At 63.9% G+C, this 42551-nt stretch carries 37 protein-coding genes and 1 pseudogene (1 of these 38 only partly in view); 17 read left to right on the top strand and 21 right to left on the bottom strand.

Features of this window, described 5'->3' with window-relative positions:
• Nucleotides 1-168: 168 nt before the first annotated feature.
• Entirely contained in the window at nucleotides 169-660 is a 492-nt protein-coding gene (locus D8Y22_RS16450) for a chemotaxis protein CheD (RefSeq protein WP_246084479.1), read from the top strand.
• Here D8Y22_RS16450 and D8Y22_RS16445 read toward each other — a convergent pair.
• Entirely contained in the window at nucleotides 657-1859 is a 1203-nt protein-coding gene (locus tag D8Y22_RS16445; RefSeq protein WP_141465770.1) for a chemotaxis protein CheC, read from the bottom strand. The genes D8Y22_RS16450 and D8Y22_RS16445 overlap by 4 nt on opposite strands.
• A 564-nt stretch (nucleotides 1860-2423) precedes the next feature.
• Between D8Y22_RS16445 and D8Y22_RS22465 the strand changes: the two genes are divergently transcribed.
• On the top strand, nucleotides 2424-2573 hold the full coding sequence (locus D8Y22_RS22465; RefSeq protein ID WP_174811887.1) for a DUF7557 family protein: 150 nt from the start codon (nucleotides 2424-2426) through the stop codon (nucleotides 2571-2573).
• 7 nt (nucleotides 2574-2580) lie between these two features.
• Nucleotides 2581-3267, top strand: coding sequence for a triose-phosphate isomerase (locus tag D8Y22_RS16440; protein WP_141465769.1), 687 nt, complete (start codon nucleotides 2581-2583; stop codon nucleotides 3265-3267).
• Between the two features lie 33 nt (nucleotides 3268-3300).
• Here the strand turns inward: D8Y22_RS16440 and nrfD are convergent, their stop codons facing one another.
• Nucleotides 3301-4659 (bottom strand): NrfD/PsrC family molybdoenzyme membrane anchor subunit, encoded by a 1359-nt coding sequence (gene nrfD / locus D8Y22_RS16435; RefSeq protein WP_141465768.1) that lies wholly within the window; start codon nucleotides 4657-4659, stop codon nucleotides 3301-3303.
• A gap of 145 nt (nucleotides 4660-4804) precedes the next feature.
• The gene (locus D8Y22_RS16430) at nucleotides 4805-6043 is read right to left on the bottom strand and encodes an NAD(P)/FAD-dependent oxidoreductase (protein WP_141465767.1); all 1239 of its coding nucleotides are present in this window, start codon (nucleotides 6041-6043) and stop codon (nucleotides 4805-4807) included.
• 253 nt (nucleotides 6044-6296) lie between these two features.
• Between D8Y22_RS16430 and D8Y22_RS16425 the strand changes: the two genes are divergently transcribed.
• Together D8Y22_RS16425 and D8Y22_RS16420 are read left to right on the top strand one after the other, a co-directional pair.
• Nucleotides 6297-6920 (top strand): DUF6149 family protein, encoded by a 624-nt coding sequence (locus D8Y22_RS16425; protein WP_141465766.1) that lies wholly within the window; start codon nucleotides 6297-6299, stop codon nucleotides 6918-6920.
• Nucleotides 6921-7005: 85 nt separating this feature from the next.
• Nucleotides 7006-8271, top strand: a complete 1266-nt coding sequence (locus tag D8Y22_RS16420; RefSeq protein ID WP_141465765.1) for an MFS transporter — start codon at nucleotides 7006-7008, stop codon at nucleotides 8269-8271.
• Nucleotides 8272-8314: 43 nt separating this feature from the next.
• Here the strand turns inward: D8Y22_RS16420 and D8Y22_RS16415 are convergent, their stop codons facing one another.
• Nucleotides 8315-9664: an ABC transporter substrate-binding protein gene (locus D8Y22_RS16415; RefSeq protein ID WP_141465764.1), complete on the bottom strand. Its 1350-nt coding sequence runs from the start codon at nucleotides 9662-9664 to the stop codon at nucleotides 8315-8317.
• Nucleotides 9665-9883: 219 nt separating this feature from the next.
• Entirely contained in the window at nucleotides 9884-11224 is a 1341-nt protein-coding gene (locus tag D8Y22_RS16410) for an ABC transporter substrate-binding protein (RefSeq protein WP_141465763.1), read from the bottom strand.
• Nucleotides 11225-11499: 275 nt separating this feature from the next.
• On the opposite strand from D8Y22_RS16410, the gene D8Y22_RS16405 reads away from it, so the two are divergent.
• The 3 genes from D8Y22_RS16405 to D8Y22_RS16395 all read left to right on the top strand — a co-directional run bounded on the left by D8Y22_RS16405 (nucleotide 11500) and on the right by D8Y22_RS16395 (nucleotide 15934).
• Nucleotides 11500-14595: a methyl-accepting chemotaxis protein gene (locus tag D8Y22_RS16405; RefSeq protein ID WP_141465762.1), complete on the top strand. Its 3096-nt coding sequence runs from the start codon at nucleotides 11500-11502 to the stop codon at nucleotides 14593-14595.
• Nucleotides 14596-14700: 105 nt separating this feature from the next.
• The gene (locus D8Y22_RS16400) at nucleotides 14701-15582 is read left to right on the top strand and encodes a homoserine kinase (protein ID WP_141465761.1); all 882 of its coding nucleotides are present in this window, start codon (nucleotides 14701-14703) and stop codon (nucleotides 15580-15582) included.
• Nucleotide 15583: 1 nt separating this feature from the next.
• A complete protein-coding gene (locus D8Y22_RS16395; protein ID WP_141465760.1) occupies nucleotides 15584-15934 on the top strand; it encodes a hypothetical protein in 351 nt (116 codons plus the stop codon).
• 50 nt (nucleotides 15935-15984) lie between these two features.
• Here D8Y22_RS16395 and D8Y22_RS16390 read toward each other — a convergent pair whose 3' ends face one another.
• Nucleotides 15985-16245: a hypothetical protein gene (locus tag D8Y22_RS16390; RefSeq protein ID WP_174811886.1), complete on the bottom strand. Its 261-nt coding sequence runs from the start codon at nucleotides 16243-16245 to the stop codon at nucleotides 15985-15987.
• 249 nt (nucleotides 16246-16494) lie between these two features.
• Nucleotides 16495-17403, bottom strand: a complete 909-nt coding sequence (gene pdxS, locus D8Y22_RS16385; protein ID WP_141465758.1) for a pyridoxal 5'-phosphate synthase lyase subunit PdxS — start codon at nucleotides 17401-17403, stop codon at nucleotides 16495-16497.
• 263 nt (nucleotides 17404-17666) lie between these two features.
• Here pdxS and D8Y22_RS16380 point away from each other — a divergent pair, with 263 nt between their 5' ends.
• Both D8Y22_RS16380 and D8Y22_RS16375 read left to right on the top strand, forming a co-directional pair.
• Nucleotides 17667-19262 carry a methyl-accepting chemotaxis protein gene (locus D8Y22_RS16380; RefSeq protein WP_174811885.1) on the top strand — a complete coding sequence of 532 codons (1596 nt, stop codon included), beginning with the start codon at nucleotides 17667-17669 and terminating at the stop codon, nucleotides 19260-19262.
• Between the two features lie 70 nt (nucleotides 19263-19332).
• A complete protein-coding gene (locus D8Y22_RS16375; protein WP_141465756.1) occupies nucleotides 19333-20016 on the top strand; it encodes a DUF1405 domain-containing protein in 684 nt (227 codons plus the stop codon).
• A gap of 223 nt (nucleotides 20017-20239) precedes the next feature.
• On the opposite strand, the gene D8Y22_RS16370 is transcribed toward D8Y22_RS16375, so the two are convergent.
• Nucleotides 20240-21073 (bottom strand): hypothetical protein, encoded by an 834-nt coding sequence (locus tag D8Y22_RS16370; protein ID WP_141465755.1) that lies wholly within the window; start codon nucleotides 21071-21073, stop codon nucleotides 20240-20242.
• Between the two features lie 911 nt (nucleotides 21074-21984).
• Nucleotides 21985-24837 (bottom strand): valine--tRNA ligase, encoded by a 2853-nt coding sequence (locus D8Y22_RS16365; protein WP_141465754.1) that lies wholly within the window; start codon nucleotides 24835-24837, stop codon nucleotides 21985-21987.
• Between the two features lie 258 nt (nucleotides 24838-25095).
• Here D8Y22_RS16365 and D8Y22_RS16360 point away from each other — a divergent pair, with 258 nt between their 5' ends.
• The 3 genes from D8Y22_RS16360 (at nucleotide 25096) to D8Y22_RS16345 (ending at nucleotide 30061) form a co-directional block, all read left to right on the top strand.
• Nucleotides 25096-25887, top strand: a complete 792-nt coding sequence (locus tag D8Y22_RS16360; protein WP_141465753.1) for an alpha/beta fold hydrolase — start codon at nucleotides 25096-25098, stop codon at nucleotides 25885-25887.
• A gap of 184 nt (nucleotides 25888-26071) precedes the next feature.
• Nucleotides 26072-28984 carry an efflux RND transporter permease subunit gene (locus D8Y22_RS16355; protein WP_141465752.1) on the top strand — a complete coding sequence of 971 codons (2913 nt, stop codon included), beginning with the start codon at nucleotides 26072-26074 and terminating at the stop codon, nucleotides 28982-28984.
• A 243-nt stretch (nucleotides 28985-29227) separates the two neighbouring features.
• A complete protein-coding gene (locus tag D8Y22_RS16345; protein WP_141465750.1) occupies nucleotides 29228-30061 on the top strand; it encodes a DUF4097 family beta strand repeat-containing protein in 834 nt (277 codons plus the stop codon).
• A 57-nt stretch (nucleotides 30062-30118) separates the two neighbouring features.
• On the opposite strand, the pseudogene D8Y22_RS16340 reads toward D8Y22_RS16345, so the two are convergent.
• Nucleotides 30119-31586, bottom strand: a pseudogene (locus D8Y22_RS16340) (FAD-binding oxidoreductase).
• Between the two features lie 463 nt (nucleotides 31587-32049).
• Between D8Y22_RS16340 and D8Y22_RS23170 the strand changes: the two are divergent.
• A complete protein-coding gene (locus D8Y22_RS23170; RefSeq protein ID WP_281282407.1) occupies nucleotides 32050-32172 on the top strand; it encodes a hypothetical protein in 123 nt (40 codons plus the stop codon).
• A 116-nt stretch (nucleotides 32173-32288) separates the two neighbouring features.
• Here D8Y22_RS23170 and D8Y22_RS16335 read toward each other — a convergent pair whose 3' ends face one another.
• From D8Y22_RS16335 to D8Y22_RS16320, 4 genes are all read right to left on the bottom strand, one after another.
• The gene (locus tag D8Y22_RS16335; RefSeq protein ID WP_141465749.1) at nucleotides 32289-32921 is read right to left on the bottom strand and encodes a sensor domain-containing protein; all 633 of its coding nucleotides are present in this window, start codon (nucleotides 32919-32921) and stop codon (nucleotides 32289-32291) included.
• 438 nt (nucleotides 32922-33359) lie between these two features.
• The gene (locus tag D8Y22_RS16330) at nucleotides 33360-33644 is read right to left on the bottom strand and encodes a DUF7521 family protein (RefSeq protein ID WP_141465748.1); all 285 of its coding nucleotides are present in this window, start codon (nucleotides 33642-33644) and stop codon (nucleotides 33360-33362) included.
• On the bottom strand, nucleotides 33631-34008 hold the full coding sequence (locus D8Y22_RS16325) for a hypothetical protein (RefSeq protein ID WP_246084477.1): 378 nt from the start codon (nucleotides 34006-34008) through the stop codon (nucleotides 33631-33633). Before D8Y22_RS16325 ends, D8Y22_RS16330 begins: the two co-directional genes overlap by 14 nt.
• Nucleotides 34005-34352 carry an ArsR/SmtB family transcription factor gene (locus D8Y22_RS16320; RefSeq protein ID WP_141465747.1) on the bottom strand — a complete coding sequence of 116 codons (348 nt, stop codon included), beginning with the start codon at nucleotides 34350-34352 and terminating at the stop codon, nucleotides 34005-34007. The genes D8Y22_RS16325 and D8Y22_RS16320 overlap by 4 nt, the downstream gene beginning before the upstream one ends.
• Nucleotides 34353-34601: 249 nt before the next feature.
• Here D8Y22_RS16320 and D8Y22_RS16315 point away from each other — a divergent pair, with 249 nt between their 5' ends.
• On the top strand, nucleotides 34602-35387 hold the full coding sequence (locus D8Y22_RS16315; protein WP_246084476.1) for a sensor domain-containing protein: 786 nt from the start codon (nucleotides 34602-34604) through the stop codon (nucleotides 35385-35387).
• An 11-nt stretch (nucleotides 35388-35398) separates the two neighbouring features.
• On the opposite strand, the gene D8Y22_RS16310 is transcribed toward D8Y22_RS16315, so the two are convergent.
• Nucleotides 35399-35815 carry an SHOCT domain-containing protein gene (locus tag D8Y22_RS16310; protein WP_141465745.1) on the bottom strand — a complete coding sequence of 139 codons (417 nt, stop codon included), beginning with the start codon at nucleotides 35813-35815 and terminating at the stop codon, nucleotides 35399-35401.
• Between the two features lie 198 nt (nucleotides 35816-36013).
• On the opposite strand from D8Y22_RS16310, the gene D8Y22_RS16305 reads away from it, so the two are divergent.
• Entirely contained in the window at nucleotides 36014-36577 is a 564-nt protein-coding gene (locus D8Y22_RS16305; protein ID WP_141465744.1) for a flavodoxin domain-containing protein, read from the top strand.
• A 29-nt stretch (nucleotides 36578-36606) separates the two neighbouring features.
• On the opposite strand, the gene D8Y22_RS16300 is transcribed toward D8Y22_RS16305, so the two are convergent.
• Nucleotides 36607-37980, bottom strand: a complete 1374-nt coding sequence (locus D8Y22_RS16300) for a restriction endonuclease (protein ID WP_141465743.1) — start codon at nucleotides 37978-37980, stop codon at nucleotides 36607-36609.
• A gap of 247 nt (nucleotides 37981-38227) precedes the next feature.
• On the opposite strand from D8Y22_RS16300, the gene D8Y22_RS16295 reads away from it, so the two are divergent.
• Nucleotides 38228-38929: a hypothetical protein gene (locus D8Y22_RS16295; protein WP_141465742.1), complete on the top strand. Its 702-nt coding sequence runs from the start codon at nucleotides 38228-38230 to the stop codon at nucleotides 38927-38929.
• Nucleotides 38930-39056: 127 nt separating this feature from the next.
• On the opposite strand, the gene D8Y22_RS16290 is transcribed toward D8Y22_RS16295, so the two are convergent.
• The 5 genes from D8Y22_RS16290 to D8Y22_RS16270 form a co-directional block, all read right to left on the bottom strand.
• Entirely contained in the window at nucleotides 39057-39632 is a 576-nt protein-coding gene (locus D8Y22_RS16290) for a hypothetical protein (protein ID WP_141465741.1), read from the bottom strand.
• Nucleotides 39629-40009 carry a hypothetical protein gene (locus tag D8Y22_RS16285; RefSeq protein ID WP_141465740.1) on the bottom strand — a complete coding sequence of 127 codons (381 nt, stop codon included), beginning with the start codon at nucleotides 40007-40009 and terminating at the stop codon, nucleotides 39629-39631. The genes D8Y22_RS16290 and D8Y22_RS16285 overlap by 4 nt, the downstream gene beginning before the upstream one ends.
• Before the next feature lie 106 nt (nucleotides 40010-40115).
• On the bottom strand, nucleotides 40116-41375 hold the full coding sequence (locus D8Y22_RS16280) for a DHH family phosphoesterase (RefSeq protein WP_141465739.1): 1260 nt from the start codon (nucleotides 41373-41375) through the stop codon (nucleotides 40116-40118).
• A 213-nt stretch (nucleotides 41376-41588) separates the two neighbouring features.
• A complete protein-coding gene (locus tag D8Y22_RS16275; RefSeq protein ID WP_141465738.1) occupies nucleotides 41589-41807 on the bottom strand; it encodes a hypothetical protein in 219 nt (72 codons plus the stop codon).
• A 160-nt stretch (nucleotides 41808-41967) separates the two neighbouring features.
• Nucleotides 41968-42551 carry the 3' portion of a helix-turn-helix domain-containing protein gene (locus tag D8Y22_RS16270; protein ID WP_141465737.1) on the bottom strand. 76 nt of this gene lie beyond the right edge of the window, so 584 of the gene's 660 nt are visible here — the last part of the coding sequence; its start codon lies off the right edge, out of view; it ends in the stop codon at nucleotides 41968-41970.

Genomic DNA, 42551 nt, shown 5'->3' with positions numbered 1-42551 from the left:
CGAATGCGGATGGGAGTGATGGACGCGGCCCAGTCGTCCAACAGTGTATCCGTTTCTTACGGTGTACTACTGAAAGCTACTGAAAATTGGAACGGTCAAACGGCCGGAAGTCATACGATCCCGAACCGACGATGTGGAGTCGAGTGCGGTTGTGTCAGAGGGAGATACGTGAGCGAATCCGAATCTAGCCCGATTCCGGTCGGCGTCGCGGAGTATGCGCTTTCGACCGACGAGCAACCGCTTCGGACGAGCGGCGTCGGCTCCTGTGTCGTCGTCGCGATCCACGACGAGCGGGCGGCCGTCAGCGGGTTGTTACACTTCATGCTTCCGACCGAAAACGAAAACACGACCCGAGCACCACCGGCGAAGTTCGCCGATTCGGGGATCGATACACTGCTCGAGGCGTTTACAGCTGAGGGTGGACACCTCTCACGCACCTGGAGCAAACTCGCCGGCGGCGCGAAGATGCTCGAGTTCGATAGCTTCGACCGACCGATCGGCGACCGAAACGTCGACGCTGCTCGCAGTCTGCTCGAGGCGCGAGGGATTCCGATCCGGGATGCCGATGTCGGCGGAACCACCGGGCGGATGGTGACGTTCCTGCCCGGAACCGGCGAGCTTGTGATCAAGACCGCAAGCGGCGACCGTCGGCGATACTAGAAGATGTCGCTGGGGTCGGCTCTCGTCTTCTCGGCGCGATCGATCAACAGTTGTTCGAGGGCTGTCTCGAGTTCGTCGGGATGAGGGAGTGCAAACAGCTGGCAGCGAACCGGCTCGTTGTCGGCGGCTTCGATCGCGGAGTCGAGAACGAACGCGTAGTTGCCCGACCGGGCGATATCGGCGACGATCGGGCTGACGATCGACGATCCCATATCGTCGATAAACGAGGGTGGCGAGTGTTTGATCGACGTCTCGAGGACGTTCGCCCAGCCGTCGAGAAAGCCGCTGACGGCGACGTTACAGAGTTCCTCCAGCGCTTCTCGTTCGGTTTCGGACCAGCCCGCCGCGGATTCCAGTCCCGTCGGTAAGAGCGCATCGACGCTGGTTCGGGCCGACGGCGGATCGAACAACACCGCCAGATAGCCACTCGGCGTCCCCGTATACTCGACGACGGTCCCGACTCGTCGGCCGTCACCCACCTGCACAGGAATGTCTGGCATGGGTGTGAAGTTCAACCGGTTTACCTCGACGTCGACATCGAGGTCGGTCATCGCGGTGAGGCTGTCGGCGGCTCTCGTCGCCCCGCGTTCGGTCATCTCGGTGAACACCTCGAGTTTCTCGAGGGAGATCCCACCAGCGGTGCGCTCCGACAGCAGACGAGCGAGCGAGTCGCGTTCCGGGACAAGCAGGAGTCGGAAGTCGACATCCGCACCGACGATATCGACGCGGCTTCGAAAGACGAAGGCGGAGTCGTCGGTCGCGGTCACCGTCTCCGGGAGGACGTCGACACCCCTTCCCTCGACGGCGGTCGGTGGCGTGAGGTCGACTTTCGTCTCGAGGTGGTCCGCCCACCCGCCGACGAAGCCGTTTACCATGATGTTCGCGACTTCGACGATGGCGCTTTCGGCCCGATCCGGACCGGCTGCCGGAACGAGTTCGTCAGCGATCGCCTCTCGGCTGCCCTCGTCGAAAGCGAGCACCGTTTCCCCGGACAACGGGTCGCCGAGTGACACCTGGACGCCGGCAAAGGTGCGATCGCCGAACGCGTAGGCCAGATCCGACGGCGACTGCAACGAGACGTCGGTCACCTCGACGCGCGTCTGGACCCCCGCCAGTTCCGTCAGCGCATCGGCTGCGGATTCGGCGCCGTCTCGAGCCAACTCGTTGTACGTCTCGAGTGAGTGAATATCGATTTCCATCGCGTTAGCCCCCGACAAACTGACAGACGAGTCGTGACATACCACGGCCATCGGTCGGTTCGGTAATCTATTTTTTGGAACCCGGGAGTGATACGGTTTACTGTAAGTCATTTCCGGCGCAACCGCCGTCCGGGTCGCGGTTGCGCCGGTAAATCGTTACAGCAATCCGTATGAGCTTCTGTGAGTACTCGCGTTCGAGAACCGACGGTCCCAGTCGTTGCAGCCGATGACACTAATCGGAACAATTTTGCGTACGAACGTCGAAAACCGGTCGGAGCCTGGACCCTGTCACACGCTCCATGGCTCCATTGCCCCGTTATTGCACCGAAATGCCACCGTCGATGTACCAGACAGTGGCGCCGTTTTCCGCGCGCCAAGAACTACGCAGGTTGATATGTGTCTACGGGAATGAGTCGCCCCCGATTTATTTGCCGGTTGGGTGCGAACGGGACTAGTGCTGTCGGATGGTATCCTGTCCCGATATCGCGATCGGAACCCGCACAGATACCGGGTGCCGACGATATCCGGGAGTATCTGATAGCGCCAACCCGACAACCCACGACCATGACACAAACGATCGAAATCAGCGACGATCTCAGGGAACGCCTCGAGAGCCACTGCGAACCCGACGAGTCGATCGAGGAGTTCGTCGAAGAACTGGTGTCGATCTACGAGACCGAAGGAGCGTTCTTACAGGAAGGGTACTCGGAGTAACCGCTGAATGGGACTCCCACAGTCGTCCTTCCTCGTCAATTTCAAGGTGGCACCAGAAACCGCTGGCGAGGACGGCCGCTCGATCGTCGACGCGATCGAGCGCGTTCGAGCCGACACCGGGGCACGGTTTGCCGTCGCGCCCCACCTTCCCGATCTCCGGTGGATCGCCGAACAGACGCCACTCCCCGTGGTCGCCCAGACTGCGACACCGCGCGAACGGGCCGGACTCGGTGGCGCCACCCTCGAGGGCGTCGCAGACGCCGGTGTTGACGCCGCCTTTCTCACCCACCCCGAACGCGACGCGGGATTGGCCGACATCGGTCGAGCGGTCGATCGGTGTCGCGAACTCGGCCTCGAGTCGATCGTCTGGGCGCCCGACCGCGAGACGGCGAACGCGGCGTTGACGTTCGATCCAGACTGGTTGCTGTTCGAGCGGCCGGCCGACATCGCCGCCGACGACGGGTTGCTCCGAACCGAACCAGCGCGACTCGAGCGCGTCGTCGCGATGGTCGACGACGAAAACCCGCGTACCAGCGTCTTCGTCGGCGGCGGGATTCGAACCGCCGCGGACGTTGCCCGGGCGTTCGAGTACGGTGCCGACGCGACGGGCGCGGCCTCGGCGCTCCTCGAGGCTGATGATCGAGCGGCGTGGCTTCGGTCGATCGCGACAGCAGTTCCGTCCGCCGACGAGTAACACTGCTTCGGGCCGAGTGGCGGGCGCATCGCGTCACTCGTGTGTCGTCTCGCGCTCCTGTCTCGGTTCGCTGCCGTGGTCGTGATCGGCCCGCAGGTGCTCGATCGCGTGGAGTTCGACCACCGGGACGATCTTGGCGATGGTCAGGAAAAAGAGCGCCACCATCCCGATCGTCCCCGTGACGGAGGCGATTTCGATCAGGCTCGGGACGTACGTCCCGGGAGTCGCGTAGTAAATTTCGAACGCCGGGTGAAAGAATCCCTCGACGACGAACAACACCTTCTCCAGCAACGTCGCGGTGAGGATGGCAAACGCACAGACGATCGCTCGCCCCTTCGAGAACAACGCGGGCCGGATCGTCTGGGCGAAAATAAAGGCGAGGACGGCCGTGACCAGGCTCATCGAGAGGACGTAGACCGGGTGCTCGAGGGTGGCGACCCACGCGACCTCGAGCTCGACGGGTGGGAAGAACGTACCCGTCGTGATCTGCTGGAGCTGGAGCCAGAGAAAGAGGAGTGTAAAGAAGCCGAGCCACAGCGTCAGTCCGCGGAAGATGTCGTCGGTCATGATGTGATCCCAGTCGTAGGCTCGTCGGAAGGCATACGAGAGGATGATGACGCCGCTGATGGCCGAGGTGAGCGCGATCGTCAGGAACTGCGGACCCTGCACGCCGCCGAACCAGCGGGGATAGGTCGGCAAGACCGCGAACAGCCACGGAATCACGCCGCCGTGAAGGAGCAGCGGCGCCATGATGATGATCGCGAGTGCGAGCCACCAGACCATCCGCTGGACGACTTCGTCTTCTTCCTCGGTGTAGCCAAGCGTCATGACCGCATAGAGCGGCCCGAAGTGGTCGGGAAGCTGATCGCGCAATCGCGTGATGTCGTATCGGAGCGTGAGCGCGAGGTAAGTCGCGGTCAGCACGAAGTAGGCCGTGATGACGGTCACGTCCCACACCAGCGGCGAGTTGTTGACCGTGATGTGGTAGTGACCGAGCACGCTCGTGACCATCCGGTCGGGACGGCCCATGTGGACGATGATGTAGAAGCCAGCCGCGGAGAGACCGGCCAGCGTGAGCATCTCGGCGAGGCGGGCGACCGGCATGTACCGGTCCATGCCGAGCAGCCGGACCGCCGCCGAGAGGATGATCCCGCCGTGGGCGATCCCGACCCACCAGATGAACGCGCCGATGTAGACGCCCCAGGTGACGCCGCCGCCGCTACCCCAGTCCGAGAGGCCAGTGACGACCATCCCTTCATAGAGCTGGTAGGCCCACCCGAGGAGAAAGAGCCCGAGCGCGAGGCCCGCGATAGCGACCAACACGTAGTACGCCGTCGAGGTCTGTTGAATCGGCCGAAGAATATCGGCTTTGCGTGGCGTTTTGGTGCTCATTTGAGACGTGTTACCCAACCTATTCCAGCCACGCATTTCGTTACAGAGCGTGCGAGTGCAAGCCACACTGTCCGGAGGCGAAAGGGGAACGCGTCACGAGACGAGCCACGAGAAACGCGAATCGAAACGGCGAGTTCGGCGACTACTACTGTTCCTGGGGCGGCGCAAGTTCGTCGATATCGACGGATTGCTCGAGGAGAACGTCGGCCTGATCGGCGACATCGCGCTGTTCGCGCATCAGTTGCTTGAACGTACTCTGCGGGGAGAGATCGCCGATGAGGACGCCGCCGACTATCTTGCCGTCTTTGAACGCGATCCGTCGCCACTCGGTGTCGCTGTACCGGCGTTCGGCGTGGTCGTCGCCGAGCGTCGGGTGGCCAAAGGAGAGAAACGGGAAGTCGAAGTGCGTAATCGAGTACGACGACACCCACTCGAAGCCTTCGGCCTCGTCGTCGGCAGCCATGTTGATGGCGGCGACCCGACCCTGTTCCTTGGCCGAGCCCCACGATCCGTTCTGGGCTTGCTCGCCGAGCAAAACGTCGTAAAACCGCGTGATGTCGCCGGCCGCGTACACGTCGTCGATGCTCGTCTGCATATACTCGTCAACGACGATGCCGTTTTCCTCCTCGAGATCGATATCGCCGAGGAATTCGGTGTTGAACGTGAGACCGATCGCGACGCCGGCGAAGTCACAGGGATAGCGCTCCCCGTTGGGGTCGATCGCGGCCGTCACGTGGCCGTCGTCGTCGACTTCGAACTGATCGACGCCGCTGTCGAAGACCGGTTCGACGCCAACCTCGCGCATGCCCTCGTGCATGATCTCGGCGCCGTCGGCCGACAGCGCGTAGCGCCACCAGCGATCGCCACGCATCAGGTAGTCGGCCTCGACGCCCTGGGCGCCACAGACGGCCGCGAAGTCGATGCCGAGCAGCCCGGCACCGACGATGACGCCGCGATCGGCCGCCTCGGAACTCTCGCGAATCGCGCGGGCGTCCTGGAAGGTCCAGAAGTGGTGGACGCCGTCGGCGTCGCTGTTGTCGACCGGGAGCTGGGTCGGCGTCCCGCCGGTCGCGATCAGCAGTTTGTCGTACTCGAGGTCGTCGCCCTCGTGGGTATGGACGACCTTGGCGTCGGTGTCGACCGACGTCACGTGGGTGTTGAGCGAGAGTTCGATGTCGCGCTCGGCGTACCACTCCTCGTCGTGAATCGAGATCGGGGCCTCGGGGAGCTTTCCCTTCGCGTGTTCCTTGATGAGGATCCGATTGTACAGTGGCTCCCCCTCATCGGTAATAACGGTAATCTCTGCCTCCGGCTCCTCTTCCCGGAGCGTCTCGGCAGCCGAACTGCCGGAGATTCCGTCCCCGATGATAACGTACTGGGTCATGTACGGATGGTTCGTAATCGGGGTTAAAGTGGATTGCTATCTCGTCTATTTTACCCAGGGACTGCTCCATCGACACGATTGTCCGTTCTAGTTCGGCGATATATTAACAATGTCATGAATAGAGTACGATCGAGGCAACATTTCTTAGACCTTCGATATGCTAACAACTGCAACGGGCCAACGCTGCGATCTCGTGCCGGACTCGTCGATCGCTCCCGGACCCTTCTTTAGGCGTCCTGCCGAATGGACGACTATGAAACTCCATCAAAATGCACGTCACTTCGCCTCACGGAAGGCACTCGAGACGCCGATCGTTCGGTCGGTCGCCACGTCGGGACTCGTTCGCCTTCACACCAGGGTGTTCCTGGGGAAGGCCGACCCCGACCGTGCCGACGAACGCGAGGACCACCTCGACGGACTCTTCGAGGCCACTGTCGACAGCTACCTGCGTGCGCTCCAAGACGGCTACTCGGAGGCCGAAGCCCGCGAGATCACCCACATTCAGGCCAACTTCGACTTCTACAACCACGGCTGGACCGAGATGATGGAGTTTCCGACCGACGAACTCGAGGCCCACTACGAGCGCTACGTCGAGTTCTTCGAGCGCTGGGACATCACGATCGACGAACCGCTGGGCCAGTTCGAGCCACCCGAGGGGCTGCCCGAAGCGCCGTCGACCCCCGAACGACTCGAGGACCCCGATCACCCCCACGTCGAAGGCGGGTTCGCCGACGATGTCTACGTCGAAACTGACGACGGCGACCTCGTCGTCGGCGGGCAGGAAGCACCGGCTGACGTGGACGTGAGCCAGGCCGTCGGGGTCGACGAGTCGGCAACTACCAGCGCGGACGACGCGACGCTCGAGGACGGCTCCTAGACCGCTGATCCCCAATCGGATCGACGCGTTCCCCTTCCCAAGCGGCTAAGTACGCGCGCCGTCGCCTTTCGACGAAGACGCGAGCATGGACGGAAACGATCGGTCGATCGCCGGGTTCACGATGACGGGCCACGCGCTGGTCCACTGGTTCGAGACGTCGATCCCGATCTTTCTCGTGATCTGGCTCGCCGAGTTCGACATCGGCGTTGCCTTGCTGGGACTGGTCGTCGCCCTCGGCTACGCCCCGTTCGGCCTCGGCGCGCTCCCGGCGGGCATTCTGGCCGATCGATTCGGACCGAAGCGGCTCGTCGTCGTCTGTCTCGCCGGTATGAGTCTCTCCTTTCTCGTTCTTGCCACAGCCACATCGATCGCCGCCATCGCCGCTGGCCTCCTCCTGTGGGGGATCGCCGCGAGCATCTACCACCCCGCCGGGCTCGCGCTGATCAGCACCGGCGTCGAGGAGCGAGGCACCGTCTTCGCCTGGCACGGCATCGCCGGCAACGTCGGCATCGCGCTCGGCCCCTTCGTCGCCGCAACCTTGCTCATCACCCTCGAGTGGCAACTCGTTGCGGCGATCCTCGCGGTTCCCGGCCTGGTGGCCGTCATCTACGGCCTCAGCGCCGAGTTCGATTCGACCGCGGCAGTCGAAGACGACATCGACGCCGGCCCGGACGAGGCGCTCTCGCTCGAGGAGCTATTCTCGAACTCGCGGACGCTGTTCGCCAGCGCGTTCGCCATCGTCTTCGTGATCGTCACGTTCGAGGGCCTGTACTACCGCGGAATGCTTACCTATCTCCCCGAGATCCTCCACGGGGTGCCCGCGATGGACGCCCTGGCGCTGCCCGACGGCCTCGAGGGGATCGAGCCGGCCGACTACATCTACGTCAGCCTGCTCGTCATCGGGATGGCCGGCCAGTACGCCGGCGGGAAGTTGACCGATCGCGTCGAACCGGCTCGCGGATTGGTCGGGTTTTTCTTCGCGTTGGCGATCCTCGCGGTCGCGTTCGTCCCCGTCACGGCGATGGGACTGGGGGCGATCGTCGTCCTCTGTGGCGTCTTCGGATTCGTCCTCTTTGGCATCCAGCCGTTCTACCAGAACGCCGTGGCGGTCTACACGCCGCCGGATACTCGTGGCCTGTCCTACGGCTACACCTACCTCGGCGAGTTCGGTCTCGGTGCGGCGAGCATCGCGATCGGCGGCTACGTCCTCGGGGGGTTCTCGACGGCGACGTTTTTCCTCGTCATCGCCGGGTTTGCTCTGGCTGGGACCCTGCTTTCGGCCGCGCTCGCCGCCGGCCTCGGTCGGTTCGTCGGGGCCGACCAACCGCTCGAGGAGGGTGTCGACGACTGATCTCGGCACGACTCGGCGAACACACCGGCCGACTCGCTCGCGGTCAGGTCCAGGGCGGCGAGACGTACTCGGCGGTCGCGTACTCCTCGGGCCAGACGATCTCCTGAACGCCCTCGCCGTCCCGTTCCTGCCACTGGAAAAACAGCGCCTCGTCCTCGTTGTAGACGAGATCGTGTGCGAACTCGTGATCCCGATCGTAGAATTCGATCGTGCCGGTCGCTCCATCGAAGGACGCATCCTCGAGAGCGGTAACGAGATCGTCGGTCTCGAGTTCGCCGACGGCCGCCGCTCGGTCGGCGAACAGCCTGACCGCTTCGTAGGTCGTGTAGCCGGTGTACACCGGCGTCTCGCCGTACGTGCTCTCGTACTCGCCGACGAACGATTGGGTCAGGTCACCGACGTCGCTCTGGGCCGTTGCACTGATCTGACAGAAGCCGTACCGGCAGGCGCCGTCGGTCTGCTCGTAGTAGGTTGGCAGTTGCATCGGCACGTGAATCCCGCCGAATTCGAACGGATAGGGGCGGGGGTCTGGCTCCGGGCGGTTCGGATACGCCCAGTCTAACAGCGCTTCGGTACCGGTGTGAGCCGTCGCGATGAGCGCGACGTCGGCCTCGGCTGCTGTTGCCTCGTCGTACCGATCGACGAAGTCGTCGGTCGCCGGCGGATACCGCTGCTCGAGCGCGACATCGACGCCGGTTTCCTGAAGGTCATTCTGGAGCACCGACCAGGGCCCGTCCGCCCAGTCGTAGTCCTCAGCCAGAACGGCAACCGTTTCCCATCCGACATCGGCGGCGATCCCGTCGACGAAGTCGACGATGCCACGTCCCAGATCGATTTCGTTGGTCGGTCCGACGCGGAAGTGATACTTGTACCGGTCGTAGTTCTCGGTGACGAACTGGCTCGCCACTGTCGTCGCCGCTCCCGTCGTTAGATGAATCGTCTCCTGTTCGGCGATCTCGTCCATGAGCGTGACCAGCGCCGGACTGTCGAAGACCCCGACCGTCACGTCTGCGCCCTCCTCTAAGACGAGGCGATGATACTCCCGGCGAGCCTCGAGGGGGTTCGCCGCCGTGTTGCCGACGACGAGTTCGACCTCCCGACCGAGGATCCCGCCGGCATCGTTGAGTTGCTCGACGGCAACAGCGGCGCCGCGTGCCATCGATCGACCGATAAAATCGCTCTCCGGGTTCGGGGCGAGCACGCCGATCGTCACCGCATCGTCGCCGTCGTCCGCCGTGCCGAGAACCGCTTCCTCGACATCGGTCGACTCGAGACAGCCAGCGAGCGAAACGGCGCCGACGCCGGCACTCGCCGTCAAGAGCCGTCGGCGGGTGTATCTCTCTGTGCCAGTCGGCAACGAGTTGGCTACATTCCCCAGTCCCCGATTTTCCATAGCTTTCAATGAGTTAGCAAATCGCTTAGTCTTTGTGGACGATTTTTCCACATACACCAGGATCAACGCTCGAAAACTCGAAAATCATTGTATCAGCGAGCGGGTAGTCCATTCAGCGGAGACCTCCCGCAGAGACAGACGTGGTACGTGGTATCGGTTCGTCAGTCCGCGAGCACGGGTTTTGTCGTGGATCGCCTCGGGGATTGCCCCCGAGGTACTTCACAACCACGCCGGTGGAACGTACTCGGCCGTCGCGTACTCCTCGGGCCAGATGATCTCCTGGACGCCTTCGCCGTCCTGTTCTTGCCACTGGAAGTAGAACGTATCCCCTTCCCTATAGATCAGGTCGTGTGGATACTCCCCGTCTCGGTCGTGGAATTCGATGGTGCCGGAACTACCCGCAACCTCGATCTCCTCGAGCGTCTCGACGAGGTCGTCGGCCTCGGGCATGACCGTCGAGCCGTCGGTACTCGTTTGTTCGACCGCTTGGGCAAACACCATCGTCGCGTCGTAGGCAAAGTAGCCGGTGTAGACCGGCGTCGATTCGCCGTAGGCGTCCTGGTAGGCGGTTCGAAGCGCCTCGCTTTCCGGCGTGACATCGGGTCCAAGCGGCGCGCTACTTTGTCCGATGGCGTACCGACAGGCTCCGTTGGTCGCCTCGTAGTAGGTCGGTAACTGCAACGGAACGTGGATCCCGCCGAATCCGAAGGGGCGCTGTCCAGCCCAATCGAGAACGGCGTCGGTGCCGGTGTGAGCCGTCGAGATGAACACCGAGTCGATGTCGGCCGCTTCGGCTTCGTCGTAGATAGCACCGAAATCGTTGGTCGCTGGCGGATATCGCTGTTCGACCGCGATGTCGAGGGGGAGATCCGCTCGCTGTTCCTGAAAGGTTTCCCACGATCCCTCCGACCAGCTGTAATCTTCGGCAAGCAGCGCGATCGATTCCCAGCCCAGTTCGGGCGCCATCTCCTGCAGAAAGTCGATCTGGGCCTCACCGAGGTCGTACTCGTTGACCGGACCGGCACGGAAGTGATACTTGTACTGGTCGTACTGGTCGCGGACGAGGTCCGTGATCGCGGTCGTCGCCGCGCCGGCGGTAATGTGTACCGTCTCCTGCTCGGCGATATCCTGTGCCAGTTCGACCAACACTTCGCTGGTTCCGACGCCGATCGTGACATCTGCGCCTTCCTCTAACACGAGTCGCTGGTACTCCCGGCGTCCCTCGAGTGGGTTGCCGTTCGTATCACCGACGGCGAGTTCGACCGGCGCGCCGCCGATACCGTCCTCCTCGTTGAGCTGATCGACGGCAAGCCTGACGGACCGGACGATCGACTGGCCGAGATAGTCCCCATCAGGATCGGCTGCGAGAACGCCGATCGTGATCGTTTCCTCCGTCTCGTCGGCGCTTCCGGCGACCGTCTCGTAGGTCTCGAGACAGCCGGCCAATGATCCGATCGACGTCCCGGCCACCGCTCCGAGCACGTGTCGTCTGTTTGGGCGTGTGCGGACGGTGTGCCGGGCCGCCTCGAGCGACGCCGTCCCCTGGCTCGCATTGGTCATATTGCGTGGTCATTTAGCGCTCTGTTTCTTAACACTACCGGAGAATGTTCCGCTTGTCGAACTGCTTCATTGAAACGGTTGTCGCGGTACGTATTATTTGACGTGTGTTTACGAGATCAGCAATATATTACAGTGATACCCCTCGACCAAGATATTAGATTGCAAACCGATTTTTCTGCTAGAATTACAGGGCGTACGTCCACCGCACTAAATTATCAGTGTCGATAACTTCGGATGACAATTTATGTATCGAGGGCAGCATCCCTCCGATATCAATGGATTTCGTTCGACGGCTCGTACCGGCAGCAATTAGACGCAGATATGCGGTCAAGTTTGGCATCGTACTGCTCGTCTTGGGACTGTCGGTCGGACTTATCGGTTTCGTCGCAACGGCTGGCATTACGACCGAAGTCGAGGATCGGGTCGAATCCGATCAGACCGACATCGCCAGCCAGGAAGCACAGGGCGTACAGATGTGGAACGAACAAAACGAGCGCACGCTCTCGAATATCGCCTACTCCGAGGCCGTCGTCAGTGACGATACGGAAGCACTACAACAGCGGTTCCTCGAGTGGGACGAACACATCGCCGACGACACTCACGGCATCGACTACGTCGATACGGACAATGGAACGATCCTCGCAACTACCCACGGGGATCGCCAGGGTGGCTCGATCGACGACTTCGAGGAGATCGACGCCGATGCTTTCGCCGTGGCCACGGACGAAGTCCCGTGGGTCTCTGCACCCTACGTCGCCGACGGCGAACTCGGCGAGCAGGCAGCCGTCGTCTCCTACGTCCTCTCGGTACCAAACGCAGACGACCGAGCGATCGTCTACACGGCCGAGATCGAAAGCCACGGCAGCCAACTCGAGGACCGCGAGGGCGTCGTCACGCTCGTCGTCGACGGCAACAACGAGATCATCCTCGACAACGCCGGCTACGGCGAGGACTACGCCACCCTCAACGAGGTATACGACGACGCATCGATCGTCGACGACGCCAGAACCGACGGTGCGACGACGCGGCAGGTCCCCGCAGGCACGGCGAACGCACTCGAGATGTACGACTTCCCCGCGGAATCGTACGTCGTCAGTTCGGCTCGCGTCTACGGGACCGACTGGGTCGTTCTGACCCACGAACCCGAAAGTCAGGCCTACGGCTTCGTCCAGACCGTCAACGACTGGGGATACTACGCAACGGCCGGTGGCGTCTTGCTGATCGGGCTGATCGGTGCGGTGCTGGGCCGCAACACCGCAGTCTCGATCGACCGACTAACCCGCAAGGCCGGCGAGATGGAAGAGGGTAACTTGGACGTCGATCTCGAGACCAAACGCATCGACAACATCGGCCGGCTCTACGACGGCTTCGACTCGATGCGCGTGGCGCTGCGCGAGCAGATCAAGGAAGCCGAGGCGGCCCGCGACGAGGCCGAACAGGAACGCGAACGCATCGCCGAGATCAACGACCACTTAGAGCGCAAGGCGACGGCGTACAGCGACGTCATGGAGACGACGGCCAACGGCGATCTCACGGCTCGGATGACCGCCGACAGCGAGAACGAGGCCATGAACGACATCGCCGACGATTTCAACGAGATGCTCGAAGAGATCGAGGCCACCATCGCCGAACTCAGTACCTTCGCGACCGACGTGGCGACCGCCTCCGAGCAGGTGACGGCCTCGAGCGAAGAAGTCCGATCGGCCTCCGAGCAGGTGACCGAGTCGATCCAGGAGATTTCCGACGGCGCGGAGCGCCAGAACGAATCGCTGCAGTCGGTCAACCAGGAGATGAGCGGCCTTTCGACGACGACCGAAGAGATCGCCGCATCCTCGAACGAGGTCGCAGATATCGCCGAGCGAACCGTCCAAACCGGCCAAGAGGGACAGGAAGCCGCACAGGATGCGATCAGCGCGATGACGACCATCGAACGCGAGGCCGAAGACGCCGTCGCCGAAATGCGTCGCCTCGAGCAGGAAGTCCAGCAGATCGACGAACTGATCGCGACGATTTCCGAGATCGCCCGCCAGACCAACATGCTGGCGCTCAACGCCAACATCGAGGCCTCGCGATCGGCAAGCGGCGAGGACGAAGAAGGGTTCGCCGTCGTCGCCAAGGAGGTCAAGGCCCTCTCCGAGGACGTCGCCGAGGCGGCCGACGAGGCCGAGGACCGACTCGAAGGAATCCGCGAGCGGACCGAACAGTCGACGGCCGAGGTCGAAGGGACGAGCGAGAACATCCACGATGCCGGCGAACGGGTCGAAGAAGCCGTCGAAGCACTCGAGGAGATCGCCGACCTCGCACGCGAGACGAACGTTGGCGTCCAGGAGATCTCTGCCGCGACCGAAGAGCAGGCGGCATCGACCCAGGAGGTTGTCGCGATCGTCGACGAGGCGGCGACGGTCTCCGAGGAGACGACCGCCGAGGCAGAAAACGTCGCCGCGGCAGCCGAGGAGCAGACGACGGCACTGACGGAGGTGACCGAGGCAGCGTCGAACCTCTCCGGGCAGTCGAGCCAGCTTTCGGAAGCGCTCGACCGGTTCGAAACCGATCCCGACGCCGAGACGGGGGCCGCGACGCTTGCGCCATCGCTGGCGGCCGAGACGGACTCACCAGTCGATACGGACGACGATCCCGCCGAACCGGGAGACGACGCCGACGGCGGAGTTACGTTCGATGCGGCCGACGGCCACCAGGGCGGCGAGTCACTAACCGACGCCGAGACGGTGCTGGACGAGATCGACACAGCACAGCCAGGGACGGCGAATCAGCCAGCCGAGAACGTCTCGCCCGACCCAGCGCAACCGGCAGCTTCGTCGGCGGAGGAACGCGAAATTGACGAGCGTGACGCCGAGGAGCGTCTCGAGTTCGACGAACCCGAGACCCAAGCCGACACCGAGGCTGATACCGGGACCGACGGTTCGATCGACGGCGCCGACCAGATCGACTTCGGAAGCGGCGACCGAGAGACTGCGGCTGCCGACGCTGACCCGCTCGCCGCCACACCGACGGAGTCGACCACACCAACCGACGGTTCCGATACCGACAACCAAGCGGCCGTCGACGACACCGACGATCACAGCACTGGCGACGACCAGCCGGCGTCGGCCGACATCGAGGCGATCGACTTCGGCATGGAGACGACGACCGACGATCCACTCGCTGACGAGACCGACGATCCACTCGCTGACGAGTCGGTCGATACGGGCGAGGACCCCCTCGCGGACGACGCTGGCGACTCGCTCGCGAGCGAGTCAGACACACCCGGTGAATCGACGAGCGATGCCGACACGGAAGACCGGACGACGACCGGCGACGACGAGGATACCACCGACGACGTCTTTACGTTCGGCGACGAAAACGACGAGTAACGGCCATCGGCGATCGCCAGGACCGACGGTGGCCGCCGATTCGTCTGTCGACTCGAGTCGGCCTCGTTCGCTACCTTTTTGCGTCCACTCTGGCAAGAAATTCGCATGCTTACCGTTCGAGCCCCGGCGACGAGTGCGAACCTGGGGAGCGGTTTCGACGTATTCGGCGTCGCGCTCGGGACGCCAGCCGATGTCGTCCGGGTCGAACGCGCCCCGGAGACGACGATCTCGGTGACGGGTGCCGGGAGCCAGTACATTCCGGAGGATCCGAAGAAAAATACCGTCGGTGCGGTCGCCGACGCGCTGGATGCGCCGGCTCGAATCCGGATCGACAAGGGCGTACGTCCGTCCTCCGGCCTCGGATCGTCGGCTGCAAGCGCGGCCGGCGCTGCCGTCGCGCTCAACGAACTCTACGACCGTGGACTCACGCGCGAAGAGCTGGTGCCGATCGCGGCCGAAGGTGAGGCGCTCGTCTCCGGTGAGGCACACTCGGACAACGTCGCACCGTCGCTACTGGGTGGCTTCACCGTGGTCGCGGACGGCGGTATCACGCAGGTCGACGCCTCGATTCCTGTCGTCGCGTGCCTCCCCGAGACGACCGTCTCGACACGGGACGCCCGCGATGTCGTCCCCGAACACGCGTCGCTGGACGATGTCGTCGACACCGTGGGCCACGCCGCGACGCTGGCCGTCGGGATGACCCGTGACGACCCCGAACTCGTCGGCCGCGGGATGGCAGATCGTATCGTCACGCCCGAACGCACCGCTCTCATCGAGGGCTACGAACGCGTCCGCGAGGCCGCCCTCGAGGCCGGTGCAACGGGCGTCACCGTCAGCGGCGCGGGGCCGGGCATTCTGGCTGTCTGTCGGGGGTCAAGTCGCCGCGACGTTGCGGCAGCGATGCTCGAGGCCTTCGATTCGGTCGGCATCGAGAGCCGAGCCTATCAGACGGCCGTCGGCGAGGGCGCGCGACTGTACCGCGAGTGAGATGGGGACTGGGTCCGACGCCGCGCTCGCGGTCGTCGTCCTCGTCGCTGCAGGCGTCGCGTTCGTTCTGGTCGACGCATCGCCGTCGCTGTCCGCGACTGCCGTCGGTGGTCTCGGGGCGATTGCTTTCGAGATCGTCGCCGCTCGAGATGTCGCGACTGTTCGGCACTACTGGGACCGAGCCGCCGTCCAGGGACTTTCGCTCGCCCTCGCCTTGCTCGTCATCGTCATCGGTGCGCTCGTCGCACCCGAAACGGTACTGTCGCTGTGCTGTGGGGGAGCTATTACCTATCTCGCGTTTCTCGCACTCGTTCAGTCGGGGCTGGTTCCACCGCCGCGGGCGTGGTGGTAACACCGGTGTGAAACGTGTGACCGACGCTCGAGGGCCGACGCGAACGTGTCTTAGCGTCGACTCACCGCGATCCGTCGTTCGTCTTCCAGCGGCGGCCGTAGATCCGGGGGAGAGCGTCGACCGCCGCTCCGTGAACGTTCTGCGGGACGGTCGATATTCTCGTGGACGCGCTGGCCGGGAGCGGGCCGTGTGGTACCAGCGAAACCGCTGTCGGATTGCAGGTCCTCGAGTTCGGCGACGACGTCCCAAAGTTCGCTCGTGGCCGCCGAGATCGCCTCGTCGGGTGCGTCGGCGGCGTTCTCCTCGAGCAACGGGCGGTTTCCGCCTCGAGGCGCTCCGATAGCTGTTCGAACGGTGAGTGTGGCGATACCTGATTCATGAAGAAGACAGGTGATCGACGGAGATAACGAGGCAGCTTGCCGAACGGTCGCTGTCCCGAACCGTCGCCGAAGACGCCCAACTCTCGCGGGGGTAGCCGTCGAGGTCACCGCGTCGCAGGGTAGTGGGCACCCGCCGGCCAGCCGTCTATCTCGCGGTTCTCGGCGCTGTCGGCCTCGAAATCAGACGCCCCGACCCTGCATCTGCTCCTCTTCGGAGAGATCGACGTTCGCGTCGCCTTTCATCCCCTTGCCGAGGTTCTTCGAGATATCGGCGAGTCGTTCGGGGTCGTCCCAGTTGTTGACCGCCTCGACGATGGCCTCGCCCATCGCGGTCGGGTTCTCCGCACCGAAGATGCCGCTGCCGACGAAGATGCCGTCACATTCGTGGTGCATCATGAGGGCGGCGTCGGCCGGCGTCGCGATGCCGCCAGCGGCGAAGTTGACGACCGGGAGTCGTCCCATCTCGGCGGTCTCGTGGACCAGTTCGGCGGGCGCTTCGATCTCGCGGGCGTAGGCCTCGCGCTCCTCGTGGCTCTTGCCCTCGAGTTCGCGGATCGCGCCCTTGATCGTGCGCTGGTGGTGGACGGCCTGGTTGACGTCGCCGGTGCCGGCCTCGCCCTTGGTCCGGATCATCGCTGCGCCCTCCTCGATCCGGCGCAGCGCTTCACCGAGGTTCCGTGCGCCACAGACGAACGGGGCCGTGAAGTCGCGCTTGTCGATGTGGTAGGCGTCGTCGGCTGGGGTGAGAACCTCCGATTCGTCGATCATGTCGACGCCGACGGCCTCGAGAATCTGGGCTTCCTTCGTGTGGCCGATACGGGACTTGCCCATGACCGGAATCGATACCTCGTTGACGATCTCCTCGACATCGGCGGGATCGGCCATCCGGGCGACGCCGCCGCGCTTGCGGATATCGGCGGGAACGGCTTCCAGGGCCATCACGGCGACCGCACCGGCGTCCTCGGCGATGCGGGCCTGTTCTTTGTCGACGACGTCCATGATGACGCCGCCTTTTTGCATCTGTGCGAACCCGCGCTTGACGAGGTCGGTACCGCGTCGCAGTTCCTCGAGATCCGTGCTGTCGGACATGAGTCGCCGTTGGGCCCCACAGCACTTACGCGTGTCCTTTGGCGACCTGTACTGGTGCGTTCGGGATGAACAGTTGTTCGCGAACGGGAGGAAACTGATCGAAACTTGCCGTTAATTTATTTTCGCTAACAGCCAATAAATTGGATATACAGCCCCTCTAGGAGGATCCTGGCCAAAACCTTCATTGGTCGATACGCACCACATAAATATGTGTCATTATGTCGCATACATCGCGGTCATCGGAGGGTGAGGGGGATGGTCGGGTGATCAACCGAGAGTCGAGCGCCGATGACGGGATCGATGGGGAGCACGTCGACGATGTCGTGGGGTCACTCGAGACGGACATCTTGCTCGAGAATATCCTCGAAGCCATCGATGCACCCCTCGTCATCGTCGACGAGCACGGCGAGATCATCGACATCAACACGTTCGCACTCGAGTTCTTCGAGACGACCGAAGACGACGCACTCGGCGATCAGCCGCGATCACTGTACGACGACGACAGCGAGGTGACCGCACTGATCGAGCAGATCAAACGAACGGGTCGGGAGATTCGCGACGACGAAGAGACCGTCACCGTCGGCGGTGAGACGGTCGTCGTGAGTCGAACGGCCGTCCCGTTCGAAGACGGCGACAGGTTCGTCGGTGGGATCGAGATCGCTCGCGACGTTACCGAGGCCGTCCGCGAACGAGAGCGCAAGGCCGCCCTCGAGTCCTACCAGCAGTCGGTGATCGACGACCTCGAGAGTTCGCTCTCGAAACTGGCGGCGGGCGATCTGACGGTCGACCCGACGATCGAGGAGCCCGACGCCGAGTTCGACGAGATACGGCAGATCCACACAGCGTTCGAGGCGATGGCCGCCGACCTCGAACGAGCGATCGAGAATATCCATGCCGTCGTCGAAACGACGACCGATATCTCCTCGGAACTCGTCGAGACGAGTCAGGAACTCAGTACGAACAGCGAGGAGATCGCTGCCTCGATTCAGGAGGTCGGCCACTCGAGCGAGGAGTTAGCCGACGGCACGCAGGATCTCACCCAGAAATCACAGGAAGCGACCGAGAGCGTCTCCGATCTGTCGGCGTCGATCGAAGAGATCACCGCGACGATGGACGAGATCGACACCAAATCCGAGACGGCGGCTTCTCTCGCACGCGACGGGCGCGAGGACGGCCGCGAGGCCGTCGAGCAGATCCGATCGGCCGTCGAGGCGACCGATCGAATCACCGACGAGGTCGAAGAACTCGAGGACCGCATGGCGCGAGTCAACGAGATTATCGACGTCATCGCCGACATCGCCGACCAGACCAATCTCCTCGCACTGAACGCGTCGATCGAAGCGGCAAACGCCGGCGAGTCCGGTGACGGGTTCGCCGTCGTCGCGAACGAAGTCAAGAGCCTGGCCGAAGAATCCCAGGAGTCGGCCGACGAGATCGAACGAATTATCGACGACGTTCAGGATCGGACGGCGAATGTCGTCGGCGGTATCGACGAGATGAGCGGCGAAGTCGCCAACGGTGCAGACGCCGTCGAGACCGTCGTCGACGCCCTCGAGGAGATCGACACGGCGATCGAAGAGACCAGCACCAGTACCGCTGAGATCAGCCGAACGGTCGAGTCACAGGCAGACAACGTCCAGGAGGTCAGCGTCGTCGTCGACGACACCGCAGAACTGAGCGAGGAATTCAACGCCACCATCGAACAGCTCGCCGCCGGGGTCGAAGAACAGTCGACCGCGATGGATCAAGTCGCCGAGATGGCCGAATCACTTAATCGACTGGTCGACGACGCCCACGACGCCGTCGATCAGTTCAAACTCGAGGCCGACGACACCGCCGCTATCGACGATTCCGAGTGATCGACTGGTCGGATCCGCTGATTGTCCGTGACCGCTACGGTTTTGCCCCGGGCGTCCGTGAGATCGACCAATGACGTCGACCAGGGTGCCCGCCCGCGATCCGCTCCCGCGGTACCTCGCGCCCGTCCCGAAGACGGTCGAGGACCTCGGAGTACGCTTCGCGTGGCTTGTCGTCGCGATCAACCTCGCGGGAACGGCCTTTGGCTTCTGGTACTACTCGGCCCAGCTGGCGGCGACGCCGACGGTGATGTGGCCGTGGGTACCGGACAGCCCGCTCGCAACCTTGCTGATCGCGCTCGCGATCGCCGCCTGGAAACTGGGTCACGAACTGCCCTGGCTCACGGCACTGGCGTTTTTCGGAAATATCATCCTGGGGCTGTGGACGCCCTATACCCTGCTCGTCTTCTACGAGACCTACGCGGCCCAGACGCATCCACTGATGTACCAGTTCCTTTTCTGGAGTCACCTCGGGATGGTCGTCCAGGCTCTGGTCCTCCACCGGATCACCGACTTTCCCGTCCGAGGGGTCGCCGTCGCCCTCGCGTGGTACACCAGCAACCTGATCGTCGACTACTTCGTCCCGATCGCGGGTGATCTCCACCACACGACGATTCCGGTCCCTCGAGACACGCCGCTGTTCCTCGGGGCCGACGCGCTGGGCGTCGTCGCCGCCGGTGAAGTGACGTTCACGCTGTTGGCGCTCTTTCTCGCGCTCGCGACGCGTGTCAAGATGTGTGAAAGGGCGCACACGTAGCGAGATCTTGACGCTGTCTGATACGGTCTGCTGTAACGTTTTACCGGAGCGACCGCGAGCCGTCCCACGGTAACGACTTATACGGAGTACTGTAACGATGTACCGGCGCACCCGCCGCCCGGGTCGAGGGTGCGCCGGAAATGACGTACAGTAAACCGTATTACACCAGACCGTATGAGCGGTCGCACGTATACACGCCGTGTCCCGACTACTCCACGACGAGCTACGTGGCGGCCTCGCATCCGATCTCTGCCTGCGTATACCGCTTTTCTATGTCAGTTCGGTCACTGAAGGTGCGAACGTGTTCCGGGTCCAGCCACGCTAGCGCGGTAAGCTTGGACGCAGTCTCCGAATCGACATCGTATTCCTGAATAATCTTCTCGACGTTGTCCACCACGTTACTGTCAGTCCGCGTCGCAATCTCGGCTGCTGACAGTGCCTCGGCGGTCTCCGCGTCCAGTCCGAGCGTCGTCGACAGATCGTCACGTGGCGGAACGTCACCGGGGTCGATCGCGGCCTTGATATCGCCCTCGAGAAGCGATATTTCACCGTCGTCGAGGAGTTCGAGTGCTGCGTCGTAATTCGACATCGCCTGCCGGTACCGGGTGCGGGCGACGGTCCCTTTGCCACGGACGTGTGCAGCGATCGCCGTTTGAAGCAGGCTTTCGGCGACAGAGAGCGTTTCCGTGAGTTCGGCACGGGCCGGACTGGAGGACCGAACTGCCTGGAGGTCGGTTTTTGCAGCCGTCCCCAACTCGGCTGCCCGACGTGTTAGCTCCGCTGACGACGATCGATCCTGTACACGTTCACACTGTGCGATGGCACGTTCTAACTGATCGATCGCGTCGTCGAACGCTCCCCGCTGTTGTGCGTCTTTTGCGGCACGTACGGCGTCGGTTCCATTTTGGAGCAACTCGTCGGGGTCGTCGCTGAACGATCCCTCGTTCGGTTGCTCGTCACCGTGTTGGGAGACTACCGTGGCTGGGACCCTGGTTGTTCCTTTCGAACTCCGTATTCGGGACGAAAGGCCGTATCCCATCTCTACAAGCGTAGACACAATGGACGACCCGACAGCGTTGAGCGTCCCGAATAAGGCGCCCAAACCCGCCACGGTGCGTGTCGAACGGGAATCGTGTAGCTGCTGAAACAGCCGTTTTCGCCGTACGAGACAGTAGACCGGACAAACGAGAAGGTTGAGAAACCACACCGTCATTCCGATCATCCATCCGATAGTTGTGAGTGTGCGTTTCGGTGTCGACGACACCGGCATCGAGTCGTAGTATATCGCGAACGGGCTCACGAACATGGTGGTGATGTACAGAAACGCGAAAAAGTCCTCTACGAATAATGGAGACGTGTCCAGAAAGATCGCAAAAAGGAAAAACGTTACTGGCGAAACAAGTGCGAGCACCACCCAGTTAGTTTGTGATCTGCCAAGTAGTTCCCGTCGGCGGAATGCATAGACGATACCAAAGTTCAGATTGACTATTGGTACTAAACAACTCCCGATCCAGGCAAGACGCTCCAGTCCCCCCTGTTGCTCTGACTCATTGCGTGCATAGACCTGTTTCGAGTCGAGAGAGACGGCAAGGGGCGTTCCGATCCAGGACGCAAGAAACACCCACAGCAGCGCATCGCTTTCGAGTGCGCTGTTGATCCACAGCGAGATAAATCCACTCCCGACAGCAACGAGGAGAAGATAGAACCACGCGTTAGTGGTATCCTGCCTGCGAGCGCCCTCGAAATTACTGCTAGTGGGAGCGGTTTCAGAGCCCGGGTGGTTGCTCTCCATGTCAGCACTCGTCATAGAAATAGCGTAGTGATCGCAAACTTCCGACTACTATCTGATAAGTATTATGACCGATAATATCTCCATATAGTTTCCATTCTGGCAATAACCGTCTATTGACGCCTACTCAGCGGCAGAAACGACAATCATCGCAGTTATCTCGAAAGAACCAGCGACTGTTACTCGAGGATGACGACCGCCGTCTCGGTCTCGATCATCTCGCCCGCGCCCGAGTAGGTGCGCTCGAGTTCGACCTCGAACAGATCGTCCTCGAGTTCCTCGCCCGCGACTCGAAGCACGTTCCCCTCTCGCGGCTCGTCGCCGCTCGAGCCTTCCGAGGCGCTTCGCGCCTCGCGGTCCTCGTCGATCTCGTACTCGCCGCTCTCGATCCCGGCGTCGATCTCACCGACTTTCTCGCCGTACTGTGGACCGACCTGCGAGTAGTCGAGGTCGATGGCGGCGACCTCGGTGGTGATCTCGGGCTGGTCCTCGAGCACCGTCAGCTCCTCGACGTGCATCACGTTCTGGATCGCGTCCGCGAAGCCGTCGACCGCACCGTAGACGGCGACGGACTCGAGGTCGGCGTTCAGCGGCAGCTGGTTCTCGCTCTTGTACCGGCGAAGCGCCGAGATGACTTCCATCGCGGTCTCGCCGGCCTCGAGGTCGGCGTCGTACCCCTGTGGGTCGGGCCAGTCGCGGGTGTGGATGCTGGATGTCTCGAGGTCTCCCGTCGAATCATCCGCATAAACGGCCTGCCAGATCTCTTCCGTCACGTGGGGCAGGAAGGGGGCCCACAGCTCGAGGAAGGTTCGATGCGCGGTTCGGAGCGCGTACTGGGTCGAGGGGTTGTCCTCGCGGCCCTTGGCGATCTCTAAGTAGTCGTCACAGAAGGTGTTCCAAAAGAACGTCCGCAGCCGATCGCGGGCCTTCGCGAACTCGTACTCGGCGAGCTGGTCGGTGAGTTCGGCGACGGCGTCGTCGAGTTCCGCGAGCAGCCAGCGGTCGATCGCCTCGAGGTCGTCGGGCTCCTCGGGGTCGGCTGGCGCGAGGGTATCGACGAGTTTCGAGGCGTTCCAGAGTTTGCGAAGCAACTTCTCGCCGGCACGGAGATCCTTCTCCTGGTACGGGAAGTCGTCGCCGACGGCGGCGCTTGCCGCCCAAAAGCGGACGGCGTCGACGGGGTACTCCGCGAGCACTTCGTCCGGGGCGACGACGTTGCCTCGAGATTTGGACATCTTCTCGCGATTTTCGTCGAGCACGTGGCCGTTGATCAGCGTCGCGTCGAAGGGCACCTCGCTGGTGTGTTCGTAACACTTGACGATGGTGTGGAACAGCCAGAAGGAGATGATGTCGTGGCCCTGCGGGCGCAGGTCGAACGGGTAGAGTTCGGGCTTGTCCATCGTGAACGCCTCGCTCGCTTCGTCCCAGTCCCAGCCCGCGTTGATTAGCGGCGTCAGCGAGGAGGTCGCCCAGGTGTCGAAGACGTCCTCCTCGGGTTCGAACTCGTCGTGACCACACTCGGGACAGACATCAACTGGCGGCTCGTCGCTCAGGGGGTCGACCGGCAGGTCCCCCTTTTCGGCCATGATCTCGTTGTCGCACGCCTCGCAGTACCAGACCGGGAACGGGATGCCCGAGTCGCGCTGGCGTGAGATCAGCCAGTCCCACTCGAGGCCCTCGATCCAGTGACGATAGCGGGTAAACATCTTCTCGGGGTACCAGTCCATCTCCCGGCCGGCCTCGAGGTACTCGTCTTTGTGATCCAGAATTTCGACGTACCACTGCTTGGAGACGCGGTACTCGACGGCGGTGTCACAGCGTTCGTGGACCTGCACCGCGTGGGAGATCTCCCAGCGGTCGCGCAGATAGCCCTCGTCCTCGAGATCCTCGACGATGGCCTCGCGGGCCTCGACCGTCGACATGCCTTCGTAGTCGCCAGCGAGGTCGGTCATCGTCGCGGATTCGTCGATGGCGACGCGCAAGGGCAGGTCGTGGGCCTGGTACCACTCGATGTCGTTCTGGTCGCCGAAGGTACAACACATCACGACGCCGCTGCCTTTCTCCATGTCGACGCGGTCGTCCTCGATGATCGGCACCTCGTGGCCGAAGATCGGAATTCGGGCTGTCTCGCCGACGAGGTCCTGGTTGTCCTCGTCGTCCGGGTGGACGAAGACGGAGACGCAGGCCGGGATGAGTTCGGGTCGGGTCGTGGAGATGACGAACTCGTCGCGGTCGGTTCCCTCGCTGGCGATTTCGAAGGCGATGTCGTTGAAGTGCGAACCCCGTTCGTCGTCTTCCATCTCGACCTGGGAAATGGCGGTCTCGCACTCCGGACACCAGATCGCGGGCGCTTTCTTGCGGTACTCGCGGCCCTTCTCGTAGAGGTCGAGAAAGGAGAGCTGGGAGATGCGCTGGACGCGAGGCTCGATCGTCTTGTAAGTATTGTCCCAGTCGATCGAGGTGCCGAGGTTCTGCATCTTGTCGGTGAACTCGGCCTCGTACTCCGTACAGACCTCGCGACAGCGTTCCTGGAACTCCCGGCGCTCGTAGTCCTGGTGGCGGATGTCCAATTCCTGCTCGGTCAGGCGCTCGCTAGCGATCCCGTTGTCGTCGTAGCCGAAGGGAAAGAGGACATCGCCGTCGTGCATCCGCTGGAATCGCGCGGCGAAGTCCTGCAGCGTCGACCCGTAGAGGTGACCCATGTGCAGACTGCCCGAGACCGTCGGCGGCGGCGTATCGATCGCGTAGGTGGTGTTTGGATCCTGATCGGGGTCGCCGTCGTAGGCGTAGACGCCCTCGTCGACCCAGCGATCCTGCCAGCGCGATTCAACGGCCTCGGGATCGTAGCCGCCCTCGAGGGACGGCTCCTGGTCGCGGGCTGCGTCGCCGTCGTCCGCCTGCTCCGGTGCATCCGTGCTCATGCTCTCACCGCCCGGCGGGGGCGTCGTCGGTGCGTCGAGGTCGAACGTCGAGATAGTCGGTCGATCATGGCTGTAACTGGCCGTTGCTCGGTGAATTCTGGTCGGTGCCAATACATCCGTCGAAACGGGGTGGGGAATGCGGGGCTAGGACGCCCCTACGAAAACGGTCTCGAGCGGGAGCGGGCTGGCGAACGAATCGCCCCGAACCGTGACCGAACGACCCATACACACAGGTAGTGGCGCGAATCCTGTTAGGTGTTTCGCGTTCGTCGTCGCTTCGACCCGCAACGCGACGGGGAACCGCCACGGCCGTCGGAATTCGATATGCCGGCAGCACGGTTACCCGACCGTTCCCCATAGGAGTCGGCTATGGAACGCACGACCGAGGCTGCCCAGCGTCGCGGTATCGACATCGTCGGTCCGTCGGATGCGCGGTCGGTCGTCTTCGTCCACGGCGCGATGTTCTCCCGGAAACTGTGGGCGCCACAGCGAGATGCCCTGGCCGAGGAGTACCGCGTCGTGGCCCCCGACCTGCCGGGCCACGGCGACCGTTCGGACGAGACGTTCGACCTCGAGCGCGCGATATCGGTTCTCGACGACGCCCTCGAGTCGGCGGCTGGCGGGCACGCGATTCTGGTCGGGCTCTCGCTTGGGGGCTACCTGGCGACGGCGTACGCGAATCGCTACCCCGAGAAAGTCGACGGGCTCGTGATCGTCGGCGCGAGCGCGAACCCGATCCGCGGATTGAACGTCCTGACGCGAGCGACGGCTGGGATCGTCGGCCTGGCGACTCGCTTCGACACGGTCGAACGAGGGGTCCAACGGCTGGGCGAGCGCTGGGTTCGCAACCGAGACATCTCACCAGCACAGAAACGAGAGATCGTCGAGTCGGGGATCTTCCCGCGGGAGTTCGCCACGCCGGGACCGGATCTCGCGGGCCGGAACTTCCGGGTGCGCCTCGCTGCCTTCGACGGCCCCGTACTCGTGATCAACGGCGAGCACGACAAGATCATGCGCCGGGGCGAACGTGACCACGCGGTAGTCGGCGACGCCGACGTGGTCGTCCTCGAGGGCGTCGGCCACGTCTGTAACCTCCACCGACCGGAGACGTTCACCGAGGCCGTCCGGCAGTTCGCCCGGCGGGTCGACGCGCCGGTGTAGGCTCCTCGAGCGTCGGTACCGCCCACCTGCATCGACGGTTCGTTACCGATCGTCTGTCACGAACCCGAACGTTTGGAGCAAGCGTTATCACCGTTCGTGTTGGACCGCAGTCAGATGCGTTCTCTTCCCCGCCCGGCGGATCGTCGGCGACTAATCAGGCTGCTGTCTCACCTCGAGCGTGTCGATGGCTGGTGACCTCGCCGCGCGGTACGCCCGCGGGCTGGTCGCCCGCCGGAAACTCGTCGTCGTCGCGGTCTTGCTCCTGACCGCCCTCGTCGGTGCAGGGGCTGTCCTCACCGAGACCGAAGACGCCGGCATCGGCGAGTTCGAGACTGGATCCGAGGAAGAAGCCGCCCAGGAGTACGTCGACACGAATTACGCGACCGGCGACGATATCCTCACACAGATCGTCGTCCGCGACGAGGGCGGTGACGTTCTCACCCGTGAGTCGCTGCTCGAGGGGCTATACCTCCAGCGGGACGCCCAGAACACGCCGTCGATGAACGCGACGCTGTCCGAAGACGGCGCGACGGCCGACGGCGGTTTCGTCGGCCTCGAGAACCTCGTCGCCATCGTCGCGGTCTTCGAGGATCGCGTCGCCGCAGCCGACGGTCCGCCCGAGACCGACGAGCCGACGCTCGAGGAGCAGATCGACGCCCTCGAGTCGCGATCGGAGGAGGAAGTCGAGCAGTTGCTCGCCGACGTCCTCGATCCGGACGGAGAGACGCCCACGCCCGAGACAGACGCGGGCGACGGCGGTGGCGACGCCGAGCCGACCGAGTTCCTGCCGACTGACTACGAACCGGGTTCGACCGAGGCCGACGCCCGGCTCACCCTCTTCTTGCAGGACGACGGGACCGGTGGCGGCACCGAGTCCGAGGCCAGCTCCGAATCCGATGCCAACCCCGAGTCCGAGGGCGCCACCGCGGGGACGGACGACGGCGACGACGAGATTCCCGAGGCGGTCGCCGAGGCCCAACTCGAGGTCGAGTCGCTGTTCGCGGAGCGCTTCGACGACGGCTTCGTCTTCGGCGAGGGAATCACCGACGCGGCCTCCTCGAGCGCGGTCGGGGATAGCTTCGCGATCATCACGCCTGTCGCGCTCGTGCTCGTCCTCTCGATCCTCGCGATCACCTACCGCGACATCGTCGATGTCTGTCTCGGACTCGTCGGCATCGCCGTCGTGATGACCTGGCTCGCCGGCATCCTGGGTTGGCTCGAGATTCCGACGAGCCAGCTGTTGATCGCGGTGCCGTTCCTGCTGATCGGGCTCTCGATCGATTACGCCCTCCACGTCGTCATGCGCTATCGGGAGGCCAGAGCGGGGACGCTCGAGGCGCAAGTCGGCGACGGGATGGGGGCGAACTCGAGCACCGCCATAGCCACCGATCCCACTGGGGGTGACACGACCGGAGACGCCGGTACCGACGCGACCCACAGCGACGCCGTCCGGGGCGTCCGGACGGGGATGGCCCTCGGCCTCGGGGGAGTGGCCTTGGCGCTCGCGGCGGCGACGTTCTCGACCGGCATCGGCTTCCTCTCGAACGTCGTTAGTCCGCTGTCTGCGATACGGGACTTCGCGATCCTGAGCGCGGGGGGCATCTTCGCTACCTTCGTCGCCTTCGGCGTCTTCGTGCCCGCGTTGAAGGTCGAAGTCGACGGCGTCCTCGAGGAACGGTTCGGCCGGAACCGGGCCAAGCCCGCGTTCGGGGTGACGCCCGGGCCGGTCAATCGCCTGCTCTCGGGCGGCGTGGTGCTGGCACGACGAGTCCCGCTCGCGGTCGTAGCCGTCGCGCTCCTGCTCGCCGTCGGCGGCGCCTACGGCGCGACGGGGATCGACACCGAGTTCAACGAGGCCGATTTCCTCCCCGAGGACGCTCCCGAGTGGGCCCAGTCGCTGCCCGGCCCGCTCGCGCCCGACACCTACACGATCAGCGACGACGCCGAGTATCTCGGGGAAACCTTCCAGGATCGGGACTCCCAGGCCGAGATTCTGATACGCGGGGATGTGACCGATCCGACGCTACTGGCGGCGATCGAAGACGCACGCGAGAACGGAAGCACAACGGCATCCAACGCTGGCGGTGGCCCGTCGGCCGCTAACAGCACCATCGACGACCGGCCCGACGGCACCGCCGCCGTCGACGGGCCGCTGACCGTCCTCGAGAACATCGCCGCCGACAACGAGACCGTCGCCGACGGGTTCGAAAACCGTGACACGACCGGCGACGGCGTCCCCGATACGGATCTCGAGGGGCTGTACGATCTGGCCGCCGACGCCGACCCCGATGCGACCGCGACCGTCCTCGAGCGCACCGACGATGGTGCCTACGAATCGGCGCTGCTCACCGTAAGCGTTCGCGGGGACGCTGCTTCGCAGGCCGTCGCCGACGACGTGCGGGCATTCGCGAGCGAGGTCGAGAACGGAACGGGAGATAGCACGGACGCGGCTGCCGGCGGTGACGGCGGCGAACTCGAACCAGCGACGGACGACGAAACCCCAGTAACTGCGATCGCGACCGGCGGTCCCGTCACGACCGCCGTCGTCCAGGACGCGCTGCTCGAGACGCTCGTCCAGGCCTTCGCGGTGACGCTCGCGGTCATCCTCGCGTTCCTGTCGGTGCTGTACTGGGTGCGCCACCGGGCGCTCTCGCTGGGCGCCGTGACGCTCGCGCCGGTGGTAGTCGCGCTGGCCTGGTTGCTGGGCACGATGGCCGTCCTCGACGTGCCGTTCAACAGCGAGACCGCCGTCATCACGAGTCTGGCGATCGGGCTCGGCGTCGACTACAGCATCCACCTCGGGGAACGGTTCGTCGTCGAGCGCGAGCGAGCAGCGACCGACGGGAGTTACGGACGGGGCGAACAGGTCGTCGACGCCCTCGAGACGACAATCACGGGCACCGGCGGCGCGTTACTCGGCAGCGCGGCGACGACGGCGGCCGGCTTCGGCGTGCTGGCGCTCGCACTCGCTCCGCCGCTACAGCGGTTCGGCCTCGTCACCGGCCTGAGCATCGTCTTCGCGTTCGTCGCATGTTTGACCGTCCTCCCGAGCCTGCTCGTGCTTCGGGAACGCGTGCTCGCTCGACTCGAGGGCTAGTCGCTCGCTCGAGAGGTAATCACACTGTCGGACAGAACTATTCGAAGATCGGTCGTGCTCCTGCGGCCGTGGCCCTCGGGAACGGCCGCGCATTCGTGACCGATGTCTCACTGACTGCTACCCGACAGTACACATAAACACCTCGGTGCAGTCGGTGACTCGCATATATAACTACCAGGGGTCGGTTGATCGGTCGCCAGTTGGTTGCCCGGGTTAAGGGTGTCGCGGGTCGTGCGTACTCGTATGAGCACGGACACGACCAGACGAAGACTGCTCGCGGCCGTCGGTGCAGGCGGACTAACCGCGCTCGCCGGTTGTAGTTCGATGACACCGTTCGTCGGTCGCCGAACCGCACGCTCCGAGACGATTTCACCCGATGGCGCGCAACGAGTGGCCGTCCACGGCAGCGTCGGCGAAATATCGGTCGTCGGCGCCGACCGTGACGACCTCGCGGTCGATGTCGAGAAGCAGTCGAGTTCGATCCGCACCGACCTCGAGGAGCTCGTCTTCCGAACCGAACGCGACGACGACCGCCTCGAGTTGCGCTCGGAGTGGGAGGGACGCGACGGCTGGTTCCAGAACCAGCCGACGATGAATCTCGACATCGACCTGCCGGCCGAACTGGCCCTCGAGCGAATCGACGCCAGCGTCGGCCGGGTGGCCGTTAGGGAGGTCGTCGGCGACCTTACAGTCGAGGCCAGCACGGGTGAAGTCGACATCGCTGGCGTCGATGGCGCGGTCGGCGCCCGAACCAGCACCGGCCGTGTCGACATCTCGAACGTCGAGGCCCTCGAGGACGTTCACACGACGACCGGTGAGGTAGACCTCGAGGTGCCGGCGATCGACGGCGACACGGCGATCACGACGACGACCGGCACCATCGAGGCCGCGATCGATCCCGATATCGACGCCGAACTGCACGCCCAGACCAACACCGGTACCGTCGATTCGTCCGGGCTGGAACTGGCCGAGTCGACCCGAAGCGACGACATGCTCGTCGGGACGCTCGGCGATGGCGGCCCTACGCTGCGGTTCGAAGCGAACACCGGCGAGATTTCGCTGACGTCGCTGTCGTAGTGGGTCCGGCTCTCGATACTGCCACAGCGATTCCACGGCATCGTCTCCAGCCAGCGTTTACTCGGCCGTCCGAGGCCTGATGGCGCCGTTCGTCGGGAACGTGTTCGCCGGATCGACGGCCGTCTTCACGTCCACCAGTCGCTCGAGGTTGTCGCCGTAGAGCTGTTTTCGCGGGGGCTTCGTTCATCCCCGGGAAGTTCCCGTATCCGCCGCCGGCGACCGACAGTGTCCGTGCCTCGGCGATCGCCTCCCGCGCCCAGGTCACGTTCGCGTCGTCGTCGACCGCCTCCTCCCAGTTCGCCTCGACGTTGAGCATGTAGGGCTTGTCCCGGTGCCAGAACGCGGTCGCGTCTCGGGGTACCTCGCCGACCGCGCCCTCGAGGTACCAGAGATCGATCGTCGAGAGCGCCGACGGTGCCGACTCGTTGTACCGAGCCATGAGATCGACGACCTCGTCGGTGAGTTCCGTGAGGTAGATCGACTTCCAGTAGTACCGGAGTCCGTCGGGATAGTCCTCGTCGAGCATCGACTGCAGATCGACGTAGCGCATCGGCCCGCTCATGTCGACGATGGGCGTCGCACGCTCGTACAGCGGGCGGAACACGCGTTCAGCCTCGTCGACGCTGTTGGCTTCGTCCACGCCGTCGGCCTCGCCGACGCGACCGCGATAGGAACCGAGAAAGACCAGCGCGGGTTCGCCCCACGAGTCCTCGGGGTATTCCTCGAGTTCGGGGACGTGGGCGGTGAACACGAGTATGCCCGCTTTTCGAGGCGCGTCGATTGTCCACTCCTGGAACGCGTCCATTACGTCGGCCGTATCGTCGCCGTGGAACCACGTAAAGAGCGTGTACACCTCGGGACCGACGTCGTAAAGTGCGTACTCGAACGCGGTCACGACGCCGAAACAGCCGCCGCCACCGCGGACGGCCCAGAACAGGTCCGCGTTCTGCTCGGCGGTCGCGGTTCGGACCTGGCCGTCGGCCGTGACGATGTCGACGCCGACCAGCCCGTCCAGCGCCAACCCGTACTGGCGACTCAGGTGACCGTAGCCCCCGTTGAGCGTCAACCCAGCGATTCCGGTCTCCGAGACGGCGCCGAGTGCGGTCGCAAGTCCGAACCGCTGGGTCTCCCTGTCGAGGTGCCCCAGCGTCGCGCCGCCCTCCGCGCGAACCGTCCGGGTGTCGGGATCGACGCGAACGCCGTTCATCTCTTCGAGGTCGACAACGAGACCGCCGTCGCGGATCGCCGTGCCGGCCACGTTGTGCCCGCCGCCACGGACCGCGACGATCACCCCCTGCTCTCGAGCGAACGTCACCGCTATCGCGACATCGTCGACATCGACACAGCGGGCGATGATCGCCGGATAGTTGTCGATCATACCGTTCCACACCTGGCGGTGTTCCTCGTAGGCCCCGTCGGACGGTGTCAGTACGTCGCCGCCGAATTCGTTGGTGAGGGATTGGACGGCGTCGCTCGAGAGCCGTTCGAAGGCTTCCACACCCGGGGACTTGTCTGTCGTTGCCATACTGATACGGATTGCTGTAACGATTTACCGGCGTACCCGCCGCCCGGGTCGCGGGTGCGCCGGCAATGACTTACAGTAAACCGTATGAGTCGAACGCGACCGGGAAATATAACTCCTGTTGGATGGTTTATATTACAATCAATAATGTGGATGTACCGGGTGCGGGAGGGACGGGGTGACGGCAGCGTGCTGTCCGCTATCGATCGACCGATCGGTCTGTATCCAGTCAACCGGATCGGCCGATCGGAAATAGTCGAATACGGTGTCACCACCGCGCCGGGTACAGCATGAACGAGCCCAGACCGATCGTCGTTCGACCTCGCGTAGGATCGACTGGTGCTTCAACTCGGTTTCGTCGCTGGCGCCCTGTTGGGTGGGGTTCTGATACGGACCGTTGTAGTTCTTTACCGGTGATCACCCGGACGGGGTCGGTGATCACCGGTAAAACGCTACAACAATCCGTATGACAGGACGGGTTGCACCTGTACTCGTGACGGGACTCCTTGCAACTGTCGGCGGCGCCTTCTTCGTCACGGGTGCGACCGAACTGTATGCGGCGACGGTGCCCTATCGGGTGACGGCCTGATTACAGTAGGCATGTTCTGCGCTCGATACGGGCGCAACTCACACGGACCGTTGTCCATCAATCTCGGGACGGCCGCGACCGCCTGCATTGGACCGAATCTCGGTACAGCAGCCCCGTTATTCCGGCGTCAACAGCGCCGATGCGACCACGGCAGCGAGGCGGCCGGTCAGATTCACAAGCACTAGTGTCAGGTAGCCGATGGCGAGGCCGCCGGCCGACGCGACGAGTGCCCGCTCGAGCGTGTGGACACTGTAGGTCCCGACGACGACGTGGTCGCCGTAGAACAGTGGCGCGGCCAGGAGGCTCGCGGCGAGGGACAACGCGGTGACGATAGCGACGAACGCGACGAACCCGAGCAGCGTCTTCCACAGCAGGTAGACCGCGCCGAGCCACGTCCCGCGCCCGAGGAATAACTCCGTCAAGAACGGGACGACGCCGTCGTCGTGGGTCGGGAACGCGGGTGCGACCTCGGCCTCGAGCAGTCCTTCCGTCAGCGCGCCGTCGAGCCAGGCGAGCGAGACGAACGCCAGCAACGTCGCGACGAGCGCGAGCGGCCCGAGCAGGGTAACGCTCAGACCGAGCGTCAACGACGCGCCCGTAACCGCCACGGTGAAGTAAATGACGGCGAGCGGAAACGCGAGCAGAAGGTAGGCTAGCGAACGGTACGTCAGGGGATCGATCGGTGCGGCGGCGAGTTCTCGAGCGATCGTCCGCGGCGGTCGATCGTGGGATCGAGTGGTGGTCGACATGCTTCAGGTGGGTCGACGGCTGGCATGTCCCTAAACCGGCGCCACGGACTGTCGATCGATCCACTCGGCGAAACAAATAAGTAGGAAATACTCCGGATGTCGGGTTCGGACGAGACGACGGTCGTAGAAGGGGGCGATACTGCAATCACCAGCCGGTATCGGCGACGATGCGCATGAACGGCTGTGTATAGTGACCACCGACGGTCGGCAGATCTGGCCAGTAGTGGATAGAATATATAAGAAGATGTTCAGGGCAGCGGATCTGGGTTGACAGCAGGATCGAACGGTGAGCGACCAGCAACGTCTCTTGACCGTCTGTGAGCGGTGTGGATCCGTGTACGCATCCAAAATCGTCGGCGGCGGGCGGATCCGACCGATCGGATCGGCCAACTGTTCGTGCGGGCACGCGCAGTTCGAACGGTTCGACTGAGCGCGGTGCTACGTCGCCTCGAGCGAGTAGAGAATCGCGAGCAAGCCGGCGATCGTAACGCAGAGGACGCCAAGCAGCGTCGCCGCTTCGGAGAGTGCCACGAGCGGTGCGAGGCCGTAGCTGACGAGGAAGGGGCCGACGGCGATACAGGCGATGCCGATGGCCAGATACCGCATCGTCGCGCTGTCGTTTCGCCGAGCCCCCTGGTAGGCGAGGCCGGCGACGACAGCGCCGAGGACGGCGGTCGCAAGCGCCGTCGCGAACAGCACGACGGCGGGGTCAGCGACGACCATAGACCACCCCCAGGATGAGCACCAGGCCGAGCAGTTGGACGGCCGTTGCGATGACCTCCCGCCAGATCGGTCCGATAGGGACGTTCGAGAGGACCAGCCTGAGGACCATCGGGACCGTCGTCAGCAACACCAGCCCGGTTCCGAGGACGAGCATACCGATACCACCGCCGCCACGATAGCCCCGATAGAGTCGCACGGCGAGATACAGCGACAGCGCCGTAGCGACGAGTAACGCGACGAACACCAACAGAACCACCGCCGGCGAGCCACCGGTGACCTGCTGCAGTGGCGCCGCCACGGTGGCGCTCGAGTCGCCCGTCCAAACGCCGATCGGGCCGACGCCTGCGGTGATCGCCCCGATCATTTGAACCCCTCGTAGAGTCTGGTAAAGCGGTCGGCGGCCGATTCGGTCGGCGTGCGATCGACGTCGACGTCGAAGCCGTCGTCGTCGAGGCGGATGCGAACCTCTTGGAGACGGGCGCTGTAGACCTTGTAGTGGTGACCCCCGGGATCGAGTTTCTGCTGGGCCTCGAGCAAGTCGGCAGCCTGAAGCCGCTCGATCCGTCGGTAGATCGTGGACGGATCGGCCTCGCAGGCGTCGCTCAGCGCGTCGACCGACTGTGGTTCCTCGCGGGTCCGCTCGAGGATCGTCCACATATAGTCGTCGCTGAGGACATCGACGACGTCCGCCTCAGCGTCGTCGCTCATTACGTTCCGCGTTCGATGGCGACCGACATGGTTCATACGGATTGCTGTAACGATTTACCGGCGCAACCGCCGTCCGGGTCGCGGGTGCGCCGGAAATGACTTACAGTAAACCGTATCATTGGTCGATGCGCCCCGATCGTCCATCGGCTGTGCGATCGGCACCCGACACACTGTATCCCCACGAGGAGTTGTTCGATCGCCAACTCGAGGCCAACGTTTATGTACGCGGCCGGGGCAGTCACCATCGATATGTCACGGTCCGTGGCGACGGCGACCGGCGATCGCTTCGGCCGGGTGGGGGCGGGCTGCAAGCGATTTCTCGCGGTCCCGTTCGAGCGCCAGACCTATCGCAATCTGGCGTATCTCCTGCTGGCGTTTCCGCTCGGACTGGCGTATTTCGTTTTCGTGACGGTCGCGTTCTCGGTCGGCATCGGGTTCTCGGTCACCATCATCGGACTCGTCGTCGGCGTGCCGATCCTGGCGGTCACGCTGGCGCTCGCGCTTGGCATCGCCGGCTTCGAACGCTGGCTGACGGCGACGATGCTCGCGGTCGACATCGAGCCCAAGACCGACCTCGCTGGCGAGACCGCTCTCGAGGCGTGCTGGTCGGTGGTCTCCGATCCGAAGACGTGGACGGCGGTGTGTTATCTACCCGCGAAATTCGTCCTGGGGGTGGCCTCGTTCGCGCTCGTAGTGACGGGGCTCTCGACGGCCGTGAGCCTGCTGATGCTGCCGCTGTACTACGACCAGCCGGGGCTGTACGTCGGCGTCGTCTCCGAACGCGCCCCCGAGTTCCACCAGACGCTGTATCTCGGCTGGAACTACCTGCTGGTCGGCTTCGACGCCGTCGTCACGCTTGGCTACTGGGAAGTGACGACGTTATCAGAAGCGCTCGTCGCCGCGGGACTCGGTGTCGTCCTGTTACTGGCGACGCTGCATGCACTGAACCTCCTCGCTCGCGTCTCGGGCTGGTTCGCCCGCCTGCTGCTCGAGGATAGCTACGATCCGCTGGCGGTCGTCCAACGGCCGTCCTAACTTCGGCGCTCTTATTGGTTGTACCGCTCGGTTTCTCGCGACCGGGACCGCGAGCTATCGTACTGGCGTTCGAAGTCGGGACCGTCCTCGCCGAGTACGCGGTCGAGTTCGCGTTCGAACTCGGCTTCGGTGAGTTCGCCCTCGACGTAGGCCGATCGGACCCGGGATTCGGGATCGGCGGGCTCGCTGCGTTGCCGAGACGTTCCAGCAGTGATCTCGTCGGTGGTGCCGTCACCCCACAGCAACGACGCCAGCCCGACGATCCCCAACCCGATGAGACCGAGGACGACGAGCGTGACGACGAGCGACGCCACACCGAACGCGATACTAACGATCGTTGCGAGAATGCTCGCGAGGACGCTCAACGCGACGATCGCGAGGACCAACACGCCCAGGCCTTTGAGGAGGAGGATGCCAAGACGACCCATATCCACCCTTGGACAGCCGACTACAAAAGCGTCTCGTATTTGTCAGGTTAACTGACCCGTTCCCCTCGAGTGGGGCCCGCTTCCGGTCGGCGGCGACCGAAGAACCAACCGATGACGCTCGCCACCACCGCTGCGGGCGATCATGTTGGAACGGCGAGACGCGGATCGATTGAAGAGGCCAGGCCGCGTTCGTTCCGTATGTCGACAGCCGACCACAGCGACGGGACGCGAGTACTGGTCTGTTATGCCTCGAGCGAGGGCCAAACCGCGACCATCGCCGACCGAATGCGGGCGGTGCTCGAGCGCGAGGGCGACGCGGTCGACCGCGTCGATCTCGCGGCGGTCCCCGCCGACCTCGATGTCGGCTCTTACGATGGCGTCGTCGTCGGCGCCTCGATCCACCGCGGCTCCCACCAGCGAAACGCCACCGCGTTCGTCCGCTCACACCGCGAGACGCTGAATCGCCTCCCCTCGGCGTTCTTCTCGGTGAGTTTGACCGCCGCCCACGACGCACCCGAGGATCGGAGACCGGCGACGGATCTGCTCGAGGCGTTTCTCGCGGAGACGGGCTGGAATCCGGATACGACGCTCTCGGTCGCGGGCGCGTTGAAGTACAGCGAGTACGGGTTGCTCACTCGGTTCGTAATGCGTCACATCGCCGGTAAGACGGGCCGCGACACCGATACGTCTCGAGATTACGAGTACACCGACTGGGACGATGTCGAGGCGTTCACCCTCGAGTTCGCGACGCGGGTCGCCTGACCAGACGCCCGATATAGCAGTCGGATCTCCTAAAGGAGCCCGACCGCACCGACCACCCCGACGACGATCACGAGCGCGAAGAACGCGAGGGCAATCGCACTCGCCACCGCCAGCGCAACGTTCTCCATCGCTTTCTCGTGGATCGCCATCTCGGCGTACTCATCGCGGAACGCCTCGAGATTGGACTCGTCGTAGAAGTACTTCGTCTGTAGCGCAAAGCGTTCGGTGACCGCACAGCCGGTACAGACGGGTTCGCCCTCGAGGCGCTCCGTTCGAACGTGATCGGGACAGTTGATGCTGCCGCAGTTGTCGCAGTAGGTGTAGCTGCCGTCCGCGCCGGCCCGCTCGCAGTGGACACAGCGATGGAAGGCGTCGGTCGTGGTCGTCCTCGAGGGGCCGGCCGCGTAGTAGGCGTAGCGATAGTCGTACGCGCCCAGCGAGAGGTTCGATCGGACGTGGGGCGCGTAGACGGGGTCGATCGACTGGACGCGGACATCCGAGCGATTCGGCGTACAGGTCTTCTCGTAGTCGACGTTGTTGTCGCCCGTGTAGTGGACCGTCGTCGTGTGGATCGCCCGGAGCTTGTCGATCGCCCACTCCTTGTACTCGGTCTCGGTCTGGTCGAAGCGCTTGCGCTCGACCGCGTCGAAGGTCGCCTCGAGGTCGCGCGCGTCGAGGTCGATCCGTGGTGCGGTCGGGTTCGCGACCAGCGAGCGAACGTCGCCGCTTGCGACCCGTGGCGTCTCGCGATCGGCGTGGATCACGAGGTCGGTCGTCTCGTCGAGGCTGTGGACGACGCCGACCGAGGTCTCGAAGGTGGCGCTCGTTCGACCGCTGATCGTCACCAGCGGCTCGAGCGTGACGCTCGTCTCGGGCGTCGGAATCGTCGCCGGCTCGAGGTTCGCCACGTCGCGAACGGCCTCGTAGACCGGCGCGTCACGGTCGGCTGTGGGATGGGTCGGCTCGAGGGCCTCCTCGCAGAGGATTTCGATACGGCCGTTGTAGAGGTCCATCCCGATTTCCTCGCCGATCTCGCGGAGGTCGGTGCCGGAAAGAAGTTCGATGCCGCCGTCCTCCCGGGTGCCGAGGTCGGCAGCGTACTTGCGGGCCGGTTCGGTAAAGCGTCCCGTCGTCGCTACCAGCCCGCGTCGCGGACCGTCGTAGTCGTAGGTCCGGATCGCCGAGTGAAGTTTCTGGACGACCGGCCGACCGACGGTGTCGGTGTGTTTACACTCGACGACGACCGCTCGCCGTTGCCCGTCGATCACTTCCTCCATCAGAATATCCCGACCTTCGTCGGCCGTGCGTGCCGACTGGCGGACGTTCTCGTAGCCGAGCTTTCGAAACACGTCCTCCATCAGATCCTCGAACTCGTAGCCGGAGAGCTCGTCCAGCAGCGCCATTACTCACCGTATCGTACCTGTTTCGATACCGATAGTCTTTCGGCTCCGACACTCGCGTCATACTGTTGAACAGAACTATTCAACGATCGGTCGCAGTACTGCGGCCGTCACCGTAAGGACGGCCGCGAATTCGCGACCGACGTGTCACTGACTGCTGTCCGACAGTATCAGTCTCGAGCACCGACACGGTGTGATGACAGAACCGTAAGGAGTACGCTTATCCGCGGGAATCGGCTACGGTCGCCCAATGAGTTCCTTCGAAACGCCACAGGAGACCGACCGCGGGTTCGGGCTCTCGAGTCGAGAAGTGCAGGTCATCGGGGGCGCGAGCGTGCTGATGGCGATCAACGTCGCAGTGATGTACGTCTTCGCGTCGATCCCACAACTGGCGGCGATCAACGCCACCTTGTTTTCGATGCCGATCATCGGCGTGATCGTCTACGGCGCGGCGATTATGGGCGGCGAACTCGTCGCCGAGCGCGGCATCGAGGGTGGCGACATGGGGATCGCTTTCCTCGGGATGCTCGTCTTGCAACTCGCGTTCGGTATCTTCGGCGCCGGCATCCTCGCGGTCGCACCGGCGGCTCTGCAACTCGAGATTCTCGGCCTGACGGCGGTCGTCGTCGCCCTCGTGACGGCGGTGATCTCGGGGTACGTCTACGCACGGAGTACGACGTTCGAACACTGGGGCCGGTTCGCGAATGTCTCGTTCATCGGCGGCGTCGTCGTCATCGCCGTCGGGAGTTTCGTCCTGGCACAGCTGTTGCTCGTCGGCTTCGTGTTGATCTTCCTCGGGTTCTTGCTCCGGCTCGGCTACGAGATCTGGCAGGTCAGAGACGACCGGGACGCCTCGATCGGCCTGCAGACGATCGGCGTCTACATCGCCGTCGCCGGTGTCTTCGTCCACGTGCTCCAACTGGTCATGCGGTACGTGCTCTCCCAGGAGTAGTCGGATAGAACGAAAGAAGTGGACGCGCCGACCGGACTCAGCTCTCATACGGTTTACTGTACGTCATTTCCGGTGCACCCGCGACCCGGGCGGCGGGTGCGCCGGTACATCGGTACAGCAGACCGTCTCACTCGTCCAACTGCGCCAGCAGTTGCGCGACGTAGGGACTCTCGTCCCAGCTTCGATGGTCGCCGATGGTCTCGAGAAGCGTTCGAACGGCCTCGGTCTCCATGTAGCCGTTCCGGTCGTAGTCACAGACGAGCCGTGGGGTAGGGACGATACGCGGACCGACGAGTGCCGCGTGAACGAGCGCGAAGTTTGTTCCGCCGAACTCGTCGGTGAGAACGCCGTCGGCCTCGAGCGCGTTCGCCAGCACGATGGCGTCCGTTTCACCGTCGTCGAGTCCAAACGACGGCCGCGAGTCAGGCGTCGCCGTCCGTTCGTAGGGATCGACGACGCTGTAGTGTGGACGCGCGGCGAGGACGTTCGTGGCTGCGGCGGCGTGAATGTCGTCGTACTGCGCGACTGCACGGAGTTCCGAGACGACGGTCGGCGGCACGGACACCGTACACGACGTGAGCAGAAAGCGAAGGGGATCCGGTGTCGAATCCGTCTCGAACGTCGGGTCAGCGCTGACGACACCGAGGCTGACCAGCGCACTCGTATCGGCGACGATCGTCCGAAGCCGTCTCCGACCACTCATCGATCCGGATCTGCCTCGGATCCGTTCTCGGCATCGACCGTGTCCGTCTCCCCCTCGTAGATATCGGCATCGTCAGGCGCGTCGAGATCGAACGGCTCACGGTCGAGATCGGCCTTCAACAGCCGAAGTCGCTGGGCGGTTTCGGGGCCGAGCAGCTCCGAGACGGTCTCAGCGTCGATCTGATCGTCGTAATACTTCCGGGCCACGAGGTCCTGAAACGAATCGTCAGCTGCCGTCTCCTCGAGATACTCGCTGATGGCATCCACGAGCAGATCGGTACGATCCGTCTCGAAGAGGTCGGCAACCGCGTCCAACCGTTCGAGGAGATACGCCGGCGACTGGAAGTGGACACGACGCCGATCGTCACTCGCGCTCATAACGTGTGCATATTCTGCACACGGCCGAATAATAGTTTCGTCGGTATGCACAAGACGCACACATCGATCGATTGCTCGCACTGATCGATCAGCCGGTGTCCTCGAGTCAGTCTCCAGATTTGGTCGACTCTGCAGCCTCGAGGTCGTCGCCATCGGTCTCGTCGCCGTCAGCCGCGTCCTCGCTCTCGACGACCTCGTGGAACGCCTCGAGGATCACCCGTTTGGTCACCGCGCCGCGGGTGGTCCAGTGATTCGCGTAGTCGAGCATATCGTCGTAGATGTCGGGCTTGCAGCCGGCGGCCTTGGGATGGCCGCCGCCGTTTACCTTCCCGGCGACCTCGTGACAGCGTTCGAACTCGTCGGTGCCCCGGATCGACGCCGAGCCGGCGGGTTTGACGATCACGGAAGCGTCGGCGCCCTGTTCGCGCATCGCTTCGGCGACCTCGTTCTGCGAGCAGCGGCCGTAGGTGATCCCGACCGTGTAGGGGCCGACCTCCCGCAGTTCCGCGCGACCGACCGCCTGCTCGATGAGCGCCTCTTTCTCGATGCGTCGTTCCGCGATGAACTCGGCGACCCAGTCGGGCAGATCGGCGCCGTACTTGCGGACGACTTCGACGTACTCCGCGGGATCGGTCCAGTAGGCGTAATCCGCGAGGTCGTCGCTGCGTGGGTCCTCGCGCAGCCAGAGGTCGTGGTCTCGCGTGACGGCCGCGAGTTCCTCGTAGATCGGGTCGAACTCGTACTCGAGCGAGCGATAGACCACGTCGGCGCTACACTCCGCGTCGGAATCGCCGACGACGAGGTCGACGCCGGCTTCGCGAACGGCCGCGGCGACCTCGTCGTCCCACTGGTGGTGGTCGTACCACGAGACGCGGGAAGCGGTCTCGAGTGCGGCCGCGAGTTCGTCCTCGACGTACTCGTACTTGTCCGGACAGAGGTCACAGACGTAGAGATCGACCCCCTCGTCACCGTATTCGGCCACGCGAGCCAGGGCGTCCTCGACATCGTGGGGACTGGCCGGCAGCAAGGCGACGGCGTGGGGCGTGGGCTCGGGTTCTTCGAGCGCCGTATCGTCCGCGTCGCTCGGTTCACGCTCGAGGTCTTCCTCCTCGAGTGCCGCGTCCTCTTCGTCGGGTTCGGGTACGACGGCCACGTCGTCGTAGGCCGCTCGAAGCAGTGCCACGCAGGCCAATCCGTCGGCGTCGGGATCGGCGACGACCGCCACTTCGGCGCCCTCGAGAGCGGCTGCGGCTTCCTCGTCCTCGAGATCCTCCTCGAGATCGTCGGGGAGAAAGAATCCGGTGCCCGGCAGGACGGATTTGCGGGCCAGCGGAAGATTACCGCTGTCGATGAGTTCCTCGTTCATACTTTCGTCTGGGTGATCGGCAGGGAAGTACCCGCCGATTTCTGGCCCTCGAGTCCAGCAGCCAGCGGGTTCGGCTGGTGATGTCCTCGGCAACGAACCATCGAGAAGCGACCGCGCTGCTACGGACTGTCGTCGTCAGTGGCGGTTGACCCGCGACCGTCCCGCGAGGGCGCCGGTCGCGGGTGCGACGGAACTGACGTACAGCAAACCGTATCAGGCGTCGCTCGGTTCGAGACGTTGGACGCTGATCGAGACGAAATAGACGAGCATAAACAACAAGAAGCCGACCGTGAGCGGGACGAGTCGACGATCGACGACGGCAAGATCCAACAGCACCGCAGCGGCGATCGCCCCGCCGTAGACGACGATCATGAAGGCCCCGATACCGTAGTAGAAGCGAATATCAGCCGTCGCGTCGTCTCGAGGTGCCATACTAGTTAGTGGGGAATATCGACCAAAAGCGTACTGGTTCACGGACTTCGCTGTCGCCTCGTAGACGGGGATATGACTCATACGGATTGCTGTAACGATGTACCGGCGCACCCGCGACCCGGACGGCGGGTGCGCCGGAAATGACGTACAGTAAACCGTATCACTCAGTAACGGATTGTTCGCCGGTCGGTTGCAGTTCCTCGTCGACGAGCGTCTCGTAGGCGCGACGGAATCGCTCGGAGAGCGCCTGGTGGGAGATGTCGAGTTCGTCGGCGAGTTCCTCCATCGAGATTCGACGCGGGATTTCGAAGTAGCCGTGTTTCAGCGCGGCCTCGAGGGCTTCGCGTTGCTGTGGGGTCAGTTGTGTTTCGGGGCCGAGATCGCCGGTCCCGTCGCTGACCCGCCGGAGGTCGGCGGTGATCCCGCGGTCGTCGAGGCGGTCGTAGGCGGCGACGAGGGCGTCGCGGTCGGGGAATCGCGCCCGAACCTGCCACCAGTCGTTCGTCGCCCAGGCCTCGAGGAGGCAGCCGCCGTCGACGAGTAGCGGGTCGTACAGCGATTGGATGCCGTCGCCGTCGACGAACCGAACGTCGAACAGCAGCCGAGTCTGGGTTTCGACGAGTAACTCGACCCGCTCGACGGATGGATCGGCGTCGAACGCCTCGGTCGCCCGCTCGCGCTCGACGCCGGTGACCCAGAAACTGGGATGGGGTTTCGACACCGACGACTCGAGTGCGAACGTCG

Origin of the sequence: Salinadaptatus halalkaliphilus (assembly GCF_006543045.1) — an archaeon.
GTDB classification, from domain to species: Archaea; Halobacteriota; Halobacteria; order Halobacteriales; family Natrialbaceae; genus Salinadaptatus; species Salinadaptatus halalkaliphilus.
Note: the sequence above shows the minus strand (reverse complement) of the source record. Positions and strands in the feature narration are given on the sequence as shown.

Bases quoted from the DNA above. Each gene is read 5' to 3' on its own strand.
- D8Y22_RS16290 (WP_141465741.1), bottom strand. From the start codon at position 39,632: ATGAGTGGTCGGAGACGGCTTCGGACGATCGTCGCCGATACGAGTGCG.
- D8Y22_RS16430 (WP_141465767.1), bottom strand. From the start codon at position 6,043: ATGACCCAGTACGTTATCATCGGGGACGGAATCTCCGGCAGTTCGGCT.
- D8Y22_RS16285 (WP_141465740.1), bottom strand. From the start codon at position 40,009: ATGAGCGCGAGTGACGATCGGCGTCGTGTCCACTTCCAGTCGCCGGCG.
- D8Y22_RS16325 (WP_246084477.1), bottom strand. From the start codon at position 34,008: ATGATCGGGGCGATCACCGCAGGCGTCGGCCCGATCGGCGTTTGGACG.
- D8Y22_RS16415 (WP_141465764.1), bottom strand. From the start codon at position 9,664: ATGGAAAATCGGGGACTGGGGAATGTAGCCAACTCGTTGCCGACTGGC.
- D8Y22_RS16410 (WP_141465763.1), bottom strand. From the start codon at position 11,224: ATGACCAATGCGAGCCAGGGGACGGCGTCGCTCGAGGCGGCCCGGCAC.
- D8Y22_RS16360 (WP_141465753.1), top strand. From the start codon at position 25,096: ATGGAACGCACGACCGAGGCTGCCCAGCGTCGCGGTATCGACATCGTC.
- D8Y22_RS22465 (WP_174811887.1), top strand. From the start codon at position 2,424: ATGACACAAACGATCGAAATCAGCGACGATCTCAGGGAACGCCTCGAG.
- D8Y22_RS16405 (WP_141465762.1), top strand. From the start codon at position 11,500: ATGGATTTCGTTCGACGGCTCGTACCGGCAGCAATTAGACGCAGATAT.
- D8Y22_RS16425 (WP_141465766.1), top strand. From the start codon at position 6,297: ATGAAACTCCATCAAAATGCACGTCACTTCGCCTCACGGAAGGCACTC.
- D8Y22_RS16395 (WP_141465760.1), top strand. From the start codon at position 15,584: ATGGGGACTGGGTCCGACGCCGCGCTCGCGGTCGTCGTCCTCGTCGCT.
- D8Y22_RS16305 (WP_141465744.1), top strand. From the start codon at position 36,014: ATGTCGACAGCCGACCACAGCGACGGGACGCGAGTACTGGTCTGTTAT.
- D8Y22_RS16315 (WP_246084476.1), top strand. From the start codon at position 34,602: ATGTCACGGTCCGTGGCGACGGCGACCGGCGATCGCTTCGGCCGGGTG.
- D8Y22_RS16355 (WP_141465752.1), top strand. From the start codon at position 26,072: ATGGCTGGTGACCTCGCCGCGCGGTACGCCCGCGGGCTGGTCGCCCGC.
- D8Y22_RS16445 (WP_141465770.1), bottom strand. From the start codon at position 1,859: ATGGAAATCGATATTCACTCACTCGAGACGTACAACGAGTTGGCTCGA.
- D8Y22_RS16320 (WP_141465747.1), bottom strand. From the start codon at position 34,352: ATGAGCGACGACGCTGAGGCGGACGTCGTCGATGTCCTCAGCGACGAC.
- D8Y22_RS16375 (WP_141465756.1), top strand. From the start codon at position 19,333: ATGACGTCGACCAGGGTGCCCGCCCGCGATCCGCTCCCGCGGTACCTC.
- D8Y22_RS16310 (WP_141465745.1), bottom strand. From the start codon at position 35,815: ATGGGTCGTCTTGGCATCCTCCTCCTCAAAGGCCTGGGCGTGTTGGTC.
- D8Y22_RS16400 (WP_141465761.1), top strand. From the start codon at position 14,701: ATGCTTACCGTTCGAGCCCCGGCGACGAGTGCGAACCTGGGGAGCGGT.
- D8Y22_RS16300 (WP_141465743.1), bottom strand. From the start codon at position 37,980: ATGGCGCTGCTGGACGAGCTCTCCGGCTACGAGTTCGAGGATCTGATG.
- D8Y22_RS16280 (WP_141465739.1), bottom strand. From the start codon at position 41,375: ATGAACGAGGAACTCATCGACAGCGGTAATCTTCCGCTGGCCCGCAAA.
- D8Y22_RS16440 (WP_141465769.1), top strand. From the start codon at position 2,581: ATGGGACTCCCACAGTCGTCCTTCCTCGTCAATTTCAAGGTGGCACCA.
- pdxS (WP_141465758.1), bottom strand. From the start codon at position 17,403: ATGTCCGACAGCACGGATCTCGAGGAACTGCGACGCGGTACCGACCTC.
- D8Y22_RS16335 (WP_141465749.1), bottom strand. From the start codon at position 32,921: ATGTCGACCACCACTCGATCCCACGATCGACCGCCGCGGACGATCGCT.
- D8Y22_RS23170 (WP_281282407.1), top strand. From the start codon at position 32,050: ATGACAGGACGGGTTGCACCTGTACTCGTGACGGGACTCCTTGCAACT.
- D8Y22_RS16345 (WP_141465750.1), top strand. From the start codon at position 29,228: ATGAGCACGGACACGACCAGACGAAGACTGCTCGCGGCCGTCGGTGCA.
- D8Y22_RS16420 (WP_141465765.1), top strand. From the start codon at position 7,006: ATGGACGGAAACGATCGGTCGATCGCCGGGTTCACGATGACGGGCCAC.
- D8Y22_RS16330 (WP_141465748.1), bottom strand. From the start codon at position 33,644: ATGGTCGTCGCTGACCCCGCCGTCGTGCTGTTCGCGACGGCGCTTGCG.
- D8Y22_RS16275 (WP_141465738.1), bottom strand. From the start codon at position 41,807: ATGGCACCTCGAGACGACGCGACGGCTGATATTCGCTTCTACTACGGT.
- D8Y22_RS16295 (WP_141465742.1), top strand. From the start codon at position 38,228: ATGAGTTCCTTCGAAACGCCACAGGAGACCGACCGCGGGTTCGGGCTC.
- nrfD (WP_141465768.1), bottom strand. From the start codon at position 4,659: ATGAGCACCAAAACGCCACGCAAAGCCGATATTCTTCGGCCGATTCAA.